Here is a 45,137-nt window from a genome sequence, read left to right on the forward strand (position 1 = left end):
GATGCTATTTTAGAAAAGCTGATCAGCGCCACCAAAAATATCTTAGTAGACGATAGCTTTGCGGACGAGCAACCTTTTATGGGTGCCATGATCAGTGAAAAAGCCGCATTAGGCATGGTGGCAGCGCAAGCTGAGCTAGTTAAACAAGGTGCTGAGATTCTTGTTGAGCTTAAACAGTTAAAATCAGGCACTGGGTTTGTAAGCCCAGGCATTATTGATGTCACTAATATAAGCGAAATTGCCGATGAAGAACACTTTGGCCCGCTTATAAAAGTATATCGTTACACTGATTTCAATAGCGCTATAACAGAAGCAAACAACACCAGCTTTGGTTTATCTGCTGGTTTACTTGCTGATAGCGAAGATGATTACAGTCACTTTTTAAAACGTATTCGTGCCGGCATTGTTAACTGGAACCGCCCTATTACAGGCGCATCAAGCGCAGCGCCATTTGGTGGTATAGGTGCCAGTGGCAACCACAGAGCCAGTGCATACTACGCTGCAGATTACTGCGCATACCCAGTGGCCTCTGTAGAGTCAGAAAAAGTTAACTTACCGCAAACCCTCGCGCCGGGCTTAATAATTGAATAACAATTTAAATAGATTTAAGGATTTACCATGCATACTGATGTAAACACATTATTTGATAATCTGTGGCAAAACTACCTAAGCGTAACGCCATCGGCTGACAAAATTCATGACCTATTAGGCTCAACGCAAAAAGACGACATAATCAACGATCATATTGCGCTGCGTACTTTTAATATTGAAAAAGTAGGCCTTGAAAAACTAGCTGCGCACTTTTTAGCCATTGGCTACAAAGAATGTGGTGAGTACCATTTTGAGGCAAAAAAACTCTACGCTAAGCATTACGAGCACAGCGATCCAACGCAACCTAAAGTGTTTATTTCTGAGTTATTAGTTGAAAAATGTTCACCTGAGCTTCAAGCAATTGTTACTGATATGGTTGCACAAATTGACGAAAGTGCAGTGACTGCCGATAACTTTTTATATTCAGGTACACATTGGCAAGTAAGCACTGATACTTACAAAAAGCTATTAGCAGAGAGCGAATATGCGGCGTGGATGTCTGCGTGGGGTTACCGTGCTAATCACTTTACTGTGAACATTAACACCTTAGCTAAGTTTGATAACATCCATGATGTAAACCAAGCTCTTAAAGATGCTGGTTTTGCACTGAATACCTCAGGAGGCGAAATAAAAGGCTCGCCAGAGGTGCTATTAGAGCAATCATCAACATTAGCGGATGAATGCGCCGTAACTTTTAGCGATGGCGATATGCGCATTCCTAGCTGTTTTTATGAGTTTGCTATTCGTTATCCAAAACCTGATGGTGAAATTTACACCGGTTTTGTCGCTGCCTCTGCAGACAAAATATTTGAAAGCACCAACGCACGATAACCAAAGCGTGTTGTATTTAAAAAAGCCCACTTTTGGGCTTTTTTTGTGCCTAATGAACGGCTTAAAACAATTTTATGTATCGATAAAACGATAAATAAAAATGACAACAATCAATTGCCCTCTTATGGGCATGCAGGCTTATGTATGTAAAATTAAACGCAGTTGCTTATTCCCACTGCGTTTTTTTACTAAAGAAGGAATCTGCGCTTCCTTTTTAAAATTATAAAAACAACGGCTTATAATCGTTTTCTAATTGTTCGAATGACAAATCGCCAATAAATCGACCAAAGCTGAGCCACGTAGCAAGGCCTCTTAAATCTTTAAAATGAGGCGGCACAAATTGCGGATTTTCAATGACACCTAAGTCATGCAATTGCGATATTAATCTAAAGTCATCAATTGATATTTTACCCACCAGCAATAATGGCAACTGATCAATTCGACCAAGCTGTATCGCCACCCTAATTAAGTTGTAAACTAAAACAAAGCCTTTTATGTAAGCAATATCTTTGGTAAAGGGTAAGCCGGTTGCGGTACTGCCTCTAAAAACGCGCTGTGCAAGAGTATAGCTGTCGTCTTTTGATAAACCTTGAGCAACGTAATCTCGGTAAATATCGATAAACTCAGCACCATCAATCACTTTCGTCACCGCTTGAATACGGTTTACTAATTTTGATAAACGACGTGGTGTTGATTTAAGAGTAATAATTTCCGTCAGTACTGCAAGCCCCTCTTGGGTAACCGTAGAGCTTGGTGTGCCTTTACTCAAGCAAGTTAAATAAGGTTGCGCTAAGCCATTTTGAGTGGTGCCTACATGGATCCAGCCCTCGTGCACTTCTAAAATATCTAATTCGCGCTGAGAAAACTTAACATCTTGATTGAGCTTAATATTATTAGCACCTGCTGCCGCATCGCTGACAATACCATCACTTAGCATCACTTCTACGTTTATTCCCGGCATGCTGGCATTGACCTGTTCAGATAAAATCCGCACCGCGTCGCTGGCATCAATATTTTTAGGATCTTCAGGCAAAATATCCGCTGCAAGTAAATTTTTTAAAGGCTGTTCGAGCATATTAGCCAGTTCTGATAGCGATGGCTCACCAGCATGAAACAAATCTTTAGGATGACCAAATAGCTCCACTGATAAGTCATGAAACTCTGGCGTACCGCGGTATTCAAGCATGCTCAGAACCGTTTTATATTCGGTACACATTTTACCCATATATTGTGTAATTGGGTTTAATTGCCCCAACTGGTTAATGATATTGCGGTGCAGTGTTGAAAATGCTTGGCGCAACTCGCTAGGAACAAATCCTAAATCGCGCTGTTGATAATAAGCACGATCAATAAGTGGATTTTTTTGACATTTTTGTCTAAAAAATTCCTCTTTAATTTGTTTATCCCAATTTATTGCATCGAGTATTCTAATGGGTGTTTGCAATGCAATGAGTTGGTCGGATAATTCACGAGTTTTTAAAAGTAACGCCTTGTCTATCATGGTAAAAGCTCAACAAAAAGTGAACTTTGAGCATAATTTATAAATGAAAAATAACAAAGCAATATCATACTTTTTAGACTATTGTTTTTATGATGATCGACCCTCACTTCTATAGCGTATGAGTGATTAAATAAAAGGGACAAACAATGAAAAATGAAATCGACAATAAACAGATTCTAGCGGTTTACGAACGCATTCAACAACGCGGAGAAGTCACAGAAGAAGGTAAATTTTATCAAGGGATCACTGCATATTCTGATATAGATGGCTATACCGTCTATTTACAAGGCAGTGGTGTTTTACTTCGCTTTGGGTTTCATAATACTTATCACCTTGATTATGAACATGACAAACACAAAGACGACTTTTTGAAAAAACTTTACAACATAGCTAATGAAGAGTGATGCGATCAACAAATAGAAGAAACAGACCAACCAGTTCGCGCAATTTGCAGTTTATTAACCAAGTTATTGCGCAATTAAAAGCAGAACCTGAAAAACTGCAACTCATCAAAAACAACCTTGCTTATTACCGGGCACAAACGCATTTAAAGCGCGGTTTTTTACTTGCAATAGAACGCTTTGATTGGGTATTTGAAGCGACCGATAACATTGATGAAATTTGCGACCAAATTATGGCTGATGATTATATTGGCAACCGTTTGAGACGTTATCCTTTGCTCTTTAAAGGCGTTGTTGAAACCTAAACAGCGTCTTTATTTATCTCTTCACTTAGTTAACATTTCTGTAAATTAATCTCATATTTCACTTCCTAAATCTTTTTTCTTGGATCTTCCCACAAACTCGCCTTACCGCTTTTTAAAGTAACCTGCTCACAAAAAATACAATTAGTACTCTAATAGTTATCACACTAATAAATAAATCACTAAAAGTTTCAACAATTATGTAAACAAAAAAATACACCGAAAAAAGCAATCAAAAAAACACACGTAACAAATTGTTATTAAATGATATTTAATAAAAATCCAGCTTGTTAATATAACTTCATTTTAGACTTATTTTATTAATTATTTATCCACATTTCAGACACTCACCATTTGCACGAACCTTGAATTGTTAGAGCTATTACCTTAAGCTTATCTTTATTGAACGATCAATTAATAAAAATTATGCCTAAAGTTGGAATGGAAACTGTAAGGCGTCAGCAGCTAATTGACGCAACAATAGAGTCAGTTGCTCAAAAAGGGTTACAAGCAACCACAATTAATAGTATTAGCAAAAATGCAGGAATGTCATCGGGTATCATTAGTCATTACTTTGGTGGGAAACAGGGGCTAATTGAAGCAACTGTGCGTTACTTACTCTCGAACTTGAAAAACGACTTAATTAGTAAGGTTGATGAAAATACCACAGCAACTCAAAGGTTAATGTTTATTGTTGAATCAAACTTTGCGCTAGTACAACAACGAAAAGACACCACTCGGACGTGGTTAAGTTTTTGGGCGCAATCAATGCACGATAAGGAACTTCATCGTTTACAAAATGTAAACAGCAAACGCTTGCAAAGCAATTTAACCGTTTCATTTAAGCAATTAATGCCTTTATCGCAAGCAACCCTCGCGGCTGAATTAACCGCAGCAATGATCGATGGTTTATGGCTACGTGCCGTATTAAGCCAATCAGACGAAAATCAGTTTAAACACAGTGAATCACTAGCTAAAAACTACGTGCATTCACTTATCAAGCAATATGGAGCCTAACGTGACTACACCTATCTATCAAAACTTTATCAACGGCCAATTCCTTGCAAATAAAAGCGGCGAAACATTTGATGTAGTAAATCCTGCAACCGGCCAGGTAATTTATGCCGTTGAAATCGCTGACCAGCATGTTCAAAGCGCAGCGATAGAAAGTGCAAAACAAGGCTTTAAAGTTTGGTCCGCGATGACCCCTATTGAGCGCAGCCGTATTTTACTAAACGCCGTTGCTATTTTACGCGAGCGCAATGATGAGCTTGCCCTGGTTGAAGTGCTTGATACCGGTAAACCAATGCAAGAAGCTAACTGCGTAGATGTTGAAACAGGCGCAGATGTAATTGAATATTTTGCAGGCCTTGCCCCTGCACAAGTTGGTCAACAACAAATGGTTGGCGATGACTTTTACTACACACGCAAAGAGCCTTTAGGTATTTGCGCCGGTATTGGTGCATGGAACTACCCATTGCAAATTGCGTGTTGGAAGTCAGGCCCTGCCCTTGCAGCGGGTAATGCATTTATTTTTAAGCCGTCTGAAGAAACGCCGCTTGGTGCAATTAAATTAGCCGAGGTGTTTATTGAAGCAGGCGTCCCTGCTGGCGTATTTAATGTAGTTCAAGGCGCGGGCGAAGTGGGTCAATGGCTTACTGCACATCAAGATATTGATAAAGTATCGTTTACCGGTGAAGTAGGTACCGGTAAAAAAGTAGTCGCCAGTGCTGCAGGCACATTAAAAGATGTGACTATGGAGCTTGGTGGTAAATCGCCATTATTAGTATTTGATGACGCCAACATTGAGCAAGCAGTAAGTGCTGCCATGCTAGGTAACTTTTATACCCAAGGTGAAATTTGTACAAACTGCACTCGTATTTATGTTCACAAAAATGTGTATCAACAATTTATTGATGAACTTAAAACACGTACCGAAAACAATATTATTGCCGGTGACCCGCAAGACTTAAATACTAACTTTGGCGCGCTTATTTCTAAGAAGCATCAAGATTTAGTGATGAGTTACATCGACAAAGGCCTTAAAGAAGGTGCAACATTATTAACGGGTGGTTCAATGCTTTCTCCAGCATCTGCACCAGATGGCTATTTTGTAGCGCCGACAGTATTTGTTGATTGCAACGATGAAATGACCATCGTTAAAGAAGAAATTTTTGGCCCAGTAATGAGCGTTTTAGTATTTGATGATGAAGATGATGTAATTGCACGTGCTAACGGCACTCACTTAGGTTTAGCTGCAGGCGTTTTCACCAGCGATATTAAACGCGCTCATCGCGTAATTCATCAACTTCAAGCCGGTATTTGTTGGATTAATGCTTACGGTAACTCGCCAGCAGAAATGCCAGTGGGTGGCTATAAGCAATCGGGTATTGGTCGTGAAAATGGTATAGAAACACTTGATCATTACACGCAAACTAAGTCTGTTTATGTTGGTATGGCTGACATAGAAAGCCCATTTTAAGGAATCATTATGAACCACTCTTTTGATTATATTATTGTAGGCGCAGGCTCGGCAGGCTGTGTGTTAGCAAATCGCTTGTCTGAAGATTCAAGTAACAAGGTATTGTTACTTGAAACCGGCGGCAGCGATAAAAGCATCTTTATTAAAATGCCCACTGCTCTGTCTATTCCAATGAATACCGATAAGTATGCGTGGCAATTTCATACGCAGCCAGAAAAGTACTTAGATAACCGTGAAATGCACTGCCCACGCGGTAAAGTGCTTGGCGGCTCATCATCTATTAATGGCATGGTGTATGTACGTGGTCATGCGAAAGATTTTGATGAATGGCAGCAACATGGCGCTAATGGCTGGGATTATCAAGCCTGTTTACCGTATTTTAAAAAAGCAGAAAGCTTTTATCTAGGTGAAAACAGCCATCGTGGTGGAAAAGGTCCCCTTGGCGTTAATAATGGTAATAACATGGAAAACCCTTTGTATAGCGCCTTTATTGATGCTGGTGCTCAAGCGGGTTATGCCACTACAGCTGATTATAATAGTGCTCAACAAGAAGGCTTTGGCCCTATGCACATGACCGTTAAAAACGGTGTGCGCAGCTCAGCCTCTCGTGAATATTTAGATCCGATTAAACATCGCAGTAACCTAACAATTGTAACCGGTGCACTTGCGCAGCGCGTTATTTTAGACGGTAAAAAAGCAACCGGTGTTGAATACAAACTCAATGGCGCAGTTAAAACAGCGCAAGCAAGTAAAGAGGTTATTTTAAGTGCGGGCTCTATTGGTTCGCCACACCTACTGCAACTTTCAGGTATTGGCGATACACAAACTCTTGAAAATGCAGGTGTTGAAGTAAAGCATCACTTACCAGGTGTAGGTCAAAACTTGCAAGATCATCTCGAGTTTTACTTTCAATATAAATGTAATCAACCGATCACCTTAAACGGTAAATTAGGTTTGTTTTCTAAAGGCTTGATTGGTGCAAAATGGCTACTAACTCGCAAAGGCTTAGGCTCAACTAATCATTTTGAATCATGTGCCTTTATTCGCTCAAAGCCAGGTGTTGAATGGCCAGATATTCAGTATCACTTTTTACCGGCAGCAATGCGTTACGATGGACGCAGTGCTTTTGCAGGGCATGGTTTTCAAGTGCATGTAGGTCATAACAAGCCTAAGAGCCGAGGCAGTGTCACTATTGCATCAGCTGATCCAACACAGCCACCTAAAATTGTATTTAACTACCTAGAGCATCAAGATGATATTGAAGGCTTTAGAGCGTGCGTACGTTTAACGCGTGAAATTATTGAACAACCTGCCTTTGACGACTTCCGTGGTGAAGAAATTCAACCAGGGCAACAAGTTCAAACTGATGAGCAAATTGATGCCTTTGTTCGCCAAGCAGTAGAAAGTGCTTACCACCCTTCTTGCTCTTGCAAAATGGGTGAAGACGACATGGCGGTGGTTAACTCAAACACTCAAGTGCATGGCATACAAAGCTTACGTGTGGTTGATTCGTCAATTTTTCCAACCATACCTAACGGTAATTTAAATGCACCAACCATTATGGTGGCCGAAAAAGCCGCTGATATTATTTTAGGTAATAACCCCTTAGCTCTCACAGGAGTTGATGTTGTGAATGCCACTGATTGGCAAACTACACAACGAAATAAAACCCTTTAATTTAGCCTGCCATAAAGGCCACTCTTTTAAGCAAAATGCTTTAAGGAGTGCCTTTATGCGCCTTGCAGTGGCTCACAAGCATAAATAGGTTATGCCTGTGTTAATGCAAGCACAATAAAAAACGGAGTATATATGTGTTACTTTTATTCATTCTGGGAGGGCGATAATGACTATTTGGCTTAATGCTGGCATTATTTTCACCTTACTTGCGATTGTTGCTATTTTAATTAAATGGGGCAATGTACGCGTAGTAGGCGTCACACCAGTGAGAACATTCACCTTTATAGCAATCCTGTTTACCTCGGGCCTAGACGTTGGCCTCATTATGTTTCCTTTAACCGAATTTGCCGGTTATGCAGACATAAAAGCAAGCCCAGAATATGCATTTGCCAATCCTCTCTCAATTGAGTTTGGTTATTGGGGATTTTTAATTTGGGGATTTTATTTTCTTACGTGCTTTTATTTCTGTGTAATAGAACCCAAAGTGAAGTTTTTTGAAATTCCATGGGTTAAGTTTTTAAACAACGTGGTCATTATTGGTACTTGTGCGTTTACCGCTTACTTATTACTGAGTAACTTGCCGTGGTATTTACCTGAACTCGGTGATGGCTCAAATGTTATTCCTGCGTTTTACTTAATCGTGCTTGCCGCTATTTGCTTTGCGGTGTATTCAAGTACCGATATTAAATATGTACGCTTTTTAAGTATTGCAACTACTTGGTTGTTTATCGCCCTAATTGGCTTTATGTGGGCTGATGCCTTCTTATTTGGCGACAGTGAACTCTCTGCATTTACTAAAAACATCGGATTAATTGGTAATTACTTTGCCAACATCAATGAGTTTGTATTACCACTGAATGATTACCATGAGTTTTACTTATTTTGGTGGTTTGCGTGGAGCATTATGATTGGTCAATTTACATCGCGTTTTGTGGGCGGTTTAAAAACCTATCAAGTCCTTGGTGCTATGCTGATTTTCCCATCGATTCCAATCGCTATCTGGTTTAGTGTTTTATATCACTACCATGAAGCCGGTATTCCAACCGAGGGAATCAAAAACTTTGCTATGGTGTTTGTAGGTATCGTATTTGTTATTAACTCGCTCGATTCACTGATCCGTTTATACACAGATAATTTAAACCTAACCGTAAAACGCTTTGGTAAATTTAAATATATTGCCATGAACGTTGTCGCTTTGTCGCTACTAACATTGCTATTTAAGCTTGAGTTTTTGCAAATTCAATGGGTTGGTGCTTTAGTTATAGGGTTATTCTTTATTTGCCTTGGTTTTATTGCCTACAGCAAACTTAAAACGGTCAGCAATATCGAAGGATCGCCTAAAGCGAATAAAATTGATTACACAAAAATAGAAACTATCAGCTAGGAAAACACATGAACAATAAATTAAAACAACTTTTTATCGCTTTACCGTTCACCGTTTTATCAACAACGGCAGCGGCTAACTGGTCAACAACGATTACGGCTGCATCTGATTACACCTTTAATGGTGTATCACAAACAGATAACGATCCGGCACTACAAGCAAGCCTTGACTACGCTTATGATAACGGTGTTTATGCCGGTGTATGGGCATCAAACGTAGATTTTGGTGATGACACCGACTTTGAACTAGATGCTTACGTAGGCCGATACATTCAGTTAAACGAACAAGTAAGCCTGGATTACGGTATTGCTTATTACACTTACCAAGGTAATAACAGCGATGGTAACTACGCAGAAGCGTATACTAAATTTGGTTACGCCAGTGACTACGGCCAAACAGAGCTTAACTTTTGGTACAGCTGGGATTACTTTGGCTACGATACTGGCCATGTGATTTCTATGATTGCGCACACTTACGAGCTTGCGCCAAATCATGCGATTCGTGCCAGCTTTGATATTTCAAACTCACTCGATGGCAATAAGTTCCAATGGGATGAAGCTAAGGGCGACAAATCGTATTATCACTACCGCTTAGCATACCAAACGAGCTATGAAGGGTTTGGCATTGAAGTGGCTGCTGAGAATACCAGCCTAGATTACGATTACGCAGATGAGCGAATTGTACTTGCTATCTCACGTACATTTGACTTGTAATAGTTAGGTTTACCATTTAGTAAAACAAAAAACACGCTACCCAGTAGCGTGTTTTTTTATTGCCTAGCAAAATCTTACTTTTATATTATTTATAGCGTTATAACTGCCACGCATAACTGACTTTAGTAAAGAAAGTACGTTGGTCTCGCTCAATGCTTTTTAACGAGTCATCCTGATAACCTTTATCTGAATACCCTAAGTAAAATAAGGTTTGTGCGTTAATTTTGTATGAGTACACCAGCTGACTACCGTAATCTTTGTTGATTTCGCTAACCTGATAAAAGTAAGCATCCTCATTTCTGTCTATATCTTCAAACTGTAAAATCAGCTTAAGCATAGCGCGCATACTAAACTTATAATAAAGCCTAAAATCAATAAGGTTTGCGGTAAAAACACGTCGCCCTTGGTAATCATCTAAATGGCTATAATTATGCCTAACATCGACCTGCCAATGGTTATTAATATCCCAAACAGCCTGCGATTGTGTGGTTAAAACATCGCCTAGCTGCTCATTAGTATAATCTATACGGCTTGCATATTCGGCATATAACGATAATCTCAGATCTTTTGACGGTCTAAAAGCCGTATAAAAATAACCAATATTTTGGTTATAAAACTTGCCGTTATAATTTTCATAGCGATTTAACAAACCCAGCTCAAATACAGACTGCTTTTGACCTTGAAAGGTCATATAACCTTCGTATTCTTCTTCAAGTAACTCGCCATTTTGCGCCCAGGTTTTATCCCAATCGGCGGTGTATGACCAGGTTGTTAGCATGTCATGTTCATCACCATACCAAGTTTGTCCGCCACCAAAACCTACTTTTTCATAGTCTACCTTTTCTTGATAACCTAAATCGGTCCGGTAATCCTCACCAATATTGTCATAGGTCGCGTAAAGCTTATAATCACGCTTATCGCGTGTCAGCTTTAATGCATACGCCATATCCGACTGAGAGTCTGCTAAATTGTAGTTATCAACTAAAAACGGCGAGTTATTGGTATCAGCATTCGCGATTTGATAATTAAGCGTATCTGACTGATTAAACCAATAGCTGCCATCAACCGATAGCACCGTATTATGGTAGTCGCTACTTTCGCGATGTGTAGAAGTGACACCAATAGTACCTTGTTGGCCAATATCATATTGATAACGTGCCACCGCCGCTTTGGTTTTATCATTTAAGTTGGCAAAGCCCGAGCCTTGGTTAGTTGGCAATAAAATATTACTGTTATCGTCATCTGCAAACATTAGCGCATAACTGTGGCTGTCGGTTTTACCAGTGAGCTTGGCGCCAATATTTGGCTCAGCTATGGTACGGGTGTAAAGGAGTTCAAATAAGTTACTTTTAAAGTAAGATGCGCCATCTAAGAAAAACGGGCGTTTTTCTGCGTAATAAATAGAATATGTGGTGTTTACATCCAGTTCTAACGAATCGGTTTCTACCTGAGAAAAGTCTGGGTTTATTGTGGCATTAATTACCGCATCTTTGGTAACCCCCCAACGAAGATCAAGCCCTACCTCAGTGTCTACATCGCCATTATCCCACGCACCAGGTACTTGTGTTTTTTGATCGTTTCTCAGTGCGGTTAATGTTGGCGTTAATTGCAGGTTTTTACTCGGTGCTAAATTATTAAATCCGCTTATTTTATCAAACTGACATAAACTACATTTAATATCACGGTCAAAGCCTGTGCTTGATAATTGATACAACACATCACGCTGATAGTTTCGCATTACAGCAAAACCCCAGGTAGATTGATCTTTATTTTGCGCAAATCGCAGCGCTTTAAACGGAATACGCATTTCAACCACGTAACCTTGCTCGTTTATGGTACCGGCACTGTCCCAAATGGCATCCCACGATAAGTCTGACACCCATTCATCGGTATCCGTCATGCGAAGGTCACCTTGAGCGCCCAGTGGGTTTACATAAAACTCATAGCCTGTACGTTCATCGTTAAAGGTATCAATCACCAAACCGACAGTATCATCTTGCCAGAGGGTATCTCTGTCACGAAGCGCCGCGCGAATTTTACTCGGATCGGGGTCGTAAGCTACAAACGCCACATATAAATTATGACCATCGTCATAAAGGTATGCATCTGTTTTTACTGGCGGTGTGCCTTTTTCATTCGGCTCATCTTGATAATTTACCGCAACATGTGTTGCTTGTTGCCAATGTGGCTCGTTAAGCACGCCATCTACATCAATATTTTTATTAATGTGCGCGAGTTGATAATTAAGCTTATCGGCAAGTGCATTGGGGCTGAGAGTTAAACCGAGGCTGAAGCTGATAAAAAACAGCAATGTTGTTATTTTTATAGGTATAAAGTACTGCATAAACATCCATTTAGGTTTATTTACTTGTTAAAAGTAAACTTTGCTCAGGAGTGTAAATTATACAGGTACATTTGTTAATAGTTGCGCGCTATTATTTGCAATAAAATTAACAAAAAACTAATACACAACGAAGTGGAATGATTATGTGTCGAGAAGTTTTAATTTATTAGCCACACCATTCCAGCTATCGGCATCTTCTGGGGCGGGTTTAACTTGGGTGATGCGTGGCCATATTTCTGCTAGCTCCGCATTTAATTGGGTAAACTCTTTTTGCGATTCAGGTAATTCATCTTCTTGAAAAATAGCATCAGCGGCACACTCAGGTACGCATAAACCACAGTCAATACAGTCAATAGGGCTAATAGCCAAAAAATTAGGACCTTCAAAAAATGCATCTGCAGGGCATACTGATACGCAATCAGTGTACTTACATTTTATACAGTTTTCGGTGACTACAAACGCCATAATGGTTTAATACCTAATGTTTCACAATAACAGTTGCGGATCATACCCAACCCTTACCAAAACACAATAAATAAGTGCCAAAAGTGGGCAATTTAACGTAACATATGGCACTTATAAATCAGCGCTTTGTGCACACCCCTTATTGTGAGCGGAATTTAATCCCCGCTATGACACCTAAAGAGATATTAATGATACGTTTAACCGAAATAAAGCTGCCGCTTGACCATGACGAAAATGCCATTGGTCAAGCCATCATCAATAAATTAAATATAAGCCCAGAGCAGCTACACAGCTACAATGTGTTTAAACGCGGTTACGATGCACGTAAAAAAAGCGCCATTTTACTGATTTACACGCTTGATGTTGAAGTGGATAACGAAGCACAACTGTTAACCTCGTTTGAAAAAGACCAACACGTTAAAGTCTCCCCTGACACCAACTACAAATTTGTAGCACACGCTAATAGCAGCATTAAAGAGCGCCCTGTGGTAATTGGCTTTGGCCCTTGTGGCTTATTTGCCGGTTTAGTGCTGGCACAAATGGGCTTTAAACCAATTATTTTAGAGCGCGGCAAAGAAGTGCGTGAACGCACCAAAGACACTTTTGGTTTTTGGCGTAAAAAGGCGCTAAATACCGAATCAAACGTTCAGTTTGGTGAAGGGGGTGCAGGCACGTTCTCAGACGGTAAGCTCTACAGCCAAGTAAAAGATCCCAAACATTATGGTCGTAAAGTGATCACTGAATTTGTAGAGGCTGGTGCTCCTGAAGAAATTTTATACGTTAGTAAGCCGCACATTGGCACCTTTAAACTGGTGACCATGATTGAAAAAATGCGCGCCCGTATTATTGAACTCGGTGGCGAAATTCGTTTTAGCACACGCGTTGACGATATCCATTTAGACAACGGCCAAGTTACAGGGCTTACACTTTCTAATGGTGAACAGCTTAACACTCGCCATGTGGTATTAGCAGTTGGTCACAGTGCCCGTGATACGTTTAAAATGATCCACGATAAAGGCATTTATGTTGAGGCAAAACCCTTTTCAGTGGGCTTTAGAATAGAACATAAGCAATCAATGATTGATGAATGCCGCTTTGGCGATAATGCGGGTAACCCTATTTTAGGCTCTGCAGATTACAAATTAGTACACCATTGTAATAACGGCCGTACTGTATATAGTTTTTGTATGTGCCCTGGCGGCACAGTAGTTGCCGCAACATCTGAAGAAGGCCGAGTCGTCACCAATGGCATGAGCCAATATTCACGTAGTGAACGTAATGCTAACAGCGCTATTGTAGTGGGTATTTCGCCAGAAAAAGACTTCCCTGGGCATCCCCTAGCCGGCATTGATTTACAGCGTAAACTAGAAGAGCAAGCCTATGAACTTGGTGGTAAAAACTACGATGCCCCTGCACAGCTTATTGGCGACTTTTTAAAAGGTAAATCATCGGCTAATTTAGGCGATGTACAGCCTTCGTATACGCCGGGCATAAAACTGACTGATTTGAGCAAGGTATTACCTCCTTTTGCGATTGAAGCCTTGCGTGAAGCAATTCCAGCCTTTAACAAGCAAATTCGTGGTTTTTCAACTAATGATGGCTTACTCACTGGGGTAGAAACGCGTACTTCATCACCAATAAGTATCAAGCGCGATAAAACCTTCCAAAGTATTAATACTAAAGGGCTTTACCCTGCAGGTGAAGGCGCGGGTTATGCGGGTGGTATTTTATCAGCGGGTATTGATGGTATTAAAGCCGCAGAGGCGGTTGCGTTATCGATGCTAGAAAACGCCTAACTCGACTTAATCGACCTTTATCGAAAAACCTCACAATGTGAGGTTTTTTTGTGCTAAAAATAACCTGTGTTTCCATAAAATAGATAATAACAATGAGTATAAAACGGCTACTTTTAACCTTATGTGTTTGTACAATACCGAATTTACACGCAGCGGATAACAATACAGAGCTTAAAACCATTAGTGACATTCACAATGCCTATAAAAATAACACCACCACGGCTGAACAGCTTACCCGCACTTATATCGACAGAATAAACGCGCTCAATCCTAAATATAATGCGGTAATTAGTATTGAGCCCACTGCAATTGAACAAGCCAAACAACTCGATGCTCTGTTTAAAGCCGGAAAATGGGCAGGCTCTTTACATGGTATCGCGGTATTACTAAAAGATAACATTGAAACAACAGGTACATTACCCACCACAGCGGGTTCATTAGCACTTAAAAATAACGTTACTAATAACGATGCCTTTGTGGTTAAACAATTACGCCAAGCAGGGGCGATTATTTTAGGCAAAGCGAACTTAAGTGAATGGGCTAATTTTCGCTCATCGTATTCATCATCTGGCTGGAGTGCCATTGGCGGACAAACCCATAACGCCCATGATGTAACTCGTAATCCGTGTGGTTCAAGCTCGGGCTCTGCTGTGGCGGTTGCTTTAAATTTTGCGCCTATTGCGCTGGGCACTGAAACCGACGGCTCAATTACCTGCCCTGCATCTGTTAATGGGGTGTACGCCATTAAACCCAGTATGGGGCACGTTTCGCGCGCAGGCGTGATCCCACTTTCTAGTAGCCAAGATTCGGTAGGCCCAATGGCGCATTCTTTGAAAGATGCACTCGCGGTATTATCAGTCATTCAAGGTGAAGACTCAGACGATGTATCGACACTCAACGTAAATAGAACGCTTGATAGCATAGCGGTTAAATCGTCACTGAGGATAGGCGCGCTTCCAGCCAGTAAGTTTACTGTGGCAACACAAAAGCTTTACGCTAAGCAGTTACAAACATTAAAAGACGCAGGTCATACCGTTGTCAATGTTGAAGTAAAAGATGACTTAAGTACGCTTTACGTTGATGAATACGCCATCCTACTTTACGACTTTAAAGCCGAAATTAACCACTACTTAAGCAAAACACCAGCACAGGTAACCGTAAAAAGTTTAGATGAGTTAATCGCATTTAATAGCGCAAATAAACAGCAGGAAATGCCCTACTTTGAGCAAGATATTTTACAACAAGCTAACGCGGTTGATTTGAGTGAAAAACAACAATATCAAAACACCAAAGCGCGATATCACGCACTTGCAAAGCGCGCTATTAGCAATTTATACAGCAATAATAAGCTAGATATTGTAATTGCGCCTACCGTTTCACCGGCGTGGAAAACAGATTTAATTAACGGCGATAACTTTAAAGGCAGTAGTAGTTCATTACCTGCCATTGCAGGGACGACCCATATTACTTTGCCGGTTGGTAAAGTAAGCCACTTACCGGTTGGCTTATCAGTTATAGCTAATCAGAACAATGAAGCGGCTGCGTATGCGTACGCTGCAATTATCGATAATGTATTAGGCACAAAAAAACCTGAGTAAACTCAGGCTTTTTTTAATGGCTTAGCTGTCTTACTTTTTAAGTGACAGCTTTTCGCCTTTTAAGCTTTTACGTACATTAGAAATACGCGAACGGTTTTTCGCTCTCGCTTCACCGGTAGCTTGGCCTGATGGCTTATTAGCACGGGTACGGCGTAAATGTGCTGGCTTTTTACCAATTTTATCAATCAGCACTTCACGATTACTTACTTCGTAACCTTCTAAGTAAACACGTTTAATTTTTTGACCAATTAAGGTTTCAATTTCAAACAACATGTTTTCTTCTTCGCGGCTAACAAACGAAATAGCTTGTCCTTGGTTACCAGCACGACCGGTGCGGCCAATACGGTGAACGTAATCTTCAGCAAGCCAAGGTAAATCAATATTAATAACGCGCGGTAAACCGTCAATATCGATACCACGGGCTGCCACTTCTGTTGCAACTAGCACGCGTACTTTACCTTCTTTAAATTCACGCAACGCACGACGACGGTTACCTTGCGATTTATCGCCATGACATACTGCCGCTGGGATACCGTCTAAGTTAAGTTCAGTTACTAACTCATCTGCGGTTTCTTTCATGTTTACAAACACTAGCACTTGCTGCCAGTTTTTCTTACCAATCAGCTCAGAAAGCAACTCTTGCTTACGGCGCTCTTCTACTGGGTAAACCACGTGTTGTACTGTGCTTGCGGTGCTGTTAGTTTGGTCAACACGGACAATTTCAGGCTGCTTTAACACTTTAGAGGCAAACTGTTTAATTGCTGCTGGGAAAGTAGCTGAAAACAATAAAATTTGACGCTCATCTGCACAGCTTTTTATTACGCTTTGCATGTCATTAATAAAGCCCATATCGAGCATACGGTCAGCTTCATCAAGGACTAAATGTTTTACTTGAGCAAGGCTTAAGTTACCTAAACGAATATGATCCAGTAAACGCCCTGGTGTTGCTACTACAACATCAACACCTTCTTTGAGTGCAATTTCTTGTCCTGCGGTATTAACACCACCAAATAAGCTCACTACTTTTAACTGAGTGTACTTAGCAAAGTCTTTAAAGTTATTCGCAATTTGCTCTGCAAGCTCACGCGTAGGCGCAAGGACTAAGGCGCTTGGCGCATTCGTAGTGCTGCAATCTGACTCAAATAACTTTTGAATAATAGGGAGTGCAAAGGCAGCGGTTTTACCTGTACCGGTTTGTGCACTTGCTAAAACGTCTTTACCTTTACGAACAGCCGGAATAGCTGAGCGCTGAATGGGCGTAAGGGTGTGGTAATTAAGTTCGTCTAACGCCTGAATAAGTTCAGGGGCAAAACTAAAAGATTTAAAATTCATTGCTGTATAACCTGCGGCCACATTATCAAGGGTCGCAAATTATACAGTAAAATCGCTTAAACAGTTAGTTTTAAACACCAGAAACCGCTAATTTATAAAATGCAGGGTAATTAGCTATTATTAGCCGCTGTTAGAGTTAGTTAAATGATTTTAACTCGCAATATTTATTCCCGCTAATTCACTTATTTATTGCACTTTTATAAACTTTACACCGTTGTTTTACATTGTGTTACACAACCATTTGCATTTAAATAACTAAAGCAGGTACACTTTCACGCCCGTTTTGTGGGGCGCATATAAATTAAAGGAAATTAATAATGATAAAAAGATGTTTAACTGCTGCGGTATTAGTAAGCGCGTTCGTTTCAATGCCGTCACAAGCAAAAAGTGGCATCAACCCATGGCAACAATGTGGTATTGGCGCGATGGTTTTCCCAGACAATGGCGTTGCGGCAGCAATTTCTAATATTATTTGGGATTTAGGAACAACGGCGGTATCGTCTAACATTTCTTCAGTAGAGAGCTGTGAAGGCGCTAACGTAAAAACAGCGCAGTTTATTCAACAAACTTTTCCTGTATTAGAACAAGAAATAGCACAGGGTGAAGGCGAGTATATCTCTGCAATGCTTAACGTACGTGGTTGTGATGAAACTGCTCATCAACAAATTATCACTTCGGTACGCAGCGATTACGCAAATGCACCAATAGACAATGCACAAGCATTTTATGAATTAGTTGAAGGTAAAATTACCACTAACTTTTCATCTCAATGCGCTGCAATCTAATAATTAAAGGGCTTGACAGCCCTTTTTTTTGGTTAAACAATGAAACCTCTATTTTATTTAATTAGCTTTTTTTTATTCACCTCTTTCTCAAGTTCTGCCACGCAATCTATCTCTGTTTTAGCTAAGCATCCAATATGGTTGAAATTAGGGCATTACAAAAATCAACCAACTACTATTAGTTATATTACTAACGCATCCTTTTTTATCGCAGATAACGGACGTAATGATCCGGTTGCCGAATTAAAAGCAACAATCCATGCTTTTAATAACCTGCCCTCAATGCCATGTCGCTACCCTGCTCGTTACCAATGGCTCAAAGAGCAAGGTTTAACCTTTTCAATGCCAGCTGCAGAGTGCCCAAAATTAAAGCAATGGCGAGAGCAACAAGCAATTCACTCTGTTAGTTTAGTATTTGCATCTGGTTATATGAGTAATCCCGCATCGTTATATGGTCATTTATTACTTAAACTTAATCGCTCGACCGAATCAAAAAACAAATTATTAGATTACAGTATTAACTATGGCGCACACGTTCCAGATAATGAAAACGGCTTGGTGTATATTCTCAAGGGCTTGTTTGGTGGTTATAAAGCCGGTTTTTCAGATCAATTGTTTTATCGCCACCAGCACAACTATGGTGAAATAGAATTAAGAGATTTATGGGAATATACCCTCAATCTAAACGAGCGCGATGTGGTTTTTATTGCTAATCACTTATGGGAAATTTTAGGCACTGAATTTGATTATTACTTTGCCGATGAAAACTGTGCATTTCATCTTGCGCAAATTATTGAACTTGTTATTGGCGATCAACTAACCAGCGAAGGCGCTCCTTGGGTAATACCAGCCACTATTTTTTCAAGATTAAACACGGCCACTTACCAAGGCCAATCGGCGGTTAAAAAGATCACATTTACCCCCTCGCGCGACACTGTATTTGCCAAGCACGTTCAATCTTTAAGTGAAAAAGAGCTCAGCTTTGCTAAACAAATCTTTGCTGAATCAGCAGTACTTAAAAGCAAATCTTTTTTAGCTTTGCCAGTGCAGTCTCAAAAAGCCATTATTGGGGCTTTATTTGAACTCGTACAAGTAAAACAAATTCAAAAGCAAACCCCAGTAAAAATAAGTGAGTTAAAAAATGCACTTATTAAAGCGCGCTTAAAGCTGCCAATGGGCGAAAACAAAATAAAATTTCAATCTACCCAACAGCCACCACATCAAGGGCAAAAGCCCTCTAATAGCTCAGTTTCTGCGGTGCACACGGCTGAGCAAACACAATACACTTTGGGTTTCAGGTTGAGTTATTTTGATACCCTTGCCTCTGATATTGCCCGCATTCCATTTTCTAATTTAGAAATGTTAGATACCGAGCTGATGTTTACTGATGGCGAAACTTACATAAACAAAGTTCATTTATTAGATTTGGAGTCATTCAATCCAAACCAATTATCTTGGGCTAATGAATCTAAGTGGTCGTGGAAAATTAATGTTGGATTCGACAGACAACCAGCACTGTGCAGAACCTGTAAACGTAGCTTTGTTATGGGGGGAGCCGGACAAGCTTGGCAATTTAGCAACAACACCTTAGCCTATAGCTTAATTAATGGTTATTTAGGTGATTTAGCTAAAAACAGCCACTTTTATGATTCGTCGGTAGAAGTGGGGATTATTACTGGTACTGACTCAGGTATTAAACTTAAAGCATCCTACGAAAAGTCATTCTTAAATGCCAAAAACCCTGCGCAAACCAAACTAGAAATGGCAGTGCCTTTAAGCCAAGATATTGATATTAGATTAGCGGTCACTCACGCTAATTCAGCTATGTGGCAGCTTAAACTCAACTACTATTGGCAGTGATATAAAAAGGCAGCCTCTGTGTTTACAGTAGGCTGCTTTGAAAATTTAGTATTTAATAAATAGTCTAACAGTTTAAGATAAAATCAAAACCTTACTAATATCCACACACTGCGCTCGACTACCGACAAAATCTTGCTCATTAAGCTGATTAATTAGCGTTTCACCTTGTTGCTGTTGCTCATCGTTGAGCGGCACGTAAGGCATTCTAAAAACGGGGTTAACCGCACCTGTCATGATCATCGCGGTGTTAATGGCAATTGGGTTTGGCTCGCAAAACAGCCAGTTCATTAATGGTTGTAATGAGTTATTAAGCGCATCATTTTTACTATCCATTAATTGACGGAACAAACCTGGGATCAGGTTAGACGTAACTGAAATAACACCATGTGCTTTATGGATATGGCGTGCATCGTGTGCTTCATCATCATTACCAGACCAACACGCAATACCTTGTTGTTCATAGTGCGCTATACGCTCATTGCCACCACATTCTTTAACACCAATAAAATGCTCATGCTGTGCCAGTGGTTCAATAATATCTGGGGTGAGGTCTTGCCCTGTGCGCCCTGCTACGTTGTAAATAAACGCCGGACCAATATCAAGCACACGTTTAAAGTGCTCTTTAACACCCGCAATAGAGGTGCGCCCGTAGTAAGGGTTAATTTGCAATGAGGCATGCATGCCGCTGGCAAAACCATATTTTGTTGCTTTAATTGCTTCGCGCGTATTGTTACTACCGGTGTTACCTATAATCAGTAATTGCTCACCAAATTTATTGGCACTGTGCGCAATTAGCATTAAATGCTCTTCCCAGTTCATTAACTGGCCTTCACCGGTGGTGCCACCAACAACTATGCCGTCAACACCCGCTGCAATTTGTATTTCAACGAGTTCATCATACTTTGCAAGATCGATCTCACCGTTGGCTAAGTAAGGTGTTTTAATTGCAGTAATAAGGCTTGCTTGTTTAATTTGTTCTAGGGTGCGCATAAAAAAATCATTGTTATTAATACTTGCTCTATTTGTACCATATTTACCGCGCTATTTGCAGTGATAGCCAGTATTTAATTATAAAATGGCTTGTGTTATTGAGTTTGATGATACAAAATAAATAACTGTATAAATAAACAGTATTTTGTTTTTTACTATTAAGCGAGCCACTATGCGTTTATCTGACTATTTAAGCACTCACTTTTATCACACTGATGAGTTATGCCAAGCACTCAACATAGACACTGAAACTCTTGAAAATTGGCAAGCACAGAGCATTTTCCCTAAACCCAGTTATTGCATTAAAAATCAAATGAGCTGCAGCTCTTATTCAGGGTTGTATGAATGTGAAGAATACGACGATTATTACCCCCGAGGCTGTGTAAATTGGGGGCAAGGATTAGTTAAACAAAAAATTGAGTCATCTAACCAAGCTTTTAATCTGTTTGCCCAGAACTATACCCAATGTTTGGCAAAGCTTGCACAGCAAGGCTTTATATTTAACGAAGAATTGTTTGGCTGTGAAATAGAAGAACATTTACAGCAAGTGTGGCAACAATTTTTATGCAGCAAATATGGGGTACTTACCCAAAATGGCTTAATTGATGAAATTGTGGCTGTGGATATTGGCAGATTATTAGTAGACGATATAACCGAACTGCGCAGCAAAGCCAGTTTAGATAAGGATGAACGCATCCGCATTCACCCTGCTATGAAGCTTCTAAATAAAGCCCTTAGCCATGGCGCCGATCACGAAAAGCAACTCACATTACGTAGCCGCTATATTGATGCTCTTATTTTAAAATACGATTTATCAATTAAGTAAAGGGTCGTATTTGGCTGAGGAGTTTAGCTATGTATGGATTGTTGGTTTTATTAAACAATGCCAACACTGTGCTTTGCGGCTTATTTTTAGTGCAACGAGACAAACAGTCCGACAACTACGCCTTGTTAATTGCAGATTTACGATTTAGATATGATTTCATTAACCGCATGAGATACATCATCTTTTATTACTGACTCTTCAATAATTGGTATTACCCATGAGGCACCAAGCATTTCTAAAGAGGAACGCCAATCTTTCCATAGTTTCCCTTCAATGGTATCAAGATTATCAAGTCCAAATCTTGAAGATGCGCTCCACTGAGCAATTGAAGGCAGCTTAGGATCAACACTTTGCGCACCTAAAATAAACGGACGCTCCATATCTTCTAGCATAATTGCAAAATAATACTCTACTTTTTCAGTCTTATTTAGAGATTTAAAAATAGTTATCATTTTATCGCTCTGCTTCTTTTCTAAAAATTAAATATGGGTGTCTTGTTAATGTTGTTAATGTGTTTTAATTTTTGTTCTGTTTAAAAATAAAGCCGCGTTCTATGAAAATTAAGGAGCTATAACGGATAAATTTTCCACTGCAGCGCTTTATTACGTGCTTACTTACCGTCATCCCATGAATTTAAAAAATCAGCCAGTACATCACCGTGACAAGTTTGTGGTTTACAAAAGCAGCCTAACCGTTTCCCTGCTAATTTGTAAACTTCATCTTTATCTATGTTTAGAAATTTTTCAAAATCGAAATCATATTTATATTTTCTTATGACTTCTTCGCGATCATTACCTTCTTCATATATCGAGTATGGGTTTCCCCAATAAGACCCTCTGCCTATGTACTCATAACTAGGAGTGCTTTTCTCTGATTTGTATTTAGGTTCAGCTTTAATATTTATAACTCTCGTTATCAAAACTTTAATTACCCTCATAGGCTTTCCACTCAGCTCAAGTGTCGCAGTTTCTTCTTTAAACTCCTCGCCATCATCGAAAATAATGGCGTGGGTTATATCATTAGGAATCCAGTTAGCAAGCTCTTTAATTGACATTTTTTCTGAGTACTCAACACAAAGCTTTGCAATTAAACCGTTTGGATCAGATGGATACACCAGTATAGCATCGCCAAGACTCGAGATTATATTCGTAACTTTTCTTGAAAACTTCGAGTAGCAATTAAACTGTGGTGGATAAAGTACCAGTATTTTATTCATTAGTATAAATGTTTCACCTTTAAATCTAAGTCAGAGCTTTTGTTTAAATACTCAACAACCAGCCTTCTATGACAAAAATGCGGCTCATGCTCACTACACAGTAAACAACCGTGATCAAGTAGAGCAGGTTTTACCGAACGCTCAATATTTCTCTGCGACATGAGATTAAGAAATTTATCTTGGTAAACCTCCCAACTCATTTCACCTTTTTTGTAAGCACTCAACATATCCTTGGTGGGGGCTAACTCTGGAGTATGCACATATTCAGTTCCGCAAAGTTCTTTGAGGAAAAACTTTAGATCGTCTCTTTTTGCAAAACCAGCTAATTGAGAAACATTGTTAAGCCTTACATCTAGCAAAGTATTTATATTTGATTCTTTTATAAAACCAAAAAAAATCTCAGCATTCTTTTTAGTAAAACCAATTGTATATATGTCCATTTACAACCTCTCTAAAATACTGTTGCCACCAACTTGTAACAGCTACCTTCATACTCCTCCCCAAGACTAATACATAATATGTTTTGCAATGCACTTGAGTCTTGTATCAAAGCGTCGAAGTTTGGATCTGTTACAGCTAAGTCATATTGATTCCCGCTGTAGATAAAACTAGCACGCCTCTTATTATAATTATTTAGATATAAGTTTAAATCGCTAACTTCAATTAGGTAGAGAGACTGATCAATCTTAATTTCCCCATACTGAACCATTTTATAGTCAACCCTATCTCCTACTCCCCAAAGATCATCGGGGGAATCAAGATAGCGAAGCACTTCTGACTTGTCTATTTTATAGTTTTGTTGCCAAATAGAGTCATCTATTAAATAATTTTCAGGCTGATTTATAAGTGGTGCATGACACTCTAATCCAATAGTCACTTTCTGTAATGGTTTTACAAAAAATCTTCCATGTGGATTCTGGCACTTTGCTTGCTCATGTGACAGTTCCGCACCCGCTACATTGGAAACTGGACGCACCCATTTAGAACTATCAGTCAGCTTTCCTGCGACACAGTGCTGATGATGTTTTAGAGAATTTGCTAAAACTACTATTTGATGTTTACTCATTATCTCTCCTTGATACGAAACACAGCCACTTAACAATCTAATCTACTTAATTTGTCGGTTTATAAACCGTCAAATGTCTATATTCCTTTGTATTTATATTAACCATCAAAAAATATTTGTAAACAATTAGTTATCTCCAAACCTGTTTATGACTATGCAAAATTACACCCAAAGGGTGTGTTCAGTAATATTAGGCAAACCACTGCTATCGATGCAAACAGCAGTGTCTTATTAAAAATGGCTATTATGAAATCGTTTTTATTATGAAACAGCTTTGGATTTAAGAGGTAGCTGAAAAGGATGATATTTGAGCGGTATTTGGAGATGATATTTCAAAAATGGAGCTGTAAGTTACAGCTCCTGCTTTGGTATTAACTGAGTGTCATTTAACCAATGGTTTTATACACATCAATATTGGTAGAGGTAATAAGTTCGCCTACTGCATCACCAAAGGCTTTAAAGTGGGGTGCGTTTTTATGGGCTTCAAAATGCTCATTAGACGCCCATTGCTCACTCACTAAATAGCTAGTTTGCTCAGCATCGTTTTTAACTGATAGCTCGTAACGCAGGCAGCCTACTTCTTGGCGCGAGGACTGTTGTAAGTTTTCGAGCTCGGTTAAAAGGCGATCTGCATCGCTATTTTCACTCGATAGTGTAGCAATTACCGTTAACATGGGTGTTCCTTGTTTCAAAAATAAAGGTGCAGCTCAACTGCACCTGTTTTGGTTCTGGCTTTTTGGTTATTGATCCCACTGCGGTGCAAAGTCTGGCGTTGCTTGGCGGTCGTTGCAATCAAGGCCATCAATTCGCGCTATATCTTCATCATCAAGTTTTACCTTGTCGTTAAAGTTATCTTCTAAGTTTTTACGCTTAGTCGATGATGGAATTGTGGTCATGCCGTTCGCATTTTCCCATGCAATAACCACTTGCGCTGGCGTTGCATCGTGTTTATTGGCAATATCTATAATGGTTTGATCGTTTAACACTTTACCAACCACAAACGGCATATAGGCTGTTACATGTATGTCATGCTGAGCACAAAAGGCGCGCAGTTTGGTATTGGTTAAATAGGGATGCACTTCTACTTGGTTAGTAAATATTTCACGCGAGTCTAACGTTTGCATCGCTTCTTTTAAGTTCGCAATAGTGAAGTTTGATACGCCTATATGTTTGGTTAACCCTAACTTTTTAGCTTTTAGTAGCTCAGTCAGGTATTCGCTCATAGGCTCATTGTTTGATGGTGCAGGCCAGTGAACTAGCAATAAATCAACCGAGTCAACTTGTAACTTTTCTAATGACTTTTCTACACTTGCGATAAAGTCGTTTTTATTGAGTTTATTGTTCCATACTTTGGTGGTAATAAATAACTCATCTCTGGGGATATTACTGTCTTTAATAGCTTGGCCAACTTGCTCTTCGTTACCATAAATTTGCGCGGTATCAATATGACGAAATCCTACTTCTAACGCCATTTTTACAGATTCATAAGCAGTTTTACCTTCTAAACGAAAAGTACCCATACCTAAGTCTGGCATTTCAATTACACGTTGTGTCATAGCTTTATCCTTATTAAATAATTGGTTTAAAATTCAAACGTCGCGTTTACTAAATACACCGATTACTTTTTGATTTAAAATTTTGACCTCATGAAAATACTGAGGTCATTCATTTTTATTTCAAGACTAACCTACATAAGTTTCGCTTTATTTAGCCTGAACATTTTGTTTATCTAGCCTGCCACTGTACCGGGTGACTATTAAAGCCAGCAATGAAACAACGGCGCCAATCCATGCGGTATCTTTTAGTTCCATGTGCTCTACTACAAGCCCCCCCGTAATAGAACCCAATGCTATGCCAATATTAAATGCTGCTATATTTAATCCAGATGCAACATCGACTGCGTTAGGAGTATGTTGCTGAGCTTGCTTAACAACATAAAGCTGCAAACCAGGTACATTACCAAATGCAAATGCCCCCCAAACTAATATGGTTAATACGGCAGCAACCTTTGACTCCATGGTAAAAGTAAATATCAGTAGAATTACAGTAAGTGCACTAAAAATAATGCTCAGCGCACTGATCGGGCCTCGCTTGTCAGCTAATTTTCCACCCCATATATTACCAACAGCCACTGAGACACCATATACCAGTATAATTATGCCAATTGTTGAAGATGCAAATCCAGTCTGCTGCTCTAAAATGGGGGCCAAGTAAGTAAACGCAGTAAACGTGCCGCCATAGCCTAAAATTGTCATTAAATACACAAGCAGTAATCTAGGTTTAGTAACAACTTGAAGTTGCTCTTTAAAGGTTGCCGGTACTGATTGCTTTAAATTTTTAGGTACTAATACAGCACTTCCAATTAAAGCGATAATACCAAGTGATGACACCACTAAAAATGTAGCGCGCCAACCAAAGTGCTGCCCTATCCAAGTACCTAATGGCACACCCGTTACTAGCGCTACCGTAAGGCCGGTAAACATAATTGCAATGGCGCTAGCCTCTTTATCTTTACTTACTAAGCTTGTCGCTATCATTGAGCCAATAGAGAAAAATACACCGTGAGCAAGTCCAGTTAAAATGCGTGCTATTATTAACGTTTCGTAGCTAGGAGCTTGCCAAGCTAATAAGTTACCCATAACAAATAAGCCCATAAGACTTATAAGTACCACTTTTCGGTTCCAGCGACCCGTTAATGCAGTGAGAACGGGTGCGCCAATAGCTACACCAACCGCATATAAGCTCACTAGTAAGCCTGCTGATGGTAAGCTCACGCCTAAATCGTTTGCAATAGTTGGCACTAAACCCACTATAACAAACTCTGTTGTTCCAATTGCAAATGCGCTTAAGGTAAGCGCCCATAAAGCCAATGGCATAAATACATCCTCATTTTTAAAATAGATGCATAGTGTGAGCAAAAACTCCTTTGCAATAAATAGCATAAATGGCAAAATACTTTTGTTTATTTTGCAAATATAAATGAGTGAATTTATGCCTGTTCAAGCTAAAACTGCAGATCTAGAAATGTTTATTACCATTGTTGATTGTGGCAGTTTTTCCGGTGCGGCTAGTTTACTCGATTTAAATGTAGCTAAGGTTTCAAGAGCGCTATCTCGCCTCGAAAGTAGGCTAAACTGCACATTACTAAACAGAACAACTCGGCGCTTAGAACTGACCGAGGAAGGGCATATATACATAGAATATGCGCGAAAGGCTTTAAACACGCTGCTCTTAGGGGAAGAAACAATAAAGCTACTAAAGCAAGCACCTAGCGGGCACTTGCGTATAGATGCAGCAAGCCCTTTTGTTTTGCATCAACTAGCGCCACTAGTTAATGAGTTTAAAAAGCAATACCCGCAAATCACGCTCGATATTACCTCACACGACAATATTATTGATTTACTTGAGCGCAAAACAGATTTAGCTATTCGCATTGGAGACTTAAAAGATTCAAACCTGCATGCGAGAAAATTAGGCCAAAGTAAATTAAAATTGGTCGCAAGCACTGATTATTTAAAAAATGCGCCACCGTTACAGCAAGTTTCAGATCTTAAAAACCATAACCTAATTGGTTTCAGTGAACCCAATACTCTTAATCAATGGCCCTTGAAGCATGAGCAATCGCTGCACTTTGATTTAAGGGCTAGCAGCGGCGAAACCATTAGGCATTTATGTATTGCTGATCAAGGCATAGCACTTCTCTCACAATTTATGATTGCAGAAGATTTAGCCAAAAAACGATTAATAGAAGTTTTACCCCACAGCGTGAGTAGCCCAAATAATCGAGAATCTATTTATGGCGTTTATTACAAAAATGGGGCGGTTTCTTCACGTATTGTTGCTTTTTTAGATTTTATACAACCGCGATTGAGTTTATAAATCGCTTTTTAAATCAGTTTAAAGCCACTTAATGAAATAAAATATAATAATGACGGTTTTAAGATCAGTATCAGTATATACATTGAAGTTGCATTATTTAGATGAGGTAGTATGGATTCTTTAACACAAGTTGCGTTAGGTAGCGCTGTAGGGTACGCAGTATTAGGTAACAAAGTGGGCCGCAAAGCGGTGTTATGGGGCGCTATTTTGGGCACTTTACCCGATTTAGATGTGTTTTTACCCTATGGCGGCAGTGTTGAAGCATTTACTTATCACCGTGGCTTTAGTCATTCATTTTTTGTGCACTTGTTAATTAGCCCTTTGATTGTTTGGCTAATTTTAAAAATACACACTGGCATGCAAGCGTATAAAACACGTTGGTTTTGGTTAGTGTTTTTGTGTTTATCAACCCATGCACTATTGGATGCACTTACTGTGTACGGTACGCAATTAATGTGGCCACTTACAGAGCATCCGTTTGCAATTTCAAATATGTTTATTATTGATCCCCTCTACACGTTACCGCTATTAGTAGGGGTTATAGGCACTTTAATACCAAAAATAACCGCCCCAACCGCCTACAAAATTAACGCAATTACGCTCACAGTAAGTACTCTCTATTTATGTTGTTCGCTTATTCTTAAAGTTGTTATTGACGATAAAGTCAACACTGCGCTGCAAAACAGAGACATCACAGTCAATGAATACATTAGCACTCCAGCACCGTTTACTACTTTACTTTGGCGAGTGGTTGTGATGTCGGATGGGAAATATTATGAAGGCTATGCATCGGTGTTTGATACACCCAACGAGGTTACCTTAAATGCATACCAAACAACCCCTTCTTTACTAAACGAGATTAAAAATGAATGGGGTGTTAAACGCTTGCAGTGGTTTACAAAAGGGTTTTATTCCGTTCGCGAGCAGCAAGACAAAGTTATTCTCTCTGATTTACGCATGGGGATGGAGTGTGCCTATGTGTTTAATTTTGTTGTCGGTCAGAAAGATGGCTCAGCAATCAGTGTCGGTAATTTTGAAAAAATAAGTCAAAGACCCAACTTAAACAACCTACCTAAAATATGGGATCGAATTTGGCACCCCGATACCGTATTGGCATCGCCATTAGCAAAAAACAATTGTGTAGAGCAATAATACCAACCGTAGCTGCCGTCTTTTGGGTAAACTCAACTAAATACCCTGTTGAGTTTACCCCTATTTAGTTAGGGTTCATCGTATAGCTGGGTTCTGTTCTTTCCGCGCTCTTTGGCTTTATATACCGCATTATCGGCTTGGGCAAATAAATCAGTAAACGTCGTTTTCGCAGTACTCAAACTTGCCCCAATACTGGCGGTTACTGGGCGATTACCTACTTTAATTTCAGCAATTAATAAATGCAGCCTTTGGCAAAATAACAAAGTATCTGCTTTATTTGTATCTGGCACCATAATTAAAAACTCTTCACCGCCGTAACGAGAAATAAGGTCGGTTTGTCGACCAAAATGTTTAAGACGTTGCCCCAACTCTTTTAAAACTCGATCCCCTTCTAAATGCCCAAAGGTATCATTAACGACTTTAAAATTATCAATATCGATAATTAATAATGCAACCGACTGCTTTGATCGCATAGCCTGTTCGAGTAACAGCACGCTGCGGTAATTCATCTCTCTTCTATTTAATAAGTTGGTTAACTCATCGGTAGACGCTAAAGATTGTAAGCGTTCAGTTTGCGCTTCTAACTTTTCCCGTGTTTTGATCAGCTCGTCGTAAAGTTTATCTCGCTGAGTAGCGTTAAAAAAGCTCCAGTATATATAGCCCTTTTCATCAAGCTGAGCATTAACGGTAACCGCCATACGCTCGCCTTGGGCGCTGAGCATAATTAACTGCATTTCTTGACACGCTTTTTCATGCAGTAAGGTAGGAAGCACATAACTTTGTAAAAATATTTTTGATGATTTAGTTATAATTTTATCAACCGACTTGCCAATAAGCTCATTAGTATTCCACTGTAATTCCTTTTGAAAATAAGTATTTGCATAAACAATAATGTTATCTGCATTTGTCACTAATGCACCATTTAAAAAGTGATCTGCGGAATAATCAGCAAGCTTTTCATCTACTTTATCAAGTGACATGTGGCTAACTCACAAAATCAAAAATTAAACGGCTGACTGTTTCTGGGTGCGTCATATGAATACAGTGGCCATGCGCACTAATAAGCTTAAGTGTTGCATTTGAAATTTCATTCGCTACAAACTCCCCAACAGAAGGCGCGGCTAAAGCATCATTTTCACTTTGTAAAATTAAAGTAGGCTGTTTTATATGTTCAAGTATAAAACGGTAGTCGGATAAAAACGTGGCTTCTGCAAAGGTTTTTGCAATAAGGGGATCGGTTGAGCAAAAACTTCCCGATAGTTCCGCTATAAATTCATCTGGATGAGAGTTGCCCATTACTAGAGGCGCTAAATAATTTGCCCAACCAATGTAATTTTTATCCATTAGGTTTAGTAATTCGTGAAGGTCTTGTTTTTCAAATCCACCAAAATAATCAGGGGGTAAATTTAAAAAGCACGGTGAGGGGCACACCATAACCAGCTTAGAAAATAGCTCTGGTTGCTCAATGGCAGCAAGTGCGCCAATGGTGCCACTAACCGAGTGGCCTATAAATGTAATATCGGTAAGTTCAAGTGCGGCACATATTTCTAGTACGTCTTTGGCATACCCATCAAGGGTTGAGTAGCGCTGTTTATTATATTTAGACACATCAGAGTTACCTGAGCCTACATAATCAAACAGCACTAAAGTAAAATGTTGTTCAAGGGCAGGAATAATAAATCGCCACATGTTTTGGTCGCAACCAAATCCGTGAGCCAACACTAAGGTTTTATCACCCTTGCCAATTATTTTGACGTTGTTTCTGCTGAGTATTTCATTTAAATGTTGCATGCTGAATTATCCCTTTCTTATTTCAACTTATTAATGGTAGTTCAACTACGAGCCGAAACTACTATTTTAACACTAAATGTAGTTTAACTTATTATAAAGCTTTAAACATCAATTAGTTAGTTGAAAAATAATCAAGGGCCAAAGTACATACTATTGTATTGAATAAGTGTAATTAATTATTTCGCTTATCTATAAAAACAATGCCTTTTTAACATTAAATTACAATCGTATAACCAGTGTTAGCATAATGACTAATTAATATGCCTAATACAAACAGTTAGTTTTGGTGCTCGTACTGCCCACGATATACTTCAAATACTTTTAGCACGGTGTGTTGTTCTTTTGAAAGAGAGTCAAACCAGTCATCAAATAACTCATCATCTTCTTGTTCGCTTAATGCTAAATAATGGGCAAGCAATTCAATGATATCGTTATGAGAACATGCGAGTGAGTCAACTTGTTTTGCTAATACACTATGATCGCGCTCCCTAAGAGTGTCCATAACTCCTTGGTCGATTTGGTCCTGTTTCGTTTGAGCGTCACTCATAAACTACCTCTATTCTACGTGATTAAATTTTTATTATTTTTTTTGCTGAAACTAGTTATAGCAGCCTAAATACTAATAGCCAGTACTTTTGATCTAAGTGCTTATTTTTTGACTAGATTGCGCAAATACGCAGCAATTACGGTGCGTTAAAGACTATTTAACCAAAGGTCAGGCTATTTAAAATGATTTGCAAAGGGAAAATAAATGCGTTAAATTAAATGATATACTATCACATAACATTAAAGGCATTTTATGAAGCCCAATATTCACCCTGATTACCATGTGGTTGCTTTTCATGATACTGCAGCTGATTCTTACTTTATTATTGGTTCAACCATTAAAACCAATCGCACTATCGAAATAGACGGTAATACATATCCCTATGTACCTATTGATGTTTCATCTGACTCACACCCATTTTATACAGGCAAACAAAAAACGCTTGCTACTGATGGCCGCGTTGCGCAATTTAATCGTCGCTTTAAAAACCTCTCTACAGCTAAAAAGGAAAGCAAATGAAAGTATTAAGTTCATTAAACAGTGCAAAGCAACGACCTGGTTGTCAAATTGTAAAACGTAAAGGGCGCGTGTTCGTGATATGTAAAGATAACCCAAGATTTAAGGCCGTACAGGGTATGAAGAAAAAATAGTGAGATAAAATAATAATGCCGAGTTTATTACTCGGCATTATTGTTAAAGGGTATTTACTTTACATCAACAGAAAACTCAGGCACTGCCTGAATAACCTTTTTCACGGTACATGTATTTACAGCAGCAATAAGTGCTTTTTTATATTTATCGGGGAAACCTTCAGGCAACCCAATTTCAATAGAAAAACGTTTTTTACCGTTTTCATCCACATTCTCGTTATTTTGTGTCAGCGTCATCCCGTCTGTTGAGATCTCTCTTTGCTGACAAAATTTACGCGCATAAAAACCAGCGCACAAAACCATGCTAACCAAAAAATAGTCAAATGGTTCTGGATGCTCAGCATCACCACCGGCATTGATGCTTTGATCGCTTATCACTTCATGCTCACCAAACTTAGCACTCAACTTTTGACCGTCTAACATTGAAACTGAAATTTCCATTGCTAATCCTTATTTTCCAAACAGTAATTCAAAAAAGCCAGGAGGCTCATGTAATTTATGATATTTTTTGCGTAAATTATCGATGGCTTTAAGTGGTTTTTTTGCAGCTTCGAGTCCCTGCTCATTCGCTACTTTTTTTGCCAACTGGGCTTGAACAAGTACTTTATCGAGCCCTTGCACCGACTTCTCAGCTTCTTTATAAAATTTGGCTTTCTTACCTTGCTCTATCAATCCAATAAATTGATCGATAGCACCATTAAATTCTTGCAGCTGGGTTGCTTCAACACTTTGTTTATAAGCCAGCCCAATATTTTTCATGGTCTTTTCTAAATCACTTACGTCATTAGCGGCAACTGTTTGACTAAAGAGTAATACTATTAACAATAAAACTGCTTTCATTCATAAATCCTAAAAAAATTAATTGCTGCATACATGCTAAACTTACTGGGGTATTATATAGCATAACGCTTAGATGTCACCACGGAGCTAGTTAGCAAGGTAAAAATCGAGCTTTATAAAATCTATAGAGAAACATATGCCTTTGTTGAAATTACACCGACTGATAACTTTTTCCTACCTGCTATTCAGTAGTTACAGTATTAATGCCTTAGAGATCATATTCATCAATCCTGGCTTTTCAAATTCAACTGAAGCTAATAGCAATAAAACCGGTGATTTTTGGTTTCATGTTTCTAAAATTATGCAAAATGCTGCCACAGATTTAGATGTGACATTAACTATAAAATACGCCAATCGAAATCATATTTTAATGAAAGAGCTGATCCAGCAGGCCATTAACGATAAGCCTGATTACCTGTTATTGGTAAACGAAAAAAATGTCACCAGCCAATACCTATCTAAAATAGACAGTAACAAGGTTCCCATTTATTTTTTATTAAATCGCCCTTCCCCTGCGTCTCTCGAGCAATTGCAAAAAAATGGCGTCAATGTGGTCGGCAGTATTACCCCAAATAATCGTGTTGCAGGTAAATCATTGATGCAGCAGCTTTATAAAAAGTTTACCAATAAAACAAAAACGCCAGCTCATACATTAGCTTTACTAGGGGACTACACAACTCCTGCTTCCACTTTACGTACCCAAGGGTTAATGGATTTTTTAGCGCAAACACCCAAAGTAACCTTAACCGCTAAAGAGGTTGCAAATTGGTCTGAGCAAGAAGGCTATATAAAAACCATGGCCTATATGCAACTTGCGCCTGAAATTAACATTATTTGGTGCGCTAATGATGCCATTGCGTTTGGTGCTAAAAGAGCATTAACCCAACTAAACAAACAATCGCAGGTTATTGTGGGTGGGATTAACTGGGATTCTGCGCCTAATAACGCATACGCGCTTGATATATCGATAGGGGGTCATGTTTTATTAGGGGCTAATGCAATTATAAACTTATTTGATAACCATACTGATTTAAAGCGTTGGCCACTTTTTCACAGCACTAATGATATTTTTCAGCCACTCAACGATACAAATAAGCCTTTATATAATGCAATTAATGCGAATAACCTAGCCGAAATAGACTTTTCGCAGTTTAGTAAAACCCGCCCAGACAAAGTTGAATTTACTATAGAAAACTTACTACTCGCGCTTGAGTAATGTAACTGTAAAGCCCCTTTACAGTTACATTGATTACTTTAAACGTCGTTATTTATGCTCTATTAGATAACCAGAGTGTTTGATACGGTGCTAATTGCATAGTTTTAAGCTCTTCATCCAGCACTGTTTTAGAGAGCAGCTCATGCCATTGCTGTGTATTTATTAAGTTCAAATCGGCCAAGGTTAAGCTTTGTGGCTGACTGCTGATATTATAAATACAAAAAATACTTTGCTGGCGGTCAATGCTTTGTCGCCAAAAACCAAATAACCCCTCTCCTAAATGCAAAGTGAACTGTGTTGCATTAGGATGAAATGCCGCTTGCCTTTTACGCACTGATAATAACTGTTTTATTCCCTTGAACACCTGGTGATGGTGGCTGTATTTTTCTTCAATAGCCGCTAATAATTTTGACTCTTGCCAGCGATGACGATTAATTGCGCGATTGTGCTGCGAATTTTCAAAGCGCTCATAGTCATTAGTTGTGCCAAGTAAACTATGTATGTATAGCCCCGGTATTCCTTCCATTGCAAACATAATGGCGTGAGCACATAAAAAGCGCTCAAGGCCAAATTTATCCGCGCCATTATGCGTCCCTTGTAAGGCATCAAATAAGGCAATATTTAGCTCATACGGGGTATGTGTGCCATCGTGACTAGTACGCATTGAAACGCGCCCACCAAACTGCATGGTGGTACTGACTAATGAAGCAACCTCACTGGGTTGCAGCAAGCCTTCAATTGGCCTTAAACCAATTCCATCGTGAGAAGCAATAAAATTAAAATACGCAGTGCCGTTTTGTGCTGGCGGCATACTCATCATCCAATGCTTAAGCGCCGTACTATCGCCACTAAGTAAAGTGTGCAATAACAACGGCGGCAAGGCAAAGTTGTAAATTGCATGGGCTTCGTTGGCATTACCAAAGTAAGACAAGTTCTCCTGATTGGGAATATTCGTCTCGGTGATAATCACTACACTTGGCTCGGCATGCTCAATCAGCGTTCGTAGTAAACGCACTACTTCGTGGGTTTGCGGTAAGTTTATGCAACTGGTATTGAGTTGTTTCCATAAAAAGGCCACAGCATCAAGGCGAAATAAGCGAATTCCGTTGTCTAAATAATGACGAATAATGCCAACAAACTCTTTTAACACCTCGGGGTTTTCAAAATCAAAATCCACTTGATCATGACTAAATGTGCACCATACATGCTTTTCACCACTGGTTGTTGTTACCGTATTTAATAGGGGCGATGTACGAGGACGAACAACTTGGCTTAAATCGTCAGTTAAACTGGCTGTTTTAAAGTAGTCTTTACCTGGGTGTGTATCGGTTAAAAAGTTTTCAAACCAAATACTTCGACTAGAGCAATGATTAATGACTAAATCCGCCATTAACTTTACATCGTTGGCAATCGCATTTATGTCTTGCCAGTCACCAAGCGCTTCATTAACTTGCGCATAGTTCATTACCGCAAATCCTTCATCTGAGCTGTACGGATAAAAAGGTAAAATATGCAGTGCATTAAGCTGGTGATCGCACTGCTCTTTTATAAAGCGATGCAAGGTTTTTAACGGCGCCTCTAGGGGAGTTCCAACTGCTAACTCACTGTCTTCATGGTTTATAATCGAATCGCCATAGGCAATTAGCACAACATCTTGTTCATCCCAGCGATTGGTGTGTGGCGTGGGATCGCGAAGTGGGTTATCACCTAAAATTAAGGTGATCAATTCTTCAGTCAATTCGCTTACTGCTATCGGTAATTCAACATCTTGATAAATAGCATGTAAATGTTGTTCAACTCGTTGAAAAAACTGTTCTTTAACTATATTCACAGGCGCCTCGTTTAATGATGTTAACTGTATTGCTCGTTATCTAGCTCTACGGCTTCTTTTAAACGCTCAAGTACGTCTGGCATTGCCGAGGCCACACGGTTCCAACTCGGCACAAAGGGTGCTTCCATTGGGTTTTCTAAAAAGTGCTGACCGGCATTCATGATATTTTGTGCAAACATTTCAACGGCTTTTTCTTCTTGGTGAATATCAAGGGTTAAACCGTTCATTAGTGCATCATTATGATAGGTTTCAATAAAATCTAAACCAATACGGTAATATGTGGCTTTTAATGAGCGAATAGTTTCGCTGGTAAAGGTAACCCCTTGCGTTGCTAGCTTTCTAAATAGTGCTTTGGTGATATCAATCGACATTTTAGAAAGGCCAGCGGTTTGGTCGTCGAGCGATAACGCCTGATGTTTATGATCGTAGTTATCCGCAATATCAACTTGGCATAATCGATTATGAGAATAATTACGATACATTTCACTTAATACGCCAATTTCTAACCCCCAGTCACTAGGTATACGAATATCGTTTAATACATCGCGTCTAAACGAAAATTCACCGGCTAATGGGTAGCGAAACGAGTCCATGTACTCAAGGTAATCACGGCTGCCTAAAATGGTTTTAAACGAGCGCAATAACGGAGTAACCAATAACCGAGAGACACGGCCATTAATTTTTCCATTGGCGGTACGCGGGTAAAAGCCTTTACAAAACTCATAGTTAAATCGAGGGTGTGCCACAGGGTATATTAACCGCGCTAATAAGCCTCGGTCATAAGTTAAAATATCACAGTCATGCAAGGCTATTGATTCTACCTCAGCGGTGGCTAATTTATAGCCCATGCAATACCACACATTACGCCCTTTACCGAGCTCGCGTGGCGCCACACCTAAGGCTTGAAGCTCTTTATCGAGCGCTTGTAAGCGTGGCCCGTCGTTCCAAAGTACTTTGTGGTTTTGATCAAGCGCTTTAAAAAAGTTAAGTGCATAACGATATTGGCTTTCGTCGGCTCTGTCTAAGCCTATGGTAATTTGTGATAAATAAGGTACTTTTTGCAGCTCTTTAACAATATTTTGTAGCGCGGGGCCTTCTAACTCACTAAATAATGAGGGCAAAATAAGCCCCATGGGTCGCTGCTTACTAAAACTCAGCAACTCTTTTTCTAAATCGTCTACGGGTCTGTTGGCAATATTATGTAACGTTGTAATGATGCCATTTTGATAAAAATCAGCCATGTAAACTATACTCCTCAAAATTGGGTAAAATGCTGTTAATACAAGGTAATGCAGTGATTTCTTCTACCCAGCCTAACGGCGCTGGCAACTGAGAATAACGCGCTTTGTTATGGGTTAATTTAACCGGCTTTTTGCTCTCTGGATTGGCAATAATAATGGCAATATCTGCCTCTTCGAGCATTTGCTTATCATTATCACTATCCCCAAGCGCAATAATGCTTAGCGGCTTAGTAAACTGCGCAGTAAACTGTTTCACTAGCCATTGCTGCGCCATGCTTTTATCGGTATTTTTACCAATGTGAATAAAGCGCCCGCCTACTTTAACGTCGTAGCCGTACACTGTTATTGCGTTTATAAATTCGTTGAGTTTGTGCTCTTCGCCATGCCAGCAGAGCGGATCTGAATATTGACGATTCTGTGCTTGCGCCGCCTGTATCGCGTTTAACCCTGTGATGTGCATTACCTGCTCACACGATAACTCACTGAATAAACTATATTGGTCGCTGTAGTCTTTTTTTAAATGTGTTAAATCAGCCCATAAATTGCTAATGGGCGCCGCAAATGAATAACACCAATAGCCTTGGTATTCGCTGCAGCCAATGGGTCTGAGGGTAAAGTAATTTTCAGGAATATAGACAGCCGAGCCATTTTCAACAATAAAAGGCTGTTTAATATTGAGCGCTTGTTGCAGTGCCACCACTTCGCTAAAGGTTTTACTGGTGTTAAATACCACCGGCACACCGCTGTATTGCAACTCTTGTAATAAAGTGTCGACCGCTTCGGTGCTGTAGTCTCTATGATTTAGTAACGTACCATCTAAATCGGTAAAAATAATGGGCTGACCAATATTGTCGCTAGTTAGCTGCATTGCGACTACATCACGGTGACTATCAAGCTCTATTAATGCATTTGCTTTGGCACTGAGGGTATTTAAATTTTCTCGGGTAATACGCTCAAAGTGAGAAATAAACCAAAGCAGCTGCTCGTCGGTCATGGTACCTGCGCCTTGGCCTTGTTTTGCGATTAGCTTGTGCTCTTGCTCTTGTCGCCATGCAAATACATCATCAAAACTCGGCGCTTTAAGCATAATTGTGTAGTCAATTTTATTAAATACGGTTTTATACTCATTAGCTAAACAGCTATTAATACAGCGGCGCCATAGTCCTTGCTGATCGTATGATTTTTCTAGCTCATTAATGGGCTCAATTAAGGTAAAAGGCTGCTGTGGCTCACTGGCTACACACCACCCTTCTAAAATAACAATATCGACTGGCTGGCTATTGGTTAACCATTTATTTTTTGCTACGGGTTCATCTTGTTGCTTGTCAAAACGTGGCAGCGGTACATTAACCTCTTTATTTAACAAGCGACTAATGGTTTTATCCATAAGGGCAACATCATGTGTGCCTGGAACTCCACGGGTGGCAAATAAACAATGCACATCTTGTGCTAGCTGCTGACGTTTTTGGGTTGATAAATAAAAGTCATCAATAGAGAGTGCGACACAATTTAGGTGGGTGTTTTGCTCAAACCAAGTCACTAAATAGTCACCAAGCGTGGTTTTTCCTGAGCCTTGGCAGCCGTTAATGGCAACAAATAAAGGCGCATTTTTTTTGCTGGTTAAAATATCCTGAGCAATCACAGAAAAATACTGCTCACTAATATATTGATATTTCAACGGCAATTGATGTTTTACTAAAAAAGCATTTATATCCACACTATTGGCCTCCAATATAACAATCCCTGATTCAACTATAGGGTATGAATGAGGAAATGCAGTTACTAGACCAATATTATTTATTGTTACTTTTTAGTAGGTTAAAAAAAAAGCGCATTTAAAATGCGCTTTTTTGGTGCAATATTTTTAACCACAGTGCAAATTTAATTCTCGTTGCTCTGTGCTTTTGGGAATACTAAATTTAATACTATGCCTAAAACAGCGCATAAGCTCACACCTTCAAGGCTGAACTGGCTGCTACCAATGTGCATACCACCAATACCGCAAATTAAAATAAGCGCCACAATACTTAAATTGCGTGGTTCGCTTAAGTCATCGCCCGATTTAACTAAGGTATTTAAGCCAATAACGGCAATAGAGCCAAATAATAAAATCATTATGCCGCCCATTACAGGGACCGGAATGGTTTGCAAGCCCGCGCCCATTTTAGCCACAAACGCTAAACAAATTGCAATAATGGCAGTCCACATCATCACTTTAGGGTTAAAGTTTTTAGTTAGCATTACCGCACCAGTTACCTCTGAGTAAGTGGTGTTAGGTGGGCCGCCAAATAATGACGCAGCAGACGTGGCTAACCCATCACCAAATAAAGTGCGATGTAGCCCTGGCTTTTTCAAATAGTCTTTTTTTGTAACTTGGCTAATTGCCATCATGTCGCCAATGTGTTCAATAGCAGGCGCAATTGCCACCGGCACCATAAACAAAATGGCTTGCCATTTAAACTCTGGCAGTACAAAGTTAGGCACTGCCAACCACTGTGCATTACTGACTGTTTCAAACTGTACTACACCCATAAATAACGAAAGCGTGTAACCGGCAACAACACCGGCTAAAATAGGGATCAGTTTAAATACCCCTTTGCCCCACACGGCAAACACTAAAGTTACTAGTAATGAGAACATAGAGATAATAATGGCACTGTCGTAGGCAATAATTTGTGTACCACCATCGCCACTTTTACCCATGGCCATATTAACCGCAGCTGGCGCGAGTGCTAGGCCAATCACCATAATGACTGGGCCGACCACAATTGGCGGCAAAATTTTATGTAAGGTTTTTGTGCCTTTAAACTTCACCAATAAACTCAACAGCATATAAGTAAAGCCCGCTGCCATTAAGCCGCCCATAGTGGCGGGTATGCCCCACATTTGCACTGAGGCAATAATGGGTGCAATAAACGCAAATGACGAGGCTAAAAAGATAGGCACTTGGCCTTTAGTGACAAATTGAAACAACAAAGTACCTAAACCTGCGGTAAACAACGCAACACTCGGATCGAGACCCGTTAAAATAGGCACTAATACCAGCGCACCAAACGCTACAAATAGCATTTGGGCACCCGTTAAAATGGTTTTTATTGAAAACGTAGAATTATTTTGCACTGCTAAACCCTAGTAAACCGTACCGAAAATTTTATCACCTGCATCCCCTAATCCTGGGATAATATAGCCTTTTTCATTAAGGTGGCTATCAACTGAGGCAGTAAAAATTTCTACATCTGGGTGAGCGGCTAATGTTTTTTCAACGCCTTCAGGCGCAGCAACCAGTACAATAACTTTAATTTCTTTACAGCCCGCTTTTTTAAGCATATCGATGGTGGCGATCATAGAGCCACCAGTAGCCAGCATAGGGTCAATCACTAAGCTCAAACGCTCATCAATATTACCTACTAGCTTTTCAAAATAAGGCACTGGCTCAAGTGTTTCTTCGTTACGCTCTAACCCCACTACACTCACTTTAGCTGCTGGGAGTAATTGCATTACGCCGTCCATCATCCCAAGGCCTGCGCGTAAAATTGGCACAACGGTAATTTTTTTACCTTTAATATGCTCAACTTTAAGTTTATTACCGTCCCAACCTGTAATTTCGTTATCTTCTAATTCTAGGTTTTTAGTGGCTTCGTAAGTTAATAATGTGCCAACTTCTGAACACAACTCTCGAAAACTTTTCGTGCTAATTCCATGCGCGCGCATTAAACCTAACTTATGTTGAACAAGGGGGTGAGAAATAACGTGAATAGCCATAGTAATAAACCTAGTGATAAAAAATTTGACGTATTTTATATTAAAACAGGCCGTTTGACTGTTAATTTTAGCCCTGATTTCATAGTTCGTGCCAAAATATTTAATTTAGCCATAACTGTTCAACTTTTTGTGTTTATGAGTTGTTACTGGCTAACCAATTATTTACCTGGGCTTGCATGTAGCCGTTAATTTTTTTGTGCTCGGGGCTCCACCCAAGTAAAAACCGATAAAAGTCTGCCCACGCCACCGGCCATAAATGAGCCCATTGTGCAATAACGTCATCCGCATTCACTGCTGGTTGGTAGTGACTGAGTGCGTTTTTAAACTGGCTAAAATAATAATCGAGGTAAGTTTGTGCGTGTTTGTGAAGCTCAGAATCGTCCAAACAACTGGTCATAAAATACATAACATCTACCACCCCAACACCCGTACCCACATATTGAAAGTCATAACCGAGTATATGCCCTTGGCTATTAGTGGCAAAATTAGCAAGCTTGGCATCACCATGAATTAACGTTTGGTAGTCACATTGTTTTAACGCGTTATTTAATTGAGTAGCTGCCTGTTTAATATCGGACTTTTTAGGTAAGTTATTAAATTCATCAGGCCGGGTATTTAAATGCCAATAGCTTCCTTGCGGCCATAAGCCATCAAACTTTGTATTTAAATGAAAGGCATTTAAATGAAAGGCATGAAACTGTGCCAACCACTTTAATATCGCCTTTATATTCTCAGTGGTTGCTTGGGTGTATCCCTGTTTTGAAAAGTCTTTAAACACCAAGGCATACTCATCACCTTTGTTGATTGCTTTTATGCATTCAATAGCTGCCGCTTGCTTGGGCAGTTTATGGCTAAATTGCTGATAAAACGTATATTCAACGTGGTAAGAGTCACGTTTTCTATTAAGCGCAAACGCACTTTGTTTAATTTTAGAATGATTAATGTGATCGGGTACTTTAATCGCTTTAATTACACAGGCTTGCTCATCAAGTTGGCACTTCACAATATGGCCGCAGCCGCTCCAAAGTGAAGTTAGGGTTTCGCCAATAGCTATACGTTCAAAATGCGGGGTAAGTAACGAAAGATAAAAAGACATAGCCAAATTAGGTTGCTAAATTTTAGTTAGTTTAACATTAGACGGTGTTTTTAATAACAGGTCTTAATAAAAAAAGCCCTGCGCGCACAACATGAAATACAGTGTTAATATCGCGTATCAGCCAACTGACTTGACGCTTTCTTGCAATTGCCATGACACACACTGCTCATTACTTATACTTCTTAAGGCATAGTTTGAAGCCATTGAAAGTAAGAAATTTAAGGTGGGTTTCTGCATAACTTGTACATGGTCTCCTTGGAAACTTAACGCTTGCAGCACGCGCGGCTTTTTAGCGAAGGCGAAGCCGCAGCGAAAAAGCCGTCGCTGTGCCTGCACTTGTTAGCCAAAATCATGCACAGACACTCCATAGTAACTCAAGACACTAGTCGCTAGCGCCAAGCCAAACAAAACCCACGGGATCAAGAAATCAGGAGCATCCTCTGTTCCGACAACGAACTTAATGAAGCGAACCACTTTTAAAATGGGCCAACGATACCAAGGATAGGACACAGCTCCATTTTTAAAGTCATTTCCCGGCAACCTGCCGCCTTTGTACTGTACCTGATAGTGCATAGCCACAGAATCTTCTTCATAAACTAGCTTATTAGGGTTAACAGAGTACTCTTTATTCTCATATTCTTTTAGATCGTGCTTCTCAGCTTGCTCGGTTCGCCATTTTTCAAATTCATCTTTGTATCGTTTGGAATAATCCCTTTCGGCATCTTCTTTTAATTTTCTGAATAGCCGCCCCGATCTATCAATGTTGTTAAAGTTGAAAGTTCTTCTATATCCAGTCCGAACCCTCTTTCTCGAACTGATGTAAAACCGCCAAGCAAAATAGATCAGCAGTGCATAAGAAATCCACTTAAGTGCACAAGGATTAGAAATTTCATAATTGATTACTAGAAGGCGAATTGTTTCATCCTGTGGGGTAAGGCCAAGCAACCAGTAACTAATAAAAAGCATTGATATGAACTTTAAATTTCGAGAGTGCAAGTTGGGCTCATTGAACATGCTTTAATAATTCCTCAAGCTTCCTGATCGGCTAGACATAATAACTCCCACACGGTGTTAGCCTCCGCTTTTCGTGGGTTAGCTTAATTCAAAGCCAGAGCCATAATTAGTTTGTCAAATGATATCATATGATTGATATCATATGATGACACCCATCTTAACTACCTATTGAACCTGTGTCACAAAATTCACTATTAAGCTCTGCATTTAGTTTCTTGCAACTTTAAAAGGCTGGTTTCAGCTTTAAATAAGTAAATATCGTTGTAAAACTTAAATGACAGACATGGAAATACCTGCTCTATACAGTAAGTTTACGTATTTGATTGATTAAGCTTTATGCGAGTAATTTTTCGCAGTTACTCATGTTTGCTCGCCGCTTTCTTCCTAAATTTTCACAATAGCTTTCATGTGAAGAAGGTCTACCGACTGCACCATGGAACACACGCGTAAATTGTGTCGTCAATTTCAGCCAGTTCTCAGGGCTAATATTGACTCGCTCTAGTAAAGGAAGGTATGTATTGTCAATCTGCCCCCGCTTGTCTTCTCTTATGACACGGCCTGTTAATTCAACGAGTTCAAGGTAGGATTTAAGTTCAAAAGGTAGGCCTTTTGGCATGATTTGGCGTGGTAAGCCTGCAAAACGTAATAAACTTTTAGGCTGCTTGCCTGTTGCTGCACTTTCTAATCGCTTTTTCACGCTGGTATGATTTGATTCTTCGGGGGTGCTGGCTATCTTTGCCCTAATTGGATTTAAATCTACATACGCCATGCAAGCAGCTAGTGCGGCTTCATCTAGCAAGGCCTGTGATTTAAAGCGCCCTTCCCAGAATCGACCAGTGCAGTTGTCTTCTTTATTCGCTTTGCGCGCAATATCTTCATTTAACAAGCGCATAAACCAACTGATGCTAGATAGCCGCTCTCGGTATTGTTTTACTGTTTGATTGAAAAAGATAAGCTCTGCTTTAGTGAGTTTTTCACCTTGCAGGTATTTTTGCGTTAATAACGTGCCTTTACACACTTTATGCCAACGAATAATAATGGCTTGGTCATTTAGCCTATTAGCCTTTTTATCATCTACATACAGTACTAAATGAGTGTGATTACTCATCACAGCATAAGCACACACATCTATGCAAAATACCTTCGCTAGTGCAAGTAACCTATCTTCAACCCAGCTTCTGCGGTGCTCATAAGACTGACCTGTAAAATGGTCTTCTCCGCATAAAAAAGCTCGACGTACACAGCGTGAAATACAGTGATAATATCGCGTATCAGCCAAACTAACCTGACGCTTTCTTGCAATTGCCATGGAACACCCTGCCTAGTTATTCATACTGCCTAAAGCATAGTTTGAAACCATTGCAAGTACAAAATTAAAGATGGGTGTCTGTTTTAGTTCGTATGTTTTACTTCTTCTTGCAAAATACCTTCGCTAGTGCAAGTAACCTATCTTCAACCCAGCTTCTGCGGTGCTCATAAGACTGACCTGTAAAATGGTCTTCTCCGCATAAAAAAGCTCGGCGTACACAACGTGAAATACAGTGATAATATCGCGTATCAGCCAAACTAACCTGACGCTTTCTTGCAATTGCCATAGAACACTCTGCTTATATTTCCTACTAAATAAAGTCTAGTTTGAAACCATAAAAAGTACAAAATTTGAGATGGGTGTCTGCTTTAGTTCCGTCTGCTTTAGTTCCGCTCCAGAAAGTACGATAGAGTCAGCACCTTCATTTTTACCACCACTTATTCCTGCAACTAAAGGAGGGTGAACTTTAGCTTTAGCCAAAGCCTCTCTATTATCAAAGATATCACCTGGACTAACTCCATTTATTTCACCGAAAGTGCGCATCTGAATCCTTATATGCATAGACATAATGACTCCCACACGGTGTTAGCCTCCGCTTTTCGTGGGTTAGCTTAATTCAAAGCCAGAGCCATAATTAGTTTGTCAAATAACT

General features: G+C 39.6%; 45 protein-coding genes and 1 pseudogene (1 of these 46 only partly in view). 19 read left to right on the forward strand and 27 right to left on the reverse strand.

What is annotated here, in order from left to right; genetic code table 11:
- A protein-coding gene (gene astD, locus N523_RS0118600) for a succinylglutamate-semialdehyde dehydrogenase (RefSeq protein ID WP_028834782.1) crosses the window boundary here: on the forward strand, positions 1 to 591 show its end. Its footprint begins 876 nt before the window's first position; 591 of the gene's 1,467 nt are visible here — the last part of the coding sequence; the start codon falls outside the window, past its left edge; its stop codon occupies positions 589 to 591.
- Positions 592 to 618: 27 nt separating this feature from the next.
- Positions 619 to 1,422, forward strand: a complete 804-nt coding sequence (locus N523_RS0118605) for a DUF1338 domain-containing protein (protein ID WP_028834781.1) — start codon at positions 619 to 621, stop codon at positions 1,420 to 1,422.
- A 220-nt stretch (positions 1,423 to 1,642) separates the two neighbouring features.
- Here the strand turns inward: N523_RS0118605 and N523_RS0118610 are convergent, their stop codons facing one another.
- Positions 1,643 to 2,923 (reverse strand): flavohemoglobin expression-modulating QEGLA motif protein, encoded by a 1,281-nt coding sequence (locus tag N523_RS0118610; protein WP_028834780.1) that lies wholly within the window; start codon positions 2,921 to 2,923, stop codon positions 1,643 to 1,645.
- A gap of 146 nt (positions 2,924 to 3,069) precedes the next feature.
- Between N523_RS0118610 and N523_RS0118615 the strand changes: the two genes are divergently transcribed.
- The 7 genes from N523_RS0118615 (at position 3,070) to N523_RS0118645 (ending at position 9,882) form a co-directional block, all read left to right on the forward strand.
- Positions 3,070 to 3,327 (forward strand): DUF3081 domain-containing protein, encoded by a 258-nt coding sequence (locus tag N523_RS0118615; protein WP_013463225.1) that lies wholly within the window; start codon positions 3,070 to 3,072, stop codon positions 3,325 to 3,327.
- Positions 3,327 to 3,629 (forward strand): hypothetical protein, encoded by a 303-nt coding sequence (locus N523_RS0118620; protein ID WP_024600891.1) that lies wholly within the window; start codon positions 3,327 to 3,329, stop codon positions 3,627 to 3,629. The genes N523_RS0118615 and N523_RS0118620 overlap by 1 nt, the downstream gene beginning before the upstream one ends.
- Positions 3,630 to 4,067: 438 nt before the next feature.
- Positions 4,068 to 4,643, forward strand: a complete 576-nt coding sequence (gene betI / locus N523_RS0118625; protein ID WP_081745148.1) for a transcriptional regulator BetI — start codon at positions 4,068 to 4,070, stop codon at positions 4,641 to 4,643.
- 1 nt (position 4,644) lies between these two features.
- Positions 4,645 to 6,108: a betaine-aldehyde dehydrogenase gene (gene betB / locus N523_RS0118630; RefSeq protein WP_028834778.1), complete on the forward strand. Its 1,464-nt coding sequence runs from the start codon at positions 4,645 to 4,647 to the stop codon at positions 6,106 to 6,108.
- A gap of 9 nt (positions 6,109 to 6,117) precedes the next feature.
- On the forward strand, positions 6,118 to 7,785 hold the full coding sequence (gene betA, locus N523_RS0118635) for a choline dehydrogenase (protein ID WP_028834777.1): 1,668 nt from the start codon (positions 6,118 to 6,120) through the stop codon (positions 7,783 to 7,785).
- Between the two features lie 166 nt (positions 7,786 to 7,951).
- Positions 7,952 to 9,169 (forward strand): BCCT family transporter, encoded by a 1,218-nt coding sequence (locus N523_RS0118640; protein WP_028834776.1) that lies wholly within the window; start codon positions 7,952 to 7,954, stop codon positions 9,167 to 9,169.
- Positions 9,170 to 9,177: 8 nt separating this feature from the next.
- Entirely contained in the window at positions 9,178 to 9,882 is a 705-nt protein-coding gene (locus N523_RS0118645) for a TorF family putative porin (protein ID WP_028834775.1), read from the forward strand.
- Positions 9,883 to 9,979: 97 nt separating this feature from the next.
- On the opposite strand, the gene N523_RS0118650 is transcribed toward N523_RS0118645, so the two are convergent.
- Both N523_RS0118650 and fdxA read right to left on the reverse strand, forming a co-directional pair.
- Positions 9,980 to 12,226, reverse strand: coding sequence for a carbohydrate binding family 9 domain-containing protein (locus N523_RS0118650; RefSeq protein ID WP_028834774.1), 2,247 nt, complete (start codon positions 12,224 to 12,226; stop codon positions 9,980 to 9,982).
- 141 nt (positions 12,227 to 12,367) lie between these two features.
- Positions 12,368 to 12,691, reverse strand: a complete 324-nt coding sequence (gene fdxA / locus N523_RS0118655) for a ferredoxin FdxA (RefSeq protein WP_008114035.1) — start codon at positions 12,689 to 12,691, stop codon at positions 12,368 to 12,370.
- A gap of 188 nt (positions 12,692 to 12,879) precedes the next feature.
- On the opposite strand from fdxA, the gene N523_RS0118660 reads away from it, so the two are divergent.
- Both N523_RS0118660 and N523_RS0118665 read left to right on the forward strand, forming a co-directional pair.
- Positions 12,880 to 14,487 carry an NAD(P)/FAD-dependent oxidoreductase gene (locus tag N523_RS0118660; RefSeq protein WP_028834773.1) on the forward strand — a complete coding sequence of 536 codons (1,608 nt, stop codon included), beginning with the start codon at positions 12,880 to 12,882 and terminating at the stop codon, positions 14,485 to 14,487.
- A 92-nt stretch (positions 14,488 to 14,579) separates the two neighbouring features.
- Positions 14,580 to 16,085, forward strand: coding sequence for an amidase family protein (locus N523_RS0118665; protein WP_028834772.1), 1,506 nt, complete (start codon positions 14,580 to 14,582; stop codon positions 16,083 to 16,085).
- A gap of 30 nt (positions 16,086 to 16,115) precedes the next feature.
- Here N523_RS0118665 and N523_RS0118670 read toward each other — a convergent pair whose 3' ends face one another.
- Complete coding sequence (locus N523_RS0118670) at positions 16,116 to 17,417, reverse strand: DEAD/DEAH box helicase (RefSeq protein ID WP_028834771.1); 1,302 nt, start codon at positions 17,415 to 17,417, stop codon at positions 16,116 to 16,118.
- A gap of 317 nt (positions 17,418 to 17,734) precedes the next feature.
- Between N523_RS0118670 and N523_RS0118675 the strand changes: the two genes are divergently transcribed.
- Positions 17,735 to 18,202 carry a DUF3015 family protein gene (locus tag N523_RS0118675; protein ID WP_028834770.1) on the forward strand — a complete coding sequence of 156 codons (468 nt, stop codon included), beginning with the start codon at positions 17,735 to 17,737 and terminating at the stop codon, positions 18,200 to 18,202.
- A gap of 39 nt (positions 18,203 to 18,241) precedes the next feature.
- On the forward strand, positions 18,242 to 20,059 hold the full coding sequence (locus N523_RS0118680) for an Lnb N-terminal periplasmic domain-containing protein (protein WP_028834769.1): 1,818 nt from the start codon (positions 18,242 to 18,244) through the stop codon (positions 20,057 to 20,059).
- Between the two features lie 72 nt (positions 20,060 to 20,131).
- Here the strand turns inward: N523_RS0118680 and dapA are convergent, their stop codons facing one another.
- Positions 20,132 to 21,049 carry a 4-hydroxy-tetrahydrodipicolinate synthase gene (gene dapA / locus N523_RS0118685; RefSeq protein WP_028834768.1) on the reverse strand — a complete coding sequence of 306 codons (918 nt, stop codon included), beginning with the start codon at positions 21,047 to 21,049 and terminating at the stop codon, positions 20,132 to 20,134.
- 172 nt (positions 21,050 to 21,221) lie between these two features.
- On the opposite strand from dapA, the gene N523_RS0118690 reads away from it, so the two are divergent.
- Positions 21,222 to 21,875: a DUF6058 family natural product biosynthesis protein gene (locus N523_RS0118690; protein WP_028834767.1), complete on the forward strand. Its 654-nt coding sequence runs from the start codon at positions 21,222 to 21,224 to the stop codon at positions 21,873 to 21,875.
- A 137-nt stretch (positions 21,876 to 22,012) separates the two neighbouring features.
- Here N523_RS0118690 and N523_RS0118695 read toward each other — a convergent pair whose 3' ends face one another.
- From N523_RS0118695 to N523_RS0118725, 7 genes are all read right to left on the reverse strand, one after another.
- On the reverse strand, positions 22,013 to 22,267 hold the full coding sequence (locus tag N523_RS0118695; protein ID WP_028834766.1) for a hypothetical protein: 255 nt from the start codon (positions 22,265 to 22,267) through the stop codon (positions 22,013 to 22,015).
- A 218-nt stretch (positions 22,268 to 22,485) separates the two neighbouring features.
- The gene (locus tag N523_RS0118700; RefSeq protein ID WP_028834765.1) at positions 22,486 to 23,091 is read right to left on the reverse strand and encodes a DUF4326 domain-containing protein; all 606 of its coding nucleotides are present in this window, start codon (positions 23,089 to 23,091) and stop codon (positions 22,486 to 22,488) included.
- Complete coding sequence (locus tag N523_RS0118705) at positions 23,091 to 23,531, reverse strand: DUF488 domain-containing protein (RefSeq protein ID WP_028834764.1); 441 nt, start codon at positions 23,529 to 23,531, stop codon at positions 23,091 to 23,093. The genes N523_RS0118700 and N523_RS0118705 overlap by 1 nt, the downstream gene beginning before the upstream one ends.
- An 11-nt stretch (positions 23,532 to 23,542) precedes the next feature.
- Positions 23,543 to 24,157, reverse strand: a complete 615-nt coding sequence (locus tag N523_RS19590) for a dual OB domain-containing protein (RefSeq protein ID WP_028834763.1) — start codon at positions 24,155 to 24,157, stop codon at positions 23,543 to 23,545.
- A gap of 386 nt (positions 24,158 to 24,543) precedes the next feature.
- Positions 24,544 to 24,831, reverse strand: a complete 288-nt coding sequence (locus tag N523_RS0118715; protein WP_028834762.1) for a putative quinol monooxygenase — start codon at positions 24,829 to 24,831, stop codon at positions 24,544 to 24,546.
- A 66-nt stretch (positions 24,832 to 24,897) separates the two neighbouring features.
- A complete protein-coding gene (dkgB, locus tag N523_RS0118720; protein ID WP_013463211.1) occupies positions 24,898 to 25,713 on the reverse strand; it encodes a 2,5-didehydrogluconate reductase DkgB in 816 nt (271 codons plus the stop codon).
- Between the two features lie 147 nt (positions 25,714 to 25,860).
- Complete coding sequence (locus tag N523_RS0118725) at positions 25,861 to 27,033, reverse strand: MFS transporter (protein ID WP_028834761.1); 1,173 nt, start codon at positions 27,031 to 27,033, stop codon at positions 25,861 to 25,863.
- Positions 27,034 to 27,148: 115 nt separating this feature from the next.
- On the opposite strand from N523_RS0118725, the gene N523_RS0118730 reads away from it, so the two are divergent.
- Complete coding sequence (locus tag N523_RS0118730; protein WP_028834760.1) at positions 27,149 to 28,036, forward strand: LysR family transcriptional regulator; 888 nt, start codon at positions 27,149 to 27,151, stop codon at positions 28,034 to 28,036.
- Positions 28,037 to 28,147: 111 nt separating this feature from the next.
- Entirely contained in the window at positions 28,148 to 29,188 is a 1,041-nt protein-coding gene (locus N523_RS0118735) for a metal-dependent hydrolase (protein ID WP_008115296.1), read from the forward strand.
- A gap of 68 nt (positions 29,189 to 29,256) precedes the next feature.
- Here the strand turns inward: N523_RS0118735 and N523_RS0118740 are convergent, their stop codons facing one another.
- The 3 genes from N523_RS0118740 to N523_RS0118750 all read right to left on the reverse strand — a co-directional run bounded on the left by N523_RS0118740 (position 29,257) and on the right by N523_RS0118750 (position 31,526).
- Entirely contained in the window at positions 29,257 to 30,168 is a 912-nt protein-coding gene (locus tag N523_RS0118740) for a sensor domain-containing diguanylate cyclase (protein ID WP_028834759.1), read from the reverse strand.
- A gap of 4 nt (positions 30,169 to 30,172) precedes the next feature.
- Positions 30,173 to 30,979, reverse strand: coding sequence for an alpha/beta fold hydrolase (locus tag N523_RS0118745; RefSeq protein ID WP_028834758.1), 807 nt, complete (start codon positions 30,977 to 30,979; stop codon positions 30,173 to 30,175).
- A 277-nt stretch (positions 30,980 to 31,256) separates the two neighbouring features.
- Positions 31,257 to 31,526 (reverse strand): hypothetical protein, encoded by a 270-nt coding sequence (locus N523_RS0118750; RefSeq protein ID WP_013463206.1) that lies wholly within the window; start codon positions 31,524 to 31,526, stop codon positions 31,257 to 31,259.
- A gap of 252 nt (positions 31,527 to 31,778) precedes the next feature.
- Between N523_RS0118750 and N523_RS0118755 the strand changes: the two genes are divergently transcribed.
- Together N523_RS0118755 and ykgO are read left to right on the forward strand one after the other, a co-directional pair.
- Entirely contained in the window at positions 31,779 to 32,045 is a 267-nt protein-coding gene (locus tag N523_RS0118755) for a type B 50S ribosomal protein L31 (RefSeq protein WP_028834757.1), read from the forward strand.
- Entirely contained in the window at positions 32,042 to 32,176 is a 135-nt protein-coding gene (gene ykgO / locus N523_RS0118760; protein ID WP_028834756.1) for a type B 50S ribosomal protein L36, read from the forward strand. The genes N523_RS0118755 and ykgO overlap by 4 nt, the downstream gene beginning before the upstream one ends.
- A gap of 54 nt (positions 32,177 to 32,230) precedes the next feature.
- Here the strand turns inward: ykgO and N523_RS0118765 are convergent, their stop codons facing one another.
- Both N523_RS0118765 and N523_RS0118770 read right to left on the reverse strand, forming a co-directional pair.
- On the reverse strand, positions 32,231 to 32,617 hold the full coding sequence (locus tag N523_RS0118765) for an OsmC family protein (RefSeq protein ID WP_028834755.1): 387 nt from the start codon (positions 32,615 to 32,617) through the stop codon (positions 32,231 to 32,233).
- A gap of 9 nt (positions 32,618 to 32,626) precedes the next feature.
- On the reverse strand, positions 32,627 to 33,016 hold the full coding sequence (locus N523_RS0118770; protein WP_028834754.1) for a cytochrome b562: 390 nt from the start codon (positions 33,014 to 33,016) through the stop codon (positions 32,627 to 32,629).
- A 136-nt stretch (positions 33,017 to 33,152) separates the two neighbouring features.
- On the opposite strand from N523_RS0118770, the gene N523_RS0118775 reads away from it, so the two are divergent.
- Positions 33,153 to 34,232, forward strand: a complete 1,080-nt coding sequence (locus N523_RS0118775; RefSeq protein ID WP_028834753.1) for an ABC transporter substrate-binding protein — start codon at positions 33,153 to 33,155, stop codon at positions 34,230 to 34,232.
- Between the two features lie 52 nt (positions 34,233 to 34,284).
- Here N523_RS0118775 and N523_RS0118780 read toward each other — a convergent pair whose 3' ends face one another.
- The 10 genes and pseudogenes from N523_RS0118780 to N523_RS0118825 form a co-directional block, all read right to left on the reverse strand.
- On the reverse strand, positions 34,285 to 36,063 hold the full coding sequence (locus N523_RS0118780) for a sugar phosphorylase (protein ID WP_028834752.1): 1,779 nt from the start codon (positions 36,061 to 36,063) through the stop codon (positions 34,285 to 34,287).
- 20 nt (positions 36,064 to 36,083) lie between these two features.
- A complete protein-coding gene (locus N523_RS0118785) occupies positions 36,084 to 37,304 on the reverse strand; it encodes a glycosyl transferase (protein ID WP_028834751.1) in 1,221 nt (406 codons plus the stop codon).
- Entirely contained in the window at positions 37,297 to 39,039 is a 1,743-nt protein-coding gene (locus N523_RS0118790; RefSeq protein WP_028834750.1) for an HAD-IIB family hydrolase, read from the reverse strand. The genes N523_RS0118785 and N523_RS0118790 overlap by 8 nt, the downstream gene beginning before the upstream one ends.
- A gap of 146 nt (positions 39,040 to 39,185) precedes the next feature.
- Positions 39,186 to 40,424, reverse strand: a complete 1,239-nt coding sequence (locus N523_RS0118795; protein ID WP_028834749.1) for a uracil-xanthine permease family protein — start codon at positions 40,422 to 40,424, stop codon at positions 39,186 to 39,188.
- A gap of 9 nt (positions 40,425 to 40,433) precedes the next feature.
- Positions 40,434 to 41,066, reverse strand: a complete 633-nt coding sequence (upp, locus tag N523_RS0118800; protein ID WP_008115315.1) for a uracil phosphoribosyltransferase — start codon at positions 41,064 to 41,066, stop codon at positions 40,434 to 40,436.
- 133 nt (positions 41,067 to 41,199) lie between these two features.
- A complete protein-coding gene (locus N523_RS0118805; RefSeq protein ID WP_028834748.1) occupies positions 41,200 to 42,162 on the reverse strand; it encodes an oxidoreductase family protein in 963 nt (320 codons plus the stop codon).
- Positions 42,163 to 42,501: 339 nt separating this feature from the next.
- Positions 42,502 to 43,176: a hypothetical protein gene (locus N523_RS0118815; protein WP_028834747.1), complete on the reverse strand. Its 675-nt coding sequence runs from the start codon at positions 43,174 to 43,176 to the stop codon at positions 42,502 to 42,504.
- A gap of 334 nt (positions 43,177 to 43,510) precedes the next feature.
- Positions 43,511 to 44,485, reverse strand: a complete 975-nt coding sequence (locus N523_RS0118820) for a hypothetical protein (RefSeq protein WP_028834746.1) — start codon at positions 44,483 to 44,485, stop codon at positions 43,511 to 43,513.
- Positions 44,486 to 44,594: 109 nt separating this feature from the next.
- Positions 44,595 to 44,771: pseudogene (locus tag N523_RS19445) on the reverse strand (Mobile element protein); the annotation flags it as partial.
- Between the two features lie 35 nt (positions 44,772 to 44,806).
- Complete coding sequence (locus N523_RS0118825) at positions 44,807 to 45,052, reverse strand: YDG/SRA domain-containing protein (protein ID WP_197019883.1); 246 nt, start codon at positions 45,050 to 45,052, stop codon at positions 44,807 to 44,809.
- Positions 45,053 to 45,137: the final 85 nt, after the last annotated feature.

Origin of the sequence: Pseudoalteromonas sp. 23_GOM-1509m, assembly GCF_000518425.1 — a bacterium.
Classification (GTDB): Bacteria; Pseudomonadota; Gammaproteobacteria; order Enterobacterales; family Alteromonadaceae; genus Pseudoalteromonas; species Pseudoalteromonas tetraodonis.

Coding starts and splice junctions, on each gene's coding strand:
- N523_RS0118605 (WP_028834781.1), top strand. CDS start 619: ATGCATACTGATGTAAACACATTATTTGATAATCTGTGGCAAAACTAC.
- N523_RS0118610 (WP_028834780.1), bottom strand. CDS start 2,923: ATGATAGACAAGGCGTTACTTTTAAAAACTCGTGAATTATCCGACCAA.
- N523_RS0118615 (WP_013463225.1), top strand. CDS start 3,070: ATGAAAAATGAAATCGACAATAAACAGATTCTAGCGGTTTACGAACGC.
- N523_RS0118620 (WP_024600891.1), top strand. CDS start 3,327: ATGCGATCAACAAATAGAAGAAACAGACCAACCAGTTCGCGCAATTTG.
- betI (WP_081745148.1), top strand. CDS start 4,068: ATGGAAACTGTAAGGCGTCAGCAGCTAATTGACGCAACAATAGAGTCA.
- betA (WP_028834777.1), top strand. CDS start 6,118: ATGAACCACTCTTTTGATTATATTATTGTAGGCGCAGGCTCGGCAGGC.
- N523_RS0118640 (WP_028834776.1), top strand. CDS start 7,952: ATGACTATTTGGCTTAATGCTGGCATTATTTTCACCTTACTTGCGATT.
- N523_RS0118645 (WP_028834775.1), top strand. CDS start 9,178: ATGAACAATAAATTAAAACAACTTTTTATCGCTTTACCGTTCACCGTT.
- N523_RS0118650 (WP_028834774.1), bottom strand. CDS start 12,226: ATGCAGTACTTTATACCTATAAAAATAACAACATTGCTGTTTTTTATC.
- fdxA (WP_008114035.1), bottom strand. CDS start 12,691: ATGGCGTTTGTAGTCACCGAAAACTGTATAAAATGTAAGTACACTGAT.
- N523_RS0118660 (WP_028834773.1), top strand. CDS start 12,880: ATGATACGTTTAACCGAAATAAAGCTGCCGCTTGACCATGACGAAAAT.
- N523_RS0118665 (WP_028834772.1), top strand. CDS start 14,580: ATGAGTATAAAACGGCTACTTTTAACCTTATGTGTTTGTACAATACCG.
- N523_RS0118670 (WP_028834771.1), bottom strand. CDS start 17,417: ATGAATTTTAAATCTTTTAGTTTTGCCCCTGAACTTATTCAGGCGTTA.
- N523_RS0118675 (WP_028834770.1), top strand. CDS start 17,735: ATGATAAAAAGATGTTTAACTGCTGCGGTATTAGTAAGCGCGTTCGTT.
- N523_RS0118680 (WP_028834769.1), top strand. CDS start 18,242: ATGAAACCTCTATTTTATTTAATTAGCTTTTTTTTATTCACCTCTTTC.
- dapA (WP_028834768.1), bottom strand. CDS start 21,049: ATGCGCACCCTAGAACAAATTAAACAAGCAAGCCTTATTACTGCAATT.
- N523_RS0118690 (WP_028834767.1), top strand. CDS start 21,222: ATGCGTTTATCTGACTATTTAAGCACTCACTTTTATCACACTGATGAG.
- N523_RS0118695 (WP_028834766.1), bottom strand. CDS start 22,267: ATGCTAGAAGATATGGAGCGTCCGTTTATTTTAGGTGCGCAAAGTGTT.
- N523_RS0118700 (WP_028834765.1), bottom strand. CDS start 23,091: ATGAATAAAATACTGGTACTTTATCCACCACAGTTTAATTGCTACTCG.
- N523_RS0118705 (WP_028834764.1), bottom strand. CDS start 23,531: ATGGACATATATACAATTGGTTTTACTAAAAAGAATGCTGAGATTTTT.
- N523_RS19590 (WP_028834763.1), bottom strand. CDS start 24,157: ATGAGTAAACATCAAATAGTAGTTTTAGCAAATTCTCTAAAACATCAT.
- N523_RS0118715 (WP_028834762.1), bottom strand. CDS start 24,831: ATGTTAACGGTAATTGCTACACTATCGAGTGAAAATAGCGATGCAGAT.
- dkgB (WP_013463211.1), bottom strand. CDS start 25,713: ATGACACAACGTGTAATTGAAATGCCAGACTTAGGTATGGGTACTTTT.
- N523_RS0118725 (WP_028834761.1), bottom strand. CDS start 27,033: ATGCCATTGGCTTTATGGGCGCTTACCTTAAGCGCATTTGCAATTGGA.
- N523_RS0118730 (WP_028834760.1), top strand. CDS start 27,149: ATGCCTGTTCAAGCTAAAACTGCAGATCTAGAAATGTTTATTACCATT.
- N523_RS0118735 (WP_008115296.1), top strand. CDS start 28,148: ATGGATTCTTTAACACAAGTTGCGTTAGGTAGCGCTGTAGGGTACGCA.
- N523_RS0118740 (WP_028834759.1), bottom strand. CDS start 30,168: ATGTCACTTGATAAAGTAGATGAAAAGCTTGCTGATTATTCCGCAGAT.
- N523_RS0118745 (WP_028834758.1), bottom strand. CDS start 30,979: ATGCAACATTTAAATGAAATACTCAGCAGAAACAACGTCAAAATAATT.
- N523_RS0118750 (WP_013463206.1), bottom strand. CDS start 31,526: ATGAGTGACGCTCAAACGAAACAGGACCAAATCGACCAAGGAGTTATG.
- N523_RS0118755 (WP_028834757.1), top strand. CDS start 31,779: ATGAAGCCCAATATTCACCCTGATTACCATGTGGTTGCTTTTCATGAT.
- ykgO (WP_028834756.1), top strand. CDS start 32,042: ATGAAAGTATTAAGTTCATTAAACAGTGCAAAGCAACGACCTGGTTGT.
- N523_RS0118765 (WP_028834755.1), bottom strand. CDS start 32,617: ATGGAAATTTCAGTTTCAATGTTAGACGGTCAAAAGTTGAGTGCTAAG.
- N523_RS0118770 (WP_028834754.1), bottom strand. CDS start 33,016: ATGAAAGCAGTTTTATTGTTAATAGTATTACTCTTTAGTCAAACAGTT.
- N523_RS0118775 (WP_028834753.1), top strand. CDS start 33,153: ATGCCTTTGTTGAAATTACACCGACTGATAACTTTTTCCTACCTGCTA.
- N523_RS0118785 (WP_028834751.1), bottom strand. CDS start 37,304: ATGGCTGATTTTTATCAAAATGGCATCATTACAACGTTACATAATATT.
- upp (WP_008115315.1), bottom strand. CDS start 41,066: ATGGCTATTCACGTTATTTCTCACCCCCTTGTTCAACATAAGTTAGGT.
- N523_RS0118805 (WP_028834748.1), bottom strand. CDS start 42,162: ATGTCTTTTTATCTTTCGTTACTTACCCCGCATTTTGAACGTATAGCT.
- N523_RS0118815 (WP_028834747.1), bottom strand. CDS start 43,176: ATGTTCAATGAGCCCAACTTGCACTCTCGAAATTTAAAGTTCATATCA.
- N523_RS0118820 (WP_028834746.1), bottom strand. CDS start 44,485: ATGGCAATTGCAAGAAAGCGTCAGGTTAGTTTGGCTGATACGCGATAT.
- N523_RS0118825 (WP_197019883.1), bottom strand. CDS start 45,052: ATGTCTATGCATATAAGGATTCAGATGCGCACTTTCGGTGAAATAAAT.